Raw genomic sequence first — 43,043 nt, 5'->3', positions numbered from 1 at the left:
TGGCCGTCGAAGAACAGTTCTACCTGCTGTGGCCGCTGCTGTTCATCGGCTGGACCGCGCTGGGCGGGCGGCTGTGCCGGCTGCGGGTGATCCTGGCGGCCACCGGCGCGGTACTGGCCGTGTCGTTCGCCTTTTCTCTCGTGCTCACCGCCACCGACTCCCAGCAGGCCTATTTCCTGCCGCAGACCCGGATGTGGGAACTGGCGGTGGGCGGTGTGCTCGCGGTGGCCGCGGCCTCCACCCGTTTCCGCCTGCCGGCCCTGCTGCGCTGGGGGTTGGGCTGGGCGGGGTTGGCCGCCATCGCCTGGGCCGCCTGGTCCTACAGCGACGCCACCCCGTTTCCCGGGTGGGCGGCGGCGCTGCCGGTGCTGGGCGCGGCGGCGGTCATCGCCGCCGGCAGCAACGGCGACCGTTTTTCCTCTTACCGGCTGCTTTCCAGCGCGCCGGCGCGTTTCGGCGGCGACATCTCCTATGCGTTGTACCTGTGGCACTGGCCGGTCATCGTGTTCGCGCTCAGCCTCACCGAGTCCGAGCACCTGTCCCCGATGGCCGGGGGCTTGGCGGTGGTGGTCTCGGTGCTGCTGGCGTGGGGCACCAAGGTCGCCGTCGAAGATCCGGTGCGCCGCCTGGGGCTGCTGGTCTCCGGGCGCCGCGCCGCCGCCTTCGCCGTGGTCTCGGCGCTGGTGGTGGGGCTGCTCGCCGCGGGCCAGTTCGCCCGCTACGAGTGGTTGCGCAACACCGAGTTCGACCCGGCCGTGCACGTGGGCCCGGCCGCGTTGGCCACCTCCGAGCCCGAGGGCTCGCCCGATGAGCGCATCTACCCCTCGCCGGTGGCCGCGGGCGAGGACCTGCCCGGGGTCTACGGCGACAACTGCCAGGTGTCCCAGGCCGGCACCGAGGTGAAGTCGTGTGTGTACGGGTCGGGCGAGTCCGGTACCGAGGTCGCCGTGGTGGGCGATTCCCACGCCGCCCACTGGGTGCCGGCGGTGCGCAGTATCGCCGAGGACCGCGGTTGGCGGCTGCACACCTTCACCAAGGCCTCCTGCGCGTTCACCGCCGCCGACCTGGAGATGCCGAGTAACAGCAACCACAGCACCTATTCGGAGTGCTCCCGCTACAACGACGCCCTGATCGAGGAGTTGACCGGCGAACTGCGCCCCGACCTGGTGTTCACCAGTTCCAGTGCGCTGGTCGACAAGGCCGGGGCCGACTCCGACGACCAGGACCGCGCCCAGATCGCCGCGGGCATGGCGCGGATGTGGGAGTCGTTGGAGGACGCCGGCAGCGACATTGTGGCGATCCGCGACACGCCGACGACCTTCCCGCGGCTGCCCGAGTGCGTGTCGCGCCACGCCGCCGACCCCGGCGCCTGCGCTTCGGCGCGCGACGAGGCGTTCGAGGCAGCCGACCCACAGCTGATCGCCGCCCGCGAGACCGACGCCGATGTGCGTGTCGCCGACCTCACCGCCGAGTTCTGCCTGGGCGACACCTGCCCGCCGGTGATCGGCAATGTGCTGGTGTACCGCGATAGCCATCACATGACCGCCACCTACTCCCGGTTGCTGGCGCCGGTGCTGGAGGAGGCGGTGGCACCGGCCATCGACGGCCGCTGAGGGGCGCGCGGGGGTGGCCGTCACCATCGGTTAACGATCCCTGGAACGCCGGCGGGCGCCCGGTCCGCGCGTTGCCCGCTGCGGCGGGCGCGGACAATTGAGTACGCGTACTCTCTCGGCCCGAGCCCGGGGCGGCGACGATGGGGGCATGAGCACAGCACCGGTTCGTACTTCCACCACGTCGGCGTTTTTCGTCCAGGCCGCGCTGTCCTTCGGGGTTTCGGCCGTGGGGCTCGGGGCGGGCATCGTGTTTTTGCCCGTGGATGCCTGGACGCGGTCGTTTCTGGGGTTGGGGCTGCTCTACGTGATCACCTCGGCGTTCACGCTCGCCAAGTGCGTGCGCGACCGCCACGACGAGTCGACCCTTTCGGGGCGGGTCGACCAGGCCCGCCTGGACAAGCTGCTGGCCGAGCACGACCCGTTCAAGGTGGAAAACGCCTGAGCACTGCCACCCCACATCCTGGGCCCGCGCGCGGGCTGGTCAGGCGGCGCCTCCGGCGGGACGGGTCGGGGGCGCTTTTTGAATGCGCGGGCTCAGGCGGGCGGGTCCGCGGCCAGTAGTGCCGCTACCTCCTGCGGTTGCCAGACGCCGGCGGCACCCGGCCGGGCGGCGAGGTAGGCGGCGCTGCGCCGGGCGCTCCAGGCGTGGCCGTCGCGCAGTCCCGAGCCGATGACCCCGAGGTAGGAGGCGGCGGGCGCCGCCGCCTCCACCGCGTGGCACGGCCAGTGCGCGGTGAAGGTCAGTACCGGGTACGGGGGTCGAGGAGGATCGGTACAGGATTTAGCGGTAGATCCGTGACCTGGGCACCGGTTCGATGACGGCGCCGAGCCGGGGCCGCGCACGGCCCTAGGTTCGGGCCCATGCCGCATGAATTCCTCTCCGATGAGCAGATCGCCCGCTACGCCCGTTTCCCCGCCGAAGTCACGGTCGCGGACCTGGAGCAGCACTTCCGCCTGGACAGCGCCGCCCTGAAGGCGGCCTCGGCCAAGCGCACCCCACCCACCCGACTGGGGTGGGCTCTGCAGTGGGGCACGGTGCGCATGCTCGGCGTCTTCCAGCCCGACGCCCCCACGGCCGTGCCCGAACCGGTGATCGGCTTCGTCGCTGAGCAACTCGGCGTCGACCCCGGCTGCGCCGACGAATACCGGCGGCGCTCGCAGACCGCCTACGAGCACGCCTGGGAGATCCGCGACTCCTACGGCTACACCGACTTCGCCGACGGCGAGGAGGGCCTGCGCGCGTTCCTGGCCGCGCGGGTGTGGGCCACCGAGGAGGGGCCGCGGGCCCTGTTCGACCGGGCGGTGATGCACCTGCTGGAGAACAAGGTGCTGCTGCCCGGCCTGAGCGTGCTCTCCCGCCTGGTCTCCCAGGTCCGCAAGGAGGAGAACAAGCGGCTGCACACCGCCCTGCACGAGCGCACACCGCACCGGGTGCGCGAGGAGATGGGCGGCCTGCTCACCGTCCCCGACGGTGAGCGCGTCTCGGAGCTGGAGAACCTGCGCACCGAGCCCACCCGCACCTCCAGCCACGGCATGGTCGAGGCCCTGGACCGCACCTCGCGGATCAGGGGCGTGGGCGCCGGCCGGGTGCCGGTGGCCGACGTTCCCGCCGTCAAGCTGGACGCCCTGGCCAAGTACGGGCTCAAGTCCAAGGCCCCCACCCTGCGCGAGCTGGGCGAGCACCGCAAGACGGCGACCCTGCTGGCCACCGTCCGCCACCTGGAGACCTCCTCGGTCGACGACGCCCTGGACGTGCTGGACCTGCTGATCACCTCCCGGCTGCTCAACCGGTCGGTGCGCGAGGGCAAGGAGGACAAGCTCGCCGCCCTTCCCGGCCTGCGCTCGGCCGCGCGGCGCATGGCCTCGGCCCTTCAGGTGCTGCTGTCCACCCCGCAGGCCGAGGGCGAGCGGGTGGTGTCGCTGCCGGAGGTGTGGAACGCCATCGAGGAGGCGGTGCCGCGCGAGAAGCTCATGGAGGCGGTGGCGGCCGTTTCCGAGCAGGTGCCCGAGGACGACGACGGGGCCGCCGAGTGGCGGGCCCGGCTGGTCAAGCGCTACCGCACCGTGCAGGGCTTCATCGAGCTGCTGCTGGAGGTCATCGACTTCGACGCCACCGAGGCCGGGCACCCGGTGCTGGCCGCGCTGCGCACCGCCGCGGCCATGGCGCCCAGCCGCAAGCACTACCGGGCCGCCGACATCGCCGCCCACGCCGCGCTGACCGGCGGGACGTGGAAGCGCCCGATCTTCGCCAACCCCGAACTGGAGCCCGGCCGCATCGACAAGGCCGCCTTCATCATGTGCGCCGTGGAGCACCTGTACCACGCGCTCAAGCGGCGCGACGTCTTCGCCCGCGGCGCCGACCGGTGGGGCGACCCGCGCGCCCGCCTGCTGGACGGGGACCAGTGGCAGGCCACCCGGGACAAGGTGCTGCGCGCGCTGGGGCTGGAGGCCGAGCCCGCCGGCCACCTGGCCGAGCTGGCCTCGGCCCTGGACGCCGAGTACCACCGCGTCCTGGACGGGCTCGGATCGAACGCCGCCGTGCAGTTCGACGGCGGCCGCCTGCGCATCGAGCCCCTGGGCGCGGCCGCCGAGCCGCCGCTGATGAAGGAGCTACGCTCCCTGGTGGACGCGATGATGCCGCGCCTGGAATTTCCCGAGCTGCTCATGGAGGTGGCCGCGCGCACCGGCTTCGACCGCGAGTTCACCCACATCTCCGGCGCCGATGCGCCCATGGCCGACTTCCGGGTGAGCCTGTGCGCGCTGCTGGTGGCCGAGGCCTGCAACATCGGCCTGGTGCCGGTGGAAAAACCCGGCACCGACGCGCTCACCCGGGCCCGTCTGCAGCAGGTCGACCAGGGCTACGTGCGCGCCGAGACCATCAGCGCGGCCAACGCCCGCCTGATCCAGGCCCAGGCGGGCATCGGCATCGTCTCCACGTGGGGCGGCGGGCTGATCGCCTCGGCCGACGGCATGCGGTTCGTGGTGCCCACCACCAACCTGCATGCCCGGGCCAACCCCAAGTACTTCGGGCCGCGCAAGCGCGGGGCGACCTGGCTGAACGTGGTCAACGACCGGGTGATGGGCCTGGGCGGGCTGATGGTGCCCGGCACGTTGCGCGACTCGCTGTACATCCTGGACGCCATCCACGCCCGCGACGGCGGCGACAAGCCCGAGGTGGTCGTCACCGACACCGCCTCCTACTCCGACATCGTCTTCGGCCTGTTCGCGATCTGCGGCTACCAGTTCTCCCCGCGCATCGCCGACCTGGCCGACACGAGGCTGTGGCGCACCAACACCCGCGCCGTCTACGGGCCCCTGGATCAGATGTCGCGCCACACCGTCCACCTGGACCGCATCCGCGCCCACTGGGAGGACATGCTGCGCGTGGCCGGATCGCTGACCACCGGCGCGGTGCGCGGCTACGACCTGGTGCGCATGCTCTCCCGGGAGGGCCGCCCCACCGGGCTGGGCGAGGCCTTCGCCCACTACGGGCGCATCTTCAAGACCCTGCACCTGCTGCAGTTCCTGCACGACGAGGGCTACCGGCGCATGATCACCGCCCAGCTCAACGTCTCCGAGGGCCGCCACGGCCTGGGCCGCAAGATCTGCTTCGGCAACCGCGGCGAGCTCAAGCAGCGCTACCGCGAGGGTTTGGAGGACCAGATCGGCGCGCTCGGGCTCGCGCTCAACGCCGTGGTGTGGTGGAACTCGCTGTACATCGACGCCGCGGTCAACCGGCTGCGCGCCGACGGGTTCCCGGTCACCGAGGACATGTGCGCTCGGCTGTCCCCGCTGGGCTATGACCACATCAACTTCCTGGGCTCCTACGCCTTCCCCCATCCCGAGATCGAGACCGGGTTGCGTCCGCTGCGCGACCCCGACAGCGGCCCGGAATAGGGAGGGGCGGGCTTATCTCTTAGAACAGCGGACTTCACCCCAGACGCTTCTCGTAGCGCATAACCGGATGACAGGAGATCTCAGGCCCAAAGGTGACTCTGCCGCGCCGCTGGTACCCCCATCGCTCGTAGTAGGCCCGCAGTCTGTAGTTGGAGGCCACGCAATCCAGACGCAGCGCCTGAAACCCTGCTAGCGCTGCTGTGTCCTCCACCCATTCCAGCAGGCGGCGCCCCCAACCCTGGCCGGCGGCGTCACGTGTGACCATGAGTCCGTGCACATACCGCGCCCGAACCGGCCCCGGTTCGGGCCAAACGACTGGGTCGGCGGAGAGAACCCGGACAGAGGCCACCAGACCGGGGCAGTGGTGCACCACCCACCACTGCCCCTGATCAATCTGTCCCCTAATTTGGTCCGGCGTGACCTCGCCCGGCTCCCACTGGGCGATCCCGTTGTTTTGCTGCCATATCGCGCATTCATCGCGCAAAGCGGCGATCGCCCCAGCGTGACGCCTCTCGGCCTGGATCGGCGTCGGCTTCATGCTTCCTCCCGGATCTCAGCGCGGCTACCGCCGGAAAGCTGGGGCACATGCTTGTACAGCGTGGATCTCGACACCCCGAGCAGGCGGGCGATGGAGGAGACGCTGTTCTCGGGACGGGAGAGCAGGTCGCGGGCGTGGCGGACCTGCTCCGGTGTCATGGCCAGCGGGCGGCCCAGCCGCTTGCCGGCGGCGCGGGCGGCGTCCAGGCCCTCGTGGGTGCCCTCGACGATGAGCTCGCGGATGAACTCGGCCAGGGCGGCGAAGACGTGGAAGACCAGGCGGCCGCCGGGGGTGGTGGTGTCCAGGGCCTCGTGCAGGGAGCGGAACCCGATGTCCTCGCGGCGCAGGTCACCCACGAGGGTGATCAGGTCCTGCAGTGAGCGGGCCAGCCGGTCCAGGGCGGGCACCACCAGGGTGTCGCCGGGGCGCAGGTAGGCCATGCACGCTTTCAGCTCGGGGCGCTGGGCGTTCTTGCCGGACTGCTTGTCGGCGAAGACCTTGATGCACCCGGCTTCTTCCAACGCGCGGATCTGCCGGTCGAGCTTCTGGCCGCTAGTGGAGACCCGGGCGTAACCCACCAGCGCCCCGCCGCCGCGCGGCGGGGAGGGGGCGAGCGGATCGTCGGGGAGCGCGAGAGCGGTGTCCATACCCCGAGTGTACGAAAAAGGGTTATCTCAGAGTAGTTAGACACCCGATTTTCTCAACACGTTTTTCCAACACTCCCGGGGCCGGTTCGGCGCCCTCCGACGGCGTCCGGGGCGCCTGTCCGAGAAACGATCGATTCTCGGACAGGGCAGCGCCGCGGGGAACATCGGAACGGAATCCCGCGCTTGCACGCTCAGTCACCTGCGTGACGAAGAGTGCTACCGCTAAATCCTGTACCGATCCTCCTCGATCCCCGGTACCCGCCGAGGTCGCCGCAGTGGACGATCGTTTCGTAGCGGCCCGCGCCGAGGGTGCGGCGACCGTGCGGGGGCAGGTCGCTCAGGTCCAGGTCGGAGGCGGGGCCGCGGTACATCTCCTGGGCGGCGATGTCGCTGAACTGGCCCGCGGTGACGAGGTAGGCGCGGGCGGGTGCGGCGCCGGGCAGGTCGGGGTCGTACAGGGCCAGGCCGCCGCCCCACATGCGCGAGGCCAGCGCGAAGTAGATGCCGCCGTGCAGCCATAGGGCGCGCTGCCCGCGCGGCGGGGCGGTGTCGCGGCAGCCGGGGTTGGCGCGGCTGCCGCCGGGCGGGATGCCTCCGGTCAGGTAGCAGGTGAAGCGTTGCGGGGCCATGTTGGCGCCGAAGCTGGCGTACCACACGAGTTCGGGCGGTGGGGGCACCGGCGGGCTCCTGGGGCGCTCGGGGGGTGTTCAGGTGTCGGCGGGGGAGGGTTTGTCGTGTAGGTCGCGTTCGTAGCAGATGCTGTCGGGGCAGTCGGTGTAGGGGCCGTAGCGGGGGATGGGCAGGTAGCCGCAGCGTTCGTAGAGGCGGATGGCCTCGGGTTGTTCGCGGCCGGTTTCCAGGCGCATGCGCCGCGCGCCGCGCTGGCGGCCGGCGTCTTCGAGCGCGTTCAGCAGTGTTTGGCCGATCCGGTGGCCGCGCCATGCGGGCACGACGTACATGCGTTTGAGTTCGTAGGTGTCGGTGTCGAGGCGCCGCAGCCCGCCGCAGCCCACGACCTCGCGGGTGGCCGCTTCGGTGGCCATCAGGAACACGGCGGTGTTGGCAGATGAGGGTTTTTCGCCGGCTTCCAGGTCGCCGCCGTAGCGCTGGATGGTCTCTTGTTCCTGGTCGTGGCGGAGCCGGGCGCCGACGGGGTCGTCCCAGGGGGTTTGGTGGATCTCGATGTGCACGGCGAACCAGGATAGCCGCCTGCAGTGTGGGGCCGGCTCGGGTGCTCTGGCCTGGGGTTGTGCGGACGGGGCCGGTGCGTGGGCGGTTGCGGCGGTAGGTGGGCGTTGCGTTGGGCAGTGGGCGGGGGTGCGGCGCCGCTGGGGTGCGGCGGCGCGGTCGTTGAGCGGAGGTGAGGACGGTGGTTGTTGGGTGCGGGCCCCGGCCGCGCGGGCGGGGCCGGGGCGCCGCGGCGGGCTCAGGTGCGGCGCCCGGTCAGGGCCAGCAGCCGGGTTTGGGGGTCGGCGCCGGGGTCGACCGGTACGGGTGTGTCGAACAGGGCGCCGGCGCCGGGGGATTGCCCGCCGAGCCAGTCGAGCAGGGCGTCGACCAGGCCGGGGTCGAGTTTTTCGTCGGTGCCCACGGCGCGGGCGAGGTCCCAGGCGTGGACGCCCAGGTCGAAGGTCATTTGCCACAGGTAGGTTTCGCCGTCGGCGTCGCCGAAGGACAGGTGCACGGTGCGTTGCAAAGTGCCGGGTTGCAGCCAGGCGGCGCGGGATTCGCGTGCGGCGACTTCCCAGGTGGCGACGGGTTCTTCGCCGAGGACGTCGCCGTCGTAGCGGTCGCCGGCTTCGGCGATGTTGCCGCCGGCGAGCAGGAAGGGCACCCAGAGTTGTTCGCCGGTGAGGTGGTTGAGGAGGTCGTGGACGTCCCAGTCGGTGCAGGGTGTGGGGTCGGCCCATTGGGTGGCTTGGATGGCGCGGACTCTGCGGTCGAACTCGGACATGGCTTGGCCGTGCAGTTCCAGCAGGTCGGTCATTGTGTTCCCCCTTTTTTGGCGGTGGTGCGGGCGGTGCCGACTCCTACCCGCGGATGCGCTGGGCAATCCCGCTGCGGCGTCCGGTGCGGTGGGTGCGGTGTAGGCGGTTGTAGTCGGGCCGGTTGTGTCGGGGGCCGTGCCGCTGCGGGTGGGCGGCCCGGAAAGGAGGACGTGTGGCAAGCCCGGATCCTGAGGCGGCGCGGTCCGCCGGTGAGGTCAATATTGCGCATGTGACGCTGATCGCGGCTGCGGCGGCGATGGGCGGTTTCCTGTTCGGTTATGACAGTTCGGTGATCAATGGGGCGGTTCCGGCGATCGAGGCGGCGTTCGGTGTCGGTGCCGGGGTGACGGGGTTCACGGTGGCGGCGGCGCTGCTGGGGTCGGCGGTGGGCGCCATGGTGGCCGGGGCGATGGCCGACCGGTTCGGCCGTATCCGGGTGATGCAGGTCGCGGGGTTGCTGTTCGCGGTCAGTGCCGTTGGTTCGGCGGTGCCGTTTGCGGTGTGGGATCTGGCCCTGTGGCGGGTGGTCGGTGGTGTGGCGATCGGTATCGCCTCGGTGATCGCGCCGACCTATATCGCCGAGGTGTCGCCGCCGGCTTATCGGGGGCGGTTGGCGTCGCTGCAGCAGTTGGCGATCGTGTTGGGGATCGCGGTATCGCAGCTGGTGAATTTCGTGCTGGCGACGATTGCGGGCGGCAGTGCGAGCAACGCGTTGGGGCCGTTGCAGGCCTGGCAGTGGATGCTGGGTGTGGAGGTGTTTCCGGCGCTGTTGTACGTGGGGTTGAGCCTGGTGATTCCGGAGTCGCCGCGTTATCTGGTGCGTGTGGGCCGCGAGGCGCGGGCGCGGGCGGTGCTGTCGGAGGTCGAGGGCGGCGATGTGGAGTACCGGATCCGGGAGATCCATGCTGCGTTGGGGCGTGAGACGCGGCCGCGGTTGCGCGATGTGGTCGGCAGGTTCGGGCTGTTGCCGATCGTGTGGATCGGTATGGCGCTGTCGGCGTTTCAGCAGCTGGTGGGGATCAATGTGATCTTCTACTATTCGGCGTCGCTGTGGCAGTCGGTGGGGGTGCAGGAGAGCAATTCTCTGCTGTTGAGCCTGTTCACGTCGATCGTCAACATTGTCGGGACTTTTGTTGCGATCGGGTTGGTCGACAAGATCGGGCGCAAGCCGCTGCTGCTGATCGGGTCGGCGGGCATGGCGGTGGCGTTGGGGACGACGTCGTATGCGTTCAGCCATGCGGTGGTCAGTGGCGACCAGGCGCAGTTGCCGTTCGTGTGGGGTGCGGTGGCGCTGGCGTCGGCGAGCACGTTCGTGCTGTTTTTCGCGCTGTCGTGGGGTGTTGTGGTGTGGGTACTGCTGGGGGAGATGTTCCCGTTGCGGATCCGCGCGGCTGCGATGGCGGTGGCGACGGCGACGCAGTGGGTGGCGAACTGGCTGGTGACGGTGACGTTCCCGAGTTTGCGGGATTGGAGCCTGCCGGGCACCTATGTGGTGTACACGGTGTTCGCGGTGGTGTCGTTCGTGTTCGTGTGGTGGTTCGTCGCTGAGACGAAGGGGCGCACGTTGGAGTCGATGGGGCGCCAGGAGGGCGCCGCGGCGTGACTGCGGGGCCGGTGCCGTCGGGGCGGGGTGGCGGCCGGGCCGTTTCAGGCGACCAGGTCGAAGCCGCTGCGGCCGAGGTCGGCGGTGATGCGGTCGGCGACGTCCTGGAGGGCGGCGGGGGTGGGTACGACGCCTTCGGCCAGCAGCAGGTCGCGGGAGTAGACCTCGCGTTCGGCGCCGTTGACTCCTGCGCGGGGGCATACGCGTACGGTGCCCTCGGTCGAGACGGCGATGACCGCGTCGGTGGTGGCGTGCATCAGGGTCGCCAGAGGGCGGTAGAGGCGGGAGGGGGCGTGCATGGGTCCTTCCGGGAGTGCGGGGGTGGCCAGTGTCTCAGCGCCGCACCGAAACCGGGGTATCGGACAGCACTGATCGGGGGTTATCCGCGTTCTGGAACCACCGGGGGTGGTCCCGGCTGCGGGGTGCCGGCGGGCGCGGCCGTAGTCTGGGCCGCCCCGACCGGAGATCCGAAGACGCATGCGCCTGCTGCTCGTGGACAACTACGACTCCTACACCTACAACCTGTTCCAGCTGATCGCCGCGGTGGCCGGCACCGAACCCGAGGTGGTGGCCAACGACGATGCGCGCCTGCTCGCAGCGGGCGGGCAGGGCTATGCCGCCGCGGTGGTCTCGCCGGGGCCGGGCCACCCCGCCCGCCCGGGCGATTCGGGGCTGGTGGGTGCGGCGCTGGCGTCGGCGCCCGAGCTGCCGGTGCTGGGGGTGTGCCTGGGCCACCAGGCGCTGGTGCACCTGGCCGGCGGTCTGGTCGCGCCGGCGCCGCGGCCGCGCCACGGCCACCTCAGCCGTATCCGCCACCGGGGCGAGGGGCTGTTCGCTGGGTTGGCGCAGGATTTCACCGCGGTGCGGTACCACTCGCTGGCGGTGCGCGAACCGCTGCCGGGCGGGTTCGCGGCAACGGCGTGGGCCGAGGACGGTGTCGTCATGGCGGTGGAGCACCGCGTGCTGCCGCGGTGGGGGGTGCAGTTCCATCCCGAGTCGGTGGCCGGGGAGCTGGGGCGCGAGCTCATCGCGAACTTCCTGGGTCTGGCCGGGTGCGGCCGCTCGCCCGCTCCGCCCTTGCGGGCGGTGGAGCCGGGCGCCGGTGCGGTCGGTGGGCCACGCCGCACCGCGGCCGCGGCGGGTGGTGGGCCCGCCGCGCCCGGGCCGCTGCACGTGCGGACTTTGGCGGGTGCGGCCGATGCCGAGGCGGTCTTTGCCCGGCTGTATGCCGATAGCCCCTATGCCTTCTGGTTGGACAGCAGCCGCGCCGGCCCCACGGCCCGTTTCTCGTTTCTGGGCGATGCCGGCGGCCCCCGCGCAGAGGTGCTGACCTACCGCGTGGGCGAGGGCGGGGTGGCCGTGGCCGAGCCGGGCGGGCCTGTGGTGCGGCGCGAACCCGGCACGATCTTCGAGGCCCTGCGGCGGCGCACTCCGGCCCGGCCCAGCCCGTGCAGCGGGTTGCCGTTCGACTTCACCGGCGGCTATGTGGGCTATTTCGGCTATGAGCTCAAGGCCGATTGCGGCGGTGCGGCTGCGCACCGCTCGGCCGAGCCCGATGCGGTGTGGTTGCGCTGCGACCGGCTGGTGGCCCTCGACCACGCCTGCGGCCGCACCTATGTGCTGGCGCGGGGGCCCGGCGCCGGCGGCTGGGTCGAGCGCACCGCCGCGGTGCTGGAGCGGTTGCATCCGCTGCCCGAACCCGAACCCGAACCCGAACCCGGTGCCGGATCCGGGCCGGGCGGTGATCTGGAGCCGCTGCTGGAGCGCAGCCGCGAGGGGTACCTGACCGATGTCAAACAGTGCCTGGATCTGCTGGCCCAGGGCCAGAGCTATGAGATCTGCCTGACCAACCGGCTGCGCACGGCGGCGCGCGGCGAGGAGTTGGCGTTCTACCGGCGGTTGCGCCGCGCGGCCCGGGCGCCGTATGCGGCGCTGCTGCGGTTGGGGCCGATGGCGGTGCACAGCGCCTCGCCCGAGCGGTTTTTGCGGATCGGCCCCGACGGCGATGCCGAGAGCCGGCCGATCAAGGGCACGGCGCCGCGCAGTGCCGATGCCGCGCTGGATGCCCGCCGCGCCCGGGAGTTGCGCACCGGCGCCAAGACCCGCGCCGAGAACCTGATGATCGTGGATCTGCTGCGCAACGATCTGGGCCGGGTGTGCGAGGTGGGCAGTGTGCAGGTGCCGCGGTTCATGTTCACCGAGTCCTACAGCACGGTGCACCAGTTGGTCTCGGCGGTGCGGGGCCGGCTGCGCGGCGATGTGCATCCGGTCGAGGCGGTGCGGGCGTGTTTTCCGGGCGGGTCGATGACGGGCGCGCCGAAGCTGCGCACCATGGAGATCATCGACCGGTTGGAGGCCTCGGCGCGGGGGGTGTACTCGGGTGCGCTGGGCTACTTCTCGTATCAGGGCACCGCTGATCTGAGCGTTGTCATCCGTACGGCCGTGCGCGGCGGCGGTGTGCTCACTGCGGGGGCCGGCGGGGCGGTGGTGCTGGATTCGGTGCCGGGCGAGGAGTACGCCGAGATGCTGCTCAAGGCCGCCGTGCCGCTGAGCGGGGGGTGAGCCGGGCCCGGCCGCGGTCAGGCAAGGTGGGTTTCGGGCAGGTCGCCGGTGAGGTAGTGCTGGAGGTTGGGGGCCAGCAGCGCGATCAGGTCGTCGAAGGCGAGTGAGGCGATCGGTTCGACGGCCACCACGTGGCGGGCCACGGCCGCGCCGACGAGGTGGGTGGCGGCCAGTACGGCGCGCAGCCGGGCGCGGTCGGGGTCCTCGCCCAGCCGGGTGGCGATCTCGTGGATGATGCGGGTTTGCAGGAAGTCGCGCAGCAGGCCGGCGGCCTGGTCGGTGGTCAGCGTGGCGCGGATCATGGCTTGGAGCGCGTCGCTGGTGTCGGGGTCCTCCCACAGGCCCAGGTAGGCGCGGGCGAAGCGCTCGCCGAGTTCTTCACGCGGGGCGTCGAAGGCTTCGCCGAGCCGGTGGGGGACCTCGGCGGGCAGGTGCAGGGTGGCGGCGAAGAGTTGGTCCTTGGTGCCGTAGAAGTGCCGGACCAGGGCGGGGTCGACGCCGGCCTGGGCGGCGATGCCGCGGAAGGTGGCGCCGGCGTAGCCCTTGGCGGCGAACTGCCGGCGGGCCGCGGCCAGGATGGCCTCTTTGGTGCCGCTGCGGCCGGGCCGGCGCCCGCCGGGCCGGCCGCCGTTGCCTCCGTTGGCCTCGTTGCCGGCGTTGTGTCCGGTTGCGCCGTTCTGCCCGTCCTCCTCGGCCGCCGGAGCCGCCTGGGCCGCCTGGGCTGCGGTCTCGTCCGCGGCCATGGTGCCTCCCCACGAATTCTGTGTATGGGGAATTTTAGCTCCGCCTGGTGGGTGGTGGTGCAGGCGTGCATGCGGCGGCCGGTGATGCCCGCTCATAATTCCCCATCTGTTGACATCTACGTCTGTGGAATTCTACGTTTGGGGAAATAGCTCGCGCACCCCTGCATCGAGAACAAAGGAGTTCAGCGATGAGCGAGACGACCACCTGCGCGATCATCGGCGGCGGCCCGGCCGGCATGATGCTGGGCCTGCTGCTGGCCCGCGCCGGCGTGCAGACCACCGTGCTGGAGAAGCACGCCGACTTCCTGCGCGACTTCCGCGGCGACACCGTCCACCCCACGACCATGGACATCCTCGACGAGCTCGGTCTGGGCGAACGCTTCGCCGCCCTGCCCCAGAGCAGGATCGAACGGCTGTCCTTCGACACCGGCCGGGCAGGGCGGCTGACCGTGGGCGACTTCACCCGCCTGCGGGCCGCCCACCCCTACATCGCGATGGTCCCCCAATGGGACCTGCTCACCCTGCTCGCCGGCGCCGCAGCCCAGGAGCCCGCCTTCACGCTGCGCATGAGCACCGAGGCCACCGGCCTGCTGCACACCGGCGCCCGCGTCGCCGGCGTGTCCTACAGCGGCCCCGAGGGGCCCGGCGAACTGCGCGCCGATGTGACCGTGGCCTGCGACGGCCGCTGGTCCATGGCCCGCGGCGGGCTGCCCGTGCGCCGCTACCCGGTCGCCTTCGACGCCTGGTGGTTCCGCGTGCCCGTGCCCGGCGCCGTCGCCCCGCGGCTGATCCCGCGCTTGGGCGGCGGGAAACTCATCGTGCCCATACCCCGCGACGGCTACCTGCAGGTGGCCTACATCGGCCCCAAAGGCACCGACGCCGACCTGCGCACCCGCGGTGTTGCGGCGCTGCGCAGCGAGGTCGCCGCGCTGATGCCCGACATCCCCGGCGGGGAGCCTGCCGGGCCGGTGTCCATGGACGACGTCAAGCACCTGGACGTGCGGGTGGACCGGTTGCGGCGCTGGCACCGCGAGGGCCTGCTGTGCATCGGCGACGCCGCCCACGCCATGTCGCCGATGGGCGGGGTGGGCATCAACCTCGCGATCCAGGACGCGGTGGCCGCCGCCGCCCTGCTCGCCGGCCCGCTGAAAAACGGGCGGGCCACCGCCCGGCGGCTGGCCGCCGTCCGGCGCCGGCGCCGGGTGCCCACCGCCGCGGTCCAGGCCCTGCAGCGGGTGCTGCACAAGCGGGTGGTGGGTCCGGTCCTGGCGGGCGGGGCCCCGGCGCCGCCGGCGCTGCTGGCGGCGGCGGTCAGGGCGGTGCCGCGGCTTTCGGCCCTGCCGGCGTATGTGATCGGGGTGGGCCTGCGCCCCGAGCACGCCCCCGCCTTCGCCCGGCGCCGGCCCCGGCCGGTGGCCAAGCAGGACACCGGCGCACCGCAGTGATCAAGCAGAAACGCCCGGAATCAACGGGCGTTTCCGCATGACCGCCGTCAACTCAGGCCGCGGGCCGCAGCGCGGCCGCCGTACGCGCCAGGGCCTCGACGCGGGCCCAGTCGCCGGCGGCCACGGCATCGGCGGGGGTCAGCCACGTGCCGCCCACGCAGCCGACGTTGGGCAGAGCCAGGTAGTCGGCGGCCGAGTCGGGCGTGATGCCGCCAGTGGGGCAGAACCGCACCTGCGGCAGCGGCCCGGCCAGCGACTTCAGGTAGGCCCGCCCGCCCGCCGCCTCGGCGGGGAAGAACTTCATCGCCTCGGCGCCGCGTTCCAGCAGGCCCATGGCCTCTGAGGCCGTGGCCGCACCCGGCAGCGACGGCAGCCCGGTCTGGATCATGGCCTCGTGCAGGTCGGCGGTTGCGCCGGGGGAGACGAGGAAACCGGCCCCGGCCTTGGCGGCGGCCCGGGCCTGGGCGGGGGTGGTCACGGTGCCGGCGCCCACCGCGGCCTCGGGCACCTCGGCGGCGATCCGCTCGATGGCGCCGAGCCCGGCGTCGGTGCGCAGAGTCACCTCCACGGCCGGCAGGCCGCCGCGGGCCAGCGCCCTCGCCAGCGGGACGGCGGCCTCAACGTCGGTGAGGACGACGACGGGCACCACCGGCGCCAGGCCGAAGAGGTCTTCACTGCTGCGCGGGTACATCTGCGCCTCCTTGGACGGGGGTCGGGCACTGGTCGAGCCGGGCGGCCGCGCCCAGTAGCGCCGGGTCGGGCGCCACGATCAGGTTCGTGGCGATGCCTTCGAGGTAGGCCGACATGGGCGGTTTGTCGTCGAAGCGGCGCCGGAAGCCGCTGGAGCGCACCACCGGGATGATACGCGGCAGGATGCCGCCGCCCAGGAACACCCCGCCCGTGGCGCCCAGGGTCAGCGCCGTGTTGCCGGCGAAGGACCCCAGCAGCCCGCAGAACACCTCCAGTGTCTCGGCGCAGCGCGGGTCGCCGTGTGCGCCGGTGCAGATGTCGGCGGCCGAGCGGTGTTGGGGCTGTTCGCCGCGCAGGCGGGCCAGCGCCGCGTGCAGCCGAGACAGGCCCGGCCCGCACAGCAGGTGTTCGGCGCTGACCGGGCCGCCCTGTTCGGCGGCGAGCAGGGCCACCACGTCGCGTTCGCGTTGCTCGCAGGCGGGCACGTCGACGTGGCCGCCTTCGCCGGCGATGGGCACCCACCCGCCGGCGGCGGGTAGCAGCCCGGCCACGCCCAGCCCGGTGCCCGGGCCCAGCACCGCCATGGGTTTGCCGGGGGCCGGCGCCGGCCCGCCCAGCCCGGCCAGGTCGCCGCCGCCCAGCCGCGGCAGCGACAGGGCCAGGGCGGCGAAGTCGTTGAGGACTTCCAGGTGGTCCAGGCCCAACTGGAGGCGGGTGCCTTCGGCGGAGAAATCCCAGTGGGAGTTGGTCAGGCGGATGCGGTCGCCGCTGACGGGCCCGGCCACGGCCACGCACGCCGCACTGGGCCGGGCGGGCGCACCGGGCTCATCGGTCTGGGCCAGATAGGCGCGGGCGGCGGCGGCGAGGTCGGCGTGGGCGGCGCCCTCCAGGCGGCGGATGCGGGCGGGCCGGGCGCCCGGCGCTTGGACCAGCCCGAACCGGGCGTTGGTGCCGCCGATGTCGGCGACCAGCCAGGGGCGCTGGGGTGTGGGCGGTTGCAGCCGGCTCATCGCAGCGGCCCGAACACGCCGGCGCCCTGCTCGGCCGGGCCCACGGCCTGGCGGAAGGCGGTGAACAGTTCGCGGCCGGTGCCGGTGGAGGAGTCCACACTCGGGGACTCGGCGGGGCGGGCGTCCAGGTCGGTGTCCAGGACCTCCAGGATGCCGGCGGCGGCGTCCAGGCGCACCCGGTCGCCGTCGCGCACGCGGGCCAGCGGCCCGCCGGCGGCGGCTTCGGGACTGACGTGGATGGCGGCGGGCACCTTGCCCGAGGCGCCCGACATGCGGCCGTCGGTGACCAGGGCGACCTTGTGGCCGCGGTCCTGCAGCACGCCCAGCGGCGGGGTGAGTTTGTGCAGTTCGGGCATGCCGTTGGCGCGGGGGCCCTGGAAACGCACGATCGCGACCAGGTCGCCGTCGAGTTCGCCGGCGGTGAAGGCCTCCTGCAGTTGGGCTTGGCTGTCGAAGACCCGGGCGGGCGCTTCGACGGTGTGGCGCTGGGGTTCCACGGCCGAAACCTTGATGACGGCGCGGCCCAGGTTGCCGCCGACCATGCGCAGTCCGCCGTCGGCGCCGAAAGGCTCGGCGGTGCCGCGCAGCACGGTGGTGTCGGTGCTGTGGGCGGGCTCGTCGTCGAAGGCCACGCCGGTGCCGGTGAGCCGGGGGCGGCGGCGGTAGCCCGACAAGCCGCCTCCGGCGAGGGTGGCGACGTCCTCGTGCAGCAGTCCGGCATCGAGCAACTGGCCGATCAGGTAGGCCATGCCGCCTGCGGCGTGGAACTGGTTGACGTCAGCGGAGCCGTTGGGGTACATGCGGGCCAGCAGCGGCACGGCCTCGGACAATGCGGCGAAGTCGTCCCAGGTCAGTTCGATTCCGGCGGCCTGGGCGACCGCCACCAGGTGCAGGGTGTGGTTGGTGGAGCCGCCGGTGGCCAGCAGGGCGACCACGGCGTTGACGATGGCGCGTTCGTCGATGACCTCGCCCACGGGTGTGTAGCGCTCGCCCAGGGCGGTGTTGGCGGTGACGGCGCGCCCGGCCTCGGCGGTCAGCGCCGTGCGCAGCGGACTGGTGGGCTGCTCGAAGCTGGCGCCGGGCAGGTGCAGGCCCATGACCTCCATGAGCATCTGGTTGGAGTTGGCGGTGCCGTAGAAGGTGCAGGTGCCCGGTGCGTGGTAGGCGGCCGATTCGGCCTGCAGCAGTTCGCCGCGGTCGGCTTTGCCTTCGGCGAAGCGCTGGCGGACCTTGGCCTTTTCGTTGTTGGGCAGGCCCGAGGGCATCGGGCCGGCGGGCACGAACGCCACCGGCAGGTGCCCGAACGACAGGGCGCCGATCAAAAGGCCCGGCACGATCTTGTCGCACACGCCCAGCATCAGCGCGCCGTCGAACATGTCGTGGGACAGGGCCACGGCGGTGGCCATGGCGATGACGTCGCGGCTGAACAGCGACAGTTCCATGCCGGCGCGGCCCTGGGTGATGCCGTCGCACATCGCCGGTACCCCGCCGGCGAACTGGGCGACGCCGCCGGCCTGGGCGACGGCGTCCTTGAGTTGGGCGGGGTAGTCGGCCAGGGGCTGGTGGGCCGAGAGCATGTCGTTGTAGGCCGACACGATCGCGATGTTGGGTTTGACCGCACCGCCCAGGGCGAGTTTGTCGGCCGGTGAGCAGGCCGCGAAGCCGTGGGCGAGGTTGGTGCAGCCCAGCCCGGTGCGGGCGGGGCCCTGGGCGGCGGCCGCGCGGGTGCGCTCCAGGTAGGCGCTGCGGGTGTCGGCGCTGCGTTGGGCGATGCGGCGGGTGACATCGGCGATGCGGGCGTGCGGGCTCATCGAGCGGGCTCTCCACTTCGTGGCGGGGCGGCCGGCGGGCTGGGGGTGCGGCACAGGGGGGCGGGGGTGCCGGCGGTGCGGGCCGCGGGGCGGCCCAAGGCCGCCGGGGTCGGGGTAGCGGGGCAGGCGGGCCGCGGGGGTGGCGGGCCCGCGTGCAGGGACTCTGGCAACATAGCGGGCACTTGTGACATGCCACAAGCCCAACTTCTGCACATTTGATGACAAAAGTGCACAAGTTAACGCGGTATGGGGACGCAACCGTGCTTCAATGGGGCATGCCCCGCAGCAAGGCGGCATCGGCCGCCCCCGCCTCCAGCGGCCACGTGCTGGAGCTCATCCGCACCGGCGCGGCCGCCACCCGCAGCGACATCGGGCGCCTCACCGGCCTGTCGCGCCCCGCGGTGGCGCTGCGCATCGACGAACTGCGCGGCTTCGGCCTGGTCACCGAGGGCGCCGCCGCGCCCTCCAGCGGCGGGCGCCCGCCGGCCCGGCTGGAGTTCAACGCCGCCGGCGGCGTGGTGCTGGCGAGTGCGCTGGGTGTGTCTGCCAGCCAAGCGGCGGTCTATGACCTGGGCGCAAACCTGCTGGCCGCCACCAGCGGCGCACCCCGCATCGAGGAGGGCCCCCACGCTGCGGTGCCCTGGCTGCTGGAGACCTGGCAGCACCTGCTGGAAGGCTGCGGGCGCGGCGCCGGCGACGTGCGCGGCAGCGCCATCGGCGTGCCCGGCACCGTCGAGTTCGCCACCGGCCGTTCGGAGACCCCGCCGGTGCTGGCGAGCTGGGCCGGCATTGAGATCGCACCGCTGGTGGCCGAACGTTTCCCCGCGCCCGTCCTGCTCGACAACGACGTCAACCTGATGGCGCTGGGCGAGCACCGGTCGGTGCACCCCGGCGCCGGCGACCTGCTGTTCGTCAAGGCCTCCACCGGGATCGGCGCCGGGGTGGTGGCCGGCGGTGCGCTGCTGCGCGGTGCGCTGGGCGCGGCCGGGGAGATCGGGCACATCCCGGTGCGCGACGGGGCCGGCGCCGCCTGCCGCTGCGGCAACACCGGCTGCCTGGAGGCCCTCGCCGGGGGCCCGGCGCTGCTGGCGGAGATGGCCGAGCGGGGCCGGGCGGTGGCGGGGGTGGCCGAGCTCGCCGAGCTGGCCCGCCAGGGCGACGCCGACGCCGTGGGGCTGGTGCGCCAGGCCGGGCGGCGCCTGGGCGAGGTGCTGGCCGGCGCGGTGAACCTGCTCAACCCCGAGGTGATCGTGCTGGGCGGGCTGCTGGGCCGGGCCCACGACCACCTGGTGGCCGGGGTGCGCGAGGTCGTGTTCCGCCGCTGCACCGCCCTGGCCACCCGCCAGTTGCGGATCGTGGCCGCGCGCGGCGGCGAGCAGTCGGGGCTGGGCGGCGGCGCCGCGCTGGTACTGGACCGCATCCTGGCGCCCGAGGCCGTCAACGCCCGCATCGCCGGGGCGGGCCAAGTCCTGTTTAATAGGCCCTGATCGATCGGGACTGCCCGCGTGCCGGTGCCCTGTGCAGCAGCCAGGCCCCCGGGTGGCGGGGGCGCGCGGTCACCGACCCTGCAGAAATGCCCGGAATTCAACGCTGGGACCGGCATTTCTGCATGATCATCAACGGGAAAGCAGCGCCCCGGCCCCGGCCCGGACTCGGCGCTACCGCCCGGCGCTGCCTTGGCTGGCGTGCCAGAGTTTGCGGGGTGCGGCGGCGGCGCCGGTGCCGGCCGGTGCGATGTCGGCGTAGGTGGACAGTTCGTAGCCGTTGGCGTAGCGGATCCGCGGCCCGCCCACGCCGCTGACCGGGACGCTGGTCTGCGGGCGCTGCAATTGTTCGCGCAGCGCCGCGGCGGCGCCGGTGCCGCCGCCGTACCAGGTGCGCGCCAACTCCTCCAGGTCGTAGGCGTGGGTGGCGTTGACGGTGGCCATGCCCGCGCCCGCACGGCGCACTTTGCCGCGTACCGCCAGCAGCCAGGAGCCGAAGACGGTGGCGGCGCAGCGCTGCTGTACCGATTCGAAGAACGTGAGGTCGATCAGCCCGGTGGCGTCGTCCAGTGTGGTGAAGATGATGCGCTGGCCCGAGCGTACGGCGGGGGTCTGGGTGGCCACTTTCACTCCCAGCACCAGTACCTCGGTTCCGGGCGGGACCGCGGCCAGGTCGCGGGCGCGCACCGCGCCGCCGATGGCGCCCAGTGCGGCGGTCAGTTCCGTGTAGCAGTCCAGCAGGTGGCGGGAGGCGTCATAGCCCAGCACCTCAAGTTCGGCTTGGACCTGTTCGTGCGGTGTCATCGGCACCAGCCCGGTGCGGTGGGGCCCTTCGGCGGCTTCCAGCGCGATGGGCAGTTGGCCGCCGCCCAGCGGCCGGCGGGTCGCGCGGTCCAGGGCGCTCACCCGCAGCAGCAAATCGCGGCGGGTGGGGCCGCCGGGCGGGGCGGGTTCTTGGCCGCCGGTGCCCGCGCCGCCGGTTTCGGAGGTGATGTTGTAGAGGGCGTCGAAGGCGCCCACCTGCACCAGTCCTTCCAGTACGCCGCGGGAGGGGCGGGCGCGGTTGGCGACGTCGTTCAGCGAGGAGTAGGGGCGTCCGGCCACCAGCGCCTCCACTTCGGCGTCGGTGATGCCTTTGACGTCGGCGAGCGCGGCGCGGATGCCCAGCCTGCCCTGCGGTGCGGGTTCGACCTGCCAGTGGCGGCCGGAGCGGTTGATGTCGGGGCCCAGGACCGGCACGCCGAAACGGCGGGCGTCGTCGATGATGGCGCGGCGCGGGTACATGCCCGGGTCGTGGGTGAGGACGCCGGCGTAGAAGGCCGCCGGGTGGTGGCGTTTGAGCCAGGCCGACTGGTAGGTGGGCAGCGCGAACGCTGCGGCGTGGGCCTTGCAGAACCCGAACGCGCCGAAGGCCGAGAGGATCTGCCAGACCTCCTCGATGACCTGCTCGCTGTGGCCGCACTCGCCGGCCATGGCCGTGAAGCGTTCGCGGACCTGTTCTTTGCCGGCGTCGGTGCCCAGGCGGCGGCGCATCGCCTCGGCCTGGTCGAGGCCGCAGCCGGTCATGGCGTGCAGTACTTCGTCGACCTGTTCGTGGAAGATGACCACTCCGCCGGTGTCGGCGAGCATTTCGGTCAGGACCGGGGTGGGGGCGCGGGGGGTGCGTTCGCCGTTGCGGACGGCGATGAAGGGGGTGATCATGTCGCTGTTGACCGGGCCGGGCCGGAACAGGGAGATGTCGGCGATGAGGTCGTCCATGCCGGCCGGGCGCAGCCGGCTGAGGAGTTCGCGCTGGCCGGGCGATTCGATCTGGAAGCAGCCCAGGGTGGCCGAGGAGGCGGCCATCGCGTAGGTGGCGGGGTCGTCGGCGGGTAGCGCGTCGAGGTCGATGCGGGTGTTTTCGGTGCGTTCGGCCTCGCTCAGCGCGTGGGTCATGGCCGACTGCATGCGCACCCCGATGACGTCGAGTTTGATCAGGCCCATTTCTTCGACGTCGTCCTTGTCGTACTGGACCATGTCGTAGCCGATGCGGCTGGGTTCCAGCGGTGCGCGGTCGCGCAGGGAGGCGTCGGAGACGACGATGCCGCAGGGGTGCAGCGCGATGTGGCGGGGCAGCCCGTCCAGGCGTTCGGCCAGCCTGAACAGGGTCTGCACCGGGTAGTCGGCCAGGCCGCCGGAGCGCAGTTCGGGCAGGTCGGTGCTTGCCGAGCGGATCTGGCGGGCGCGGATGTGGGGGAAGGCCTTGGCCAGCACGTCGATCTCCTGGGGCGGGATGCCCATGACCGAGCCGACGTCGCGGATGGCGCTGCGGGCGCGGTAGGTCTCCATCATCGATACGCAGGCGGCGTCGGGGTAGGCCTCAAGGATCACCTGGTAGGCGTCCAGGCGGCGGGCCGATTCCACGTCCAGGTCGATGTCGGGCAGTCCGGTGCGGCTGTCGGTGAGGAAGCGTTCCATCAGCAGCCCGTGGGCCAGGGGGTCCACGGCGGAGATGCCGATGAGGTGGTTGACCAGGCTGCCGGCGCCCGAACCGCGGATGGAGCAGCGGATGCCCTGTTCGCGGATGCGGTGGGCGATGTCGGCGACGGTCAGGAAGTAGGCGGAGAACCCTTTGCGTTCGATGGTTTCGAGTTCGCGGGCCAGGCGGGAGCGGGCGCGCTCGTCGTTGTCCAGGCCGCGCCGGGCCATGCCTTCGCGGCAGGTCAGCCACAGCCGGTCGCGGGCGGCGGGGATTTCGGGCAGGTGGGGGCGGTCCATGCCCAGGTCGGTGCCGGGGTCCAGGCGGCAGGAGGCGGCAAGGGCGCGGGTGCGGGCCAGCAGCCGGCGCACGGCGGTGCGGTCGGGGCCGCAGATCCGTTCGGCGACTTCGGCCATTTCGGCGGTGCTTTTCAGGTAGGCCTGGCCGCCGCCGTGTTCGGGCGGCGCGTCGCCGCCGCCGGGCAGCCAGCGGCGGGCTTCGTCCAGGACGCGGGCGACCTCGGCGCCGGAGCGGCGGGGGTAGCGTACGGCGTTGCCCAGCACCGCCAGGGTGCGGGTCTCCTCGGCCAGCCGCAGCATCGCGGTGGCCCGGCGGTGCTGGCCGGGCCCGTAGTGGTCGACCAGTTCGACGGCGGTTTCGGCGATCTCGCGCCAGCGGTCCAGGCACCGGCGGGCGCGCTGGAGGTGGTGCTGGGCCGCGGCCAGGCCGACGTCGGATTCGGGCCCGGCGAGGACGACCAGCCCGTCGGCGTGGGCGGCCAGTGCCCTGCGGGAGACGGCGGGCACCCCGCGCGCCCCTTCGGCGTGGGCGGCACTGACCAGCCGGCACAGCGATGCCCAGCCGGTCCGGCCGCGGGCCAGGACCGTGATCCGGCCGCCTTGGGGGGCGGCCACGGCAAGGTTGGCGCCCAGGACGGGGGCGATTCCGGCCGCCGTGCAGGCGCGCACGTGTTTGACGGCGCCGTAGAGGCCGTCGCGGTCGGTCAGCGCGAGCATGTCCATGCCCAGTTCGGCGGCGCGCTCCACCAGTTCGTGCGGTGGCGCGGTGCCGTGGCGCATCGACGCCGCCGAGGCGGTATCGAGGTGGACGAAGGCGTCGGCCATCAGCGGCGGCCTTTCCGGTGCGCCGCTGCGGCGAGGTGCGGTGTGGCCATGGTTTCCCCCCGTTGCTGCGGCCAGGGCGGCGCGGTTTGGCGCACGCCCGGGGAAGACAGGCCGAAATCCGAAACTTTTGCCGAACAGGTCGAACACTTGTACGACTTACGTGGAATGCTACCGCACGGATGATCATGGATAAAACCGTGACCTGGTAAAACATTCGCCGCGGTTGCCGTCCGGTGCCGCAGAGGGCGCGGCGGCGGGGGTTCCACTCCGGTGCGGCGGCGGGCACGTGGCCCAGGCCGCGCCCCGCGGCGCGGCACCGCTCATGCGCACGGGTGGCGCGCGGGTGCGGTGTTGGTTCGTTGGGGCCGCGCCGCGGGGCGCGGGCGCGATACCGTGGCGATCATGGGGAACGCATCCGAGCGGCCGTCCACCTCGGTCGAGGACTACGTCAAAGTCATATACGACCTGCAGGAACGCGGTTCCGGTCCGGTGACCATCTCGGCGATGGCCGAGCGGCTGTCGGTGTCCAACTCCTCGGTGTCGGGGATGCTGCGCAAGCTCGGTGAGCTGGGGCTGGTGTCCCACCGCCGCTACGGCGCCGTCCACCTGACCGAAACCGGCGACAAGGCCGCGCTGGCGGTGCTGCGCCGCCACCGGCTGCTGGAGACCTACCTGGTCGAGGCGCTGGGCTACTCCTGGGACGAGGTCCACGACGAGGCCGAGATCCTCGAACACGTGGTCTCCGACCGGTTCGTCGACCGCATCGCCGAGCACCTGGGCGATCCCGCCGTCGACCCGCACGGCGACCCCATCCCCTCCCGCGAGGGCCGCGTCCCCGAACGCACGACCCAACTGCTGTCGGCGGCCGAGGCCGGTACGACCGGGGTGATCGTGCGGGTCAACGACTCCGACCCCGATCTGCTGTGCCACCTCGCCGAGCAGGAGATCGGGATCGGGATGCCCATCGAACTGGTGGAGCGCCGGCCCTTCGGCGGGCCGCTGATCGTGCGCATCGGCGCGCCCGGGGCCCAGCGCGAGCAGGCGCTGGGCCTGCTGGCCGCCGAGGCGCTGTGGATCGCGCCGGCCCGCGAGGACGACCCGCACGGCCACCACGGCGGCGACGGGCACCAGCCCACCGGGTAGGGCCCGGCCCCGGGCCGCGCCCGCCGACCGCGCCCCGGGGCGGCGCCGGTCAGCTTTCGCTGGCCAGCGAGCCCATCAGCGGCTCGGGGTAGCGCTCGCCCGCGGCCGCACCGGCCGGCACCGCCTGCTCGATCTCGGCGATCTCGGCCGGGCCGAGTCCGACCTGGGCGGCGCCCAGCGCCTCGGCCAGCCGGTCGCGCCGGCGCGCGCCCACCAGCGGCACGATGTCCTCGCCGCGCGCTGCCACCCACGCGATGGCCGCCTGGGCGGTGGTCATGCCCTTGGCGTGGGCGACGGCGCCCAGCGCCTCGGCCAGGGCGAGGTTGTGCTGCAGGTTTTCGCCTTGGAAGCGGGGGCTGAAGGCGCGGAAGTCGCCCGGCGCGGTCGTGCGGTCGCTGTTCCAGTGGCCCGAGAGCAGGCCGCGGGAGAGCACCCCGTAGGCGGTCACGCCGATGCCCAGTTCGCGGGCGGTGGGCAGGATCGACTCCTCGATGCCCCGGGAGACCAGCGAGTACTCGATCTGCAGGTCGGCGATGGGGTGCACGGCGGCGGCGCGGCGCAGGGTCTGGGCGCCGACCTCGGAGAGCCCGATGTGGCGCACGTAGCCGGCCTCGACCATCTCGGCGATGGCTCCCACCGTTTCCTCCACCGGCACCTCGGGGTCCAGGCGGGCGGGGCGGTAGATGTCGATGTGGTCGGTGCCCAGGCGGCGCAGTGTGTATGCGAGGAAGTTGCGCACCGCCTCGGGGCGGCCGTCCTGGCCCGCCCAGCGGCCGTCGGGGCCGCGCAGCGCGCCGAACTTCACGCTGATGGCCGCGTTGCCGCGGTCGCGTTCGCGCAGGGCTTCTGCCAGCAGCATCTCGTTGTCGCCCATGCCGTAGAAGTCGCCGGTGTCGAACAGGGTGACGCCGGCGTCCAGCGCGGCGTGCAGGGTGGCGACGGCTTCGCCGCGGTCGGCGGGGCCGTAGAGGTCGGACATGCCCATCATGCCCAGGCCCAGGGCCGATACCGCCGGTCCGCTGCTGCCGAGGGTGCGTGTTGCCATGGCCATTGCGGTGCTCCTTGACTCCATGAACAGTTTCCGATCGCTGATAACGGAATTACGTTAGCACAGGTACGTTATCGTGGGTAGCAAGTTCCGGATAACATCGATCCATGTCCGATGAGAAGAAGCACGAGGCCAGGGAGCGCATCCTGGAGGCAGCCGGCGACCTGCTCGCCGAGCAGGGGGCCGAAGGGCTGTCCACCCGCGCCGTCAGTGCGGCCGCCGGCGTCCAGGTGCCCACCCTCTACCGGCTCTTCACCGACAAGCAGGGCCTGCTCGACGCTCTGGCCCGCCGCGGATTCGAGCGCTACCTGCACGACAAGCGGGGCATGGCCCCCACCGGCGACCCCGTCGCCGACCTGCGCCAGGGCTGGGACCTGCATGTGGAATTCGGGCTGGCCAACCCGGCCCTGTACACCCTCATGTACGGCACCGCGCGGCCCGGGCACCGCCCGCCGGCCGCCCAGGACGCCGAAGCGTTCCTGGTCGGGTTGCTGGAGGCGGTGGCCGCCGCCGGCCGGCTGCGCGTGCCCGTCGCCGACGCCGCGCAGCTGGTCGGTGCCGCCGGGATGGGCGTCACCCTCTCCCTCATCCAGCGCCCGCCCGAGCGGCGCAGCCCCGACTTGGCGCCACGCACGCGCGAGACCGTGCTGGCCGCCATCACCACTTCCGAACCCGCCGCCACCGGCGATGGCGATGGCGGCGGCCACCCCGCCGGTCCGGGCACGGTCGCCACCCGGGCCCTGGCCCTGGATTCGGTGCTGGGGGAGTCCTCCGGCGCACTGAGCCCGGCCGAATCCGCACTGCTGCGCGAGTGGCTGAACCGCCTGGCCGCCTGTGAGCAGCGGGTCCGAACCGAATAGGCCACCCAGACGGCCCGGTCGCCGGAGCCGCCACCTGCGCAAACCGGCGGCCGGGCCGTGCCCCGGCAGTGGTGTCGCTGACACACCTCGAACTGCCTGACCGGTCCTGGACCTTCTCGGAGTCGGGCGCCTTCGCCCCCGTGCCGGCCGAACTCCAAGCACGCGGGGTGGCCGTCACCATCCGCAATTGATCGGCCCGGCCCGCCGCTGCGCCCGCCCGGCCGCCGGGCGAGGGTTCGCACGGGCCGGGCCGGTGTGGTTGGAGGGGGTGGGGCAGGGGTAGTCGGCGCGGTGCATGTTCGGTGCCGGACGGGCTGGGCGCACTCCCCGCCCGCCCTCCACCGGGAAGACGCGGGCACGCGAAAGGAGCGGGCGATGGCGGTATTGCACGACATCGAGGGCCTCAAGCAGATCCTGTCCGGGCTGGATTTTCCCGTCGGCAAGGACCGGATCGTGGAGTACGCCCAAGAGCAGGGCGCCGACCGGTTCCTGCTCAGCGCCTTGCAGGCCATGCCTCCCGCGGACTACAACGAGCCCAACGCGGTGCTGCGGTCGGTACCCCAGGACGAGCTGGGCGGGCAGCAGCGCAGCGAATCCGACCGCGCCCAGCAGCGCCGCCACCACACCAAGCCCGGTGTCTCCGAGCAGGCCAAGGAGACCGGTCCGGTCAACCCGATCGAAGAGGAACTGGGCGAGAACCGCGGCTCCTGACCGGCCCGTGTGCAGCACCGTTGCCGGGCCGTTGACCGCGGCCCAGCGCCGGCGGCGGTGTGTTCAGGGCTGGACGGACTGCTCGTGGCGGAAGACGTTGCCGGGATCCCAGTAGCGCTTGACCCGGCGCAGCCGCTCGTAGTCGCCTTTGTAGTACAGCGTCGACCACGCGATGTTGGACCGGTTCCACTCGGGGTTGCTGAGGTCGACGTCGGGATAGTTGATGTAGCAGCCGTCGGTGATCTCGCCGGGCACGGGCACGCCCGGCCGCCCCTGCGCGTCGCCGTACATGTCCTGGTAGAGGCGGCGGATCCACTCCAGGTGGAGCTGGGGGTCCTGGTCGTGGAGCCAGTAGACCTGGTGCTGCAGCTTCATGATGGAGTCGCGCTGGGCCACGGCCGTATCGCGCGGGGGAGCGTTGATGGCCGCGCCGTAGGAGTCGATCTGCACCACCGCGTTGCTGACACCCCGGGGCGCGTGGGTCAGGTACCACCAGGCCGCATCGATCTGGTTCTGGGGAAGCGGCGAACGCATGTAGGCCGACTTGTACTTGCCCGACTCGTCGTTCAGCAGCGGCTGGTTGCTCATCAGGTCGGCGATGGCGACGTGGACGGCGTCTTTGGAGCCGGTCAGCAGCGGATGCTCGCCTGCGGCCTCGGTGCGGTGCTCCAGAGCGGGCCCGACACCGCGGCCGAGCTCGGCGACGAACTCGTCCAACCGGGCGCGGGCGCCGGGCAGGGTGGCATCGATCTGGGCGATCAGCCCGATCTGGTCGCTGCTGGAAGGAGTCAGCTGCAGGATGCCGAACACCGCGGAGTAGCGGCCGCCGGTGCCGCGGTGTTCGGAGAAGAAGTTCCCGAAGTTGGTGACGAGCCGGTTGAAGTCGTTGTAGCCCATCTGCGACCACTTCCAGCCGCCTTCGATGCGTTCGAAGCCGCTGGGTGCCTGGGGCAGGCCGCGGAACCAGAACCGGGTGGCCATCCCGAAGTTCCCGCCGCCGCCTCCGGTGTGGGCCCACCACAGCTCGCCCAGTTCACCGGTGTCGTCGCGGGTGGCGGTGACCAGGTCGACGCTGCGGTCGGCGTTGGCCACGGCGACCTCGACGGCGTACAGGTAGTCGACCGTGAGCCCGTACTGGCGGGAGAACAGGCCGTAGCCGCCGCCGGTGACGTGCCCGCCGACACCTACGGTGTTGCAGGAACCGCCCGGTAGCAGCAGCCCCAGTTTCTTGACCAGTTTCTCGGTGAGGTCCCAGACGCTGGCGCCGGCCTCGACGCAGACCGCTGCCATGGCCGGGTCGTAGTAAATGCCGTTCATCAGGGAGGCGTCGATGATGACGCGGACATCGGGGGAGCAGACGAAATCCTCGTAGCAGTGCCCGCCCGAGCGCACGGTGATGCGGGAGCGGTAGGCGTCGGCGGCGGGCTCGCTGAGGGCGATCGCCAGGGCGTTGCGGGCCTGGGTGCGGTCGGCGACCAGGCGGATGTAGTCGGGAGTGGCACTCCAGCGGGGGTTGTAGCCGCGCCGCAGGGCGGGGTAGCGCCAGTCCTGCGGGCCGATCTTCAGGCCTGCGCCGTCGGCGGTGTCGGTGTCGGGCAAGGCGGTTCCCTTCGGTAGGGCGGCCCTGCAGGGCCGGGGCAACAGGCGGCGCGGCTGCGGCCGCCCGGTGGCGACCTACCCGACCCGGTAGACACAAAAAGCAATAGAAAAAATTACCCGGAGTTGCGAGCGTTCCGAAACCGCTGGTCAAAGGCGGTGCTGTGCTTGCCGGTCGCCGGATGCGGCCGGTGCGGGCGCCGCACCGGCGGATCGAGGGCCCCACCGGGGTGCGGTCCGAAACCCGCCGGGCGCGGGGATGCTTCAGCGGCGGTGCGTGCGGGCCGCAACCGCGCAGTCGCCGCACAGGCCGCCGCCGGGCACGCGGTAGTACAGGCAGCACGTCGTGCGGGTGAAGGCGGATGCCTGGCCGGTGCGGTCGCCGGCGGCGGGGGCGAACACGCCCAGGCCCTGCAGCGGGGGCCGTTGCAGCAGCAGGCGCGCCAGAGCGTCGGCGTCGGCGGCGCGGTCGGGGCGGTCCGCGCCGAGCGCCTGGACGGCGCCGGCCAGGGCGGAGGCGGCGTTGCCGTACAGCAGCCGCGGCGCCAGCGCGGCCTGGGCGCGTACCGCGTGGGCGAGGGGGACCAGCGCGGCGGTGAGGACGTGTTCGGACACCAGGTCGGCGGCCGCTTTTGCGCGGGGGCGGCCGGGGTCAAGCATCCGGCCCGCGCCTTCGCCCAGGGCCGGCTGCAGCCGGCCGCCGCGGCGGACCCATTGCAGCGCATCGGGCGGGGCGAGCACGCCGTGGCACAGTGCCGCGGCCACCGCCGGGCACAGCAGCCGCGCGGCCAGCCCTTGGTAGCAGATCGAGGCCGCTGCCCGCTGTTCCACCGCTGCCAGGGGCCGCCCGGCGGCTGCGGCCAGGCGGGTCCGCACGGCCCCGATCTCGCCGGCCAGCAGGTCGGCGCGCCGCCACAGGTCTGCCAGCGGGTGGCGCTCGCCTGGGGCGTCGCCGGTGTCGACGGCGAAGAAGGCGTTGATGGCGGCGGCGCCCTCCAGGGCGCCGCGCAGTGCGGGATCGATGCGGGCTCCCTGGTGCGGTCGGCGGCGGGGTGGTCAGTGCCTGCGGGTGAATACGGAGTCGGCCGCGCCGGCGTCCTGCGGGGTGGGGCTGGCGCGCCGCTGGGGTTCGTCCTCCTCGCCGGGCGAGAGCAGCAGTATCAGCGAGATGATCATGAGCAGCAAGCCCAGGCCCACGAACACCGGTAGGAAGAAGTCCATCATGGTGGCCCCGGATGTGGGGGCGGCGAGGGGGTCTTGGGGAATGGGGCCGACGCTGACGCCGGACATGGCGGTGTAGTGCATGGCCGAAACGGCCGCCGCCATGATCAGCGAGCCGCCGAGTGCGGCACGCAGGCCTTTCAGCCGCAGCGCGAAGACCAGGGCGGCCGCGGAGGCGGCCAGTGCGATGGCGACCGCGGCTGCGGTGGTCGGGGTGTCGTGGTGCATGCGGACGGGCATTTCGATGGAGGCCATACCGAGGTAGTGCATTGCGGCCACGCCGGCGCCCATGAGCAGGCCGCCGCCCAGCACCGAGGGCCAGCCGGGCCGGGCCGTGGCCCAGGTGAGGGCGGCGGCGGTGGCCGCGATGGCGACCAGCCCGCTGACCAGGGTCAGTACCACGTCATAACGCAGGGTGATGGCTTGGACGGAAAAGCCCATCATCGCGATGAAATGCATCGCCCAAATTGCGGCGGCGCCCAGGGTGAATGCGGCCAGTGCGAGCCATCCGGCGCGCAGCGCGCCTTGGCTTTGGCGTGCGCGGCCTGCCACCTGCAATCCGACGAGGGAGCCCAGGAACGAGACGACATAGGCAATTACCGGAGTTGTCCATCCGTAGGCGAATTGTTCGATCATGGGGGGATATCCTGGGGGTATTTTGTCTGAATTGGTGCTATTGGGAGGAACGGTGATCACCCTAGACCCGATTGCCGAGCGTGACCTAGGGGTGTGCGCTGTCCGTATGCGGCCACCGGCCCGCCTATCGCCCCCCGGGCCGCTCCGCCCTTGCCGGTGCCGGGCCGCGGCCGCCGCCGAGCGGGGCGCGGGCCGGGCACCCGGTGCCGTCCCAGGGGGTGGGGGGTGAGCCCGTGTGGGGTGGTCGGCCCGGTCCACTGTGCGGCCTTGTCGGGTTTCCGGCGATGATCATGCAGGAATGCCCATCTCAGCTTTGATATTTGGGTATTTCCGCAGGGCCGGTGCGCCGTCCGTCCCGCCCGCCCCGCTCGGCGATCATGGCCGAGCCCGCCGAGTAAGCGCGGCCCCAACGCAGCGCCCCGCGCCCCGCGGCGCTTCGCGCGGAGCACACCCGAGTGCGCCGCTCGCGGACGGCCCCACCGAATGCGCCCTGGTGAAGGCGGGTGTGTTTCTGCGGCGCCCCAGGTGACAAAACGGGCGGATGGTGGGTTAGGGTAGCCTCACCTAGCCGCGTTCGGCGGCCGGTAATCGTCACGCTGACCTGAGAAAGGCCCACCCATGCCTTCGCTTTCGGGGGCCGCGGCCCCCCTCGCCCGTACCGCCCTGATGGGGGCCGCCGCGGCCCTGCTCGCCGCCGGCTGCGGAGCGCCCTCCGGATCCGGGGCCGACGGCAGCGCCTCCGGCGGCGACTGGTCGCCGGTGACCATCGAGCACGCCTACGGTTCCACCACCGTCGACAAAAAGCCCGAGCGCATCGTCACCGTGGGCTGGTCCGACGAGGCCACGCTCCTGGAGCTGGGCATCGTCCCCGTGGGCATGAACGCCTCCACCTACGCCGGCGACGACGAGGGCTACCTGCCCTGGGACCTGGAGAAACTGGAGGAGATGGGCGCCGACAAGCCCAAGCTGATCAACACCGACGACGGCATCTCCGCCGAGCAGGTCGCCAACCTCGCCCCCGACCTGGTCCTGGGCGTGCAGTCGGGCATGGAAAAGGCCGAGTACGAGCAGCTCTCCCAGGTCGCCCCCACCGTCCCGTACCTGGACGAGCCCTGGATGACCTCGTGGAAGGACCAGACGGCCGCCATCGGCAAGGCCGTGGGCAAGCCGGAGGAGGCCGAGCGGATCGCCGCGGAGACCTCCGACTACATCGACGGCCTGGCCAAGGACCACCCCGAGTTCAAGGACACGACCTATGCCGTGGGCACCCTCATGCCCTCCACCGGCCAGCTCGGCTTCTACATCGGCAAGGACGCCCGGCCGATCCTCATGAAGCAGCTCGGCTTCACCCCGGCGGGCTTCGCCAAGGACCTCCCGGTCGAGGACGGCCAGTTCTACGGCACGCTGAGCATGGAAAACGCCGACAAGATCGACGCCGACGTGCTGGTCATGTGGTACAACTCCGCCGAGGAGCGCAAGCAACTGGAGGACAATGCCGTCTTCCAGAAGGTCGACGCGGTGCAAAACGGCGGCTACATCGCCTACGACGACGCCGAGCAGTCGATGGCGATCTCCACCCCCAACCCGCTGACCATCCCCTGGGTGATGGACGGCTACGCCGAGCGCCTCAGCGCCGCCGCCAAGGGCGAGGCCGAGCCCGCCCCCCAAAGCTGAGGGTCCCGGAAACACCCCGCCTGCACCCACGGCGCCCCCGTCGCGACATCCGCACCCGCGTGCGGACGCGGCGGGGGCGCCGTACTGCCGCCCGCCGCGCACACCTGGCCGCATTGAGATCCGGCAGGCCTATGGTAATAGTTAGGGGTGCCAAACATTGGAGATGGCTGCGGCTTAACCGGCTTGGCCCGCGGCGTTGGCGCCCTGGCGGCAGCCGCGGCCCTGGCCGCCGCCACCGCCTGCACCCCGCCGGCCCCGCCCGCCGCCGACACCGGCCGCCCCACCGTGCTGACCACCTTCACCGTCCTGGCCGACATGGTCGCCAACGTCGCCGGCGACCACGCGGCCGTCGAGTCGCTGACCCGCCCCGGCGCCGAGATCCACTCCTACCAACCCACCCCCGACGACCTCGTCCGCGGCACCGGCGCCGACCTCATCCTGCACAACGGGCTGGGACTGGAAGCCTGGTTCACCCAGTTCACCGCCCGCATCGACGCCCCCACCGCCACCCTGTCGCAGGGCGTCGACACCATCCCGATCTCCTCGGGCGGCCTGCAGGGCCGACCCAACCCGCACGCCTGGATGTCGCCGGACAACGCCCTGATCTACGTCGACAACATCACCGCGGCGCTCAGCGGCCTCGACCCCGACCACTCCGCGGCCTACGCCGCCGCGGCCGCCGACTACAAGGACCGCATCGGGCGCATCGGCGCCGGCCTCGACGCCGACCTGGCCGAGCTGCCCCGATCGCGGCGCGCCCTGGTCACCTGCGAAGGCGCCTTCTCCTACCTGGCCCGCGACGCCGGCCTGGCCGAGCGCTACCTGTGGGCGGTCAACTCCGGCACCCAGGCCGTGCCCCGCCACGCGGCCGCGGTCGCGGAGTTCGTCCGCACCAACGACGTGCCCACCGTCTTCTGCGAAACCACCGCCAACGACGGCACCCAGCAGCAGGTCGCCGCCGAGAGCGGCGCCGAGCTGGGCCCCGACCTCTACGTCGACTCCCTGTCGGGCCCCGGCGGGCCCGTACCCACCTACCTGGACCTGCTGCGCCACGACACCGAGGCCATCGCCGCCGGACTCACCCGCCAGGAGGACCCCCAGTGAGCACCGAGGAGCCCCCGCCCGCTTGCGCCCCCACCACCGCGCCCGCCGCGCCCGGTGCCGGCGACGTATCCGGCGTGCCCGCCATCGAGGTGGCGGGGGTGAGCGTGCACTACGGCCGCACCACCGCCCTGGAAGACGTCAGCCTCACCCTGGGCCAGGGCCGCATCTGCGCCCTGCTGGGCGCCAACGGCTCGGGCAAGTCCACCCTGATCACCGCCGTGCTGGGGCGCACCACCGCCGGCACCGGCCGCGTGCGCATCCTCGGCGCCTCGCCCGCCGCCGCGCGCAAACGCGGGCTGGTGGGCTATGTCCCCCAGTCCGAACAGGTCGACCGGGACTTCCCGGTGCGTGTGGCCGACGTGGTGATGATGGGCCGCTACGGCCACATGGGCCCCGCGCGCCGGGCGCGAAAAGCCGACCGCAGCGCCGTGGCCCGGGCACTGGAACGCACCGGGCTCAGCGACCTCGCCCACCGGCCCATCGGCGCGCTCTCCGGCGGCCAGCGCAAGCGGGCGTTCGTGGCCCGCGCCATCGCCCAGGGCGCGCGGGTGCTGCTGCTCGACGAACCCTTCGCCGGTGTCGACGGCCGCTCCCAGCACACCATCGCCCAGGTGCTGGCCGCCATGCGCGACGACGGCCACACCCTGGTGGTCTCCACCCACGACCTGGCCGGGGTACCGCAGTGGTGCGACGAGGCGGTGCTGCTGCAGCGTCGCCTGCTCGCCCACGGCACCCCCCGCGAGGTGCTCACCCCCCAACGGCTGGCCCAGACCTTCGGGCTCGGCACCGACATCCCGGAGGGCCGGGACGTGGCGCACGGCCGCGGCGGTGGCCTATGAGCGCCCTCGCCGAGTGGATCACCCTGCCGCTGCAGTTCGGTTTCATGCAGCGCGCGCTGCTGGTCGGCGTCGCGGCCGGTATCGTCTGCGCCCTGCTGTCGTGCTGGATGACACTGACCGGCTGGTCGCTGCTGGGCGACGCGGTCTCCCACGCGGTGCTGCCCGGCGTGGTGCTGTCCTACCTGCTGGGGTTGCCCTTCGCGGTGGGTGCACTGGTTTTCGGCGCCGGCTCGGTCGCCCTGATCGGCGCGGTCAACCGGACCTCGCGCGTCAAGGAGGACGCCGCGATCGGGGTCGTGTTCACCGCGATGTTCGCCGTCGGAGTGGTGCTGATCTCGCGGGTGCCCTCCCAGACCGACCTGATGCACATCCTGTTCGGCAACGTGCTGGGCGCCTCCGACGCCGAGATCGTCCAGGTGCTGGTGATGGCGGGGCTGACCGCGACCGCGGTGCTGCTCAAACACCGCGACCTGACCCTGTACGCCTTCGACCCGGTCCACGCCCACGCCATCGGGCTGAACCCGCGCCGCCTGGAGGCGCTGCTGCTGGGGTTGCTGTCGGTGACCGTGGTCATCGCGCTGCAGGCGGTGGGCATCATCCTGGTGGTGGCCATGCTCGTCATTCCCGGCGCGACCGCCTACCTGCTCACCGACCGGTTCGAACGCATGCTGGCCATCGCCGCGGCGATCTCGGCCGCCGCCGCGGTGCTGGGCACCTACGCCAGCTTCTACGCCGACGTGGCCACCGGCGGCGCCATCGTCGTCGCCCAGGCGTCGGCGTTTGCGCTGGCCTACCTGTTCGCACCCGCCCACGGCGTGCTGGTGCGGCTGCTGCGCCGCGCCGCCGCCCCTACCGCCTGAACCGCGCCCGCGCCCCCACCGGGCGCGGGCGCGCAGGGCGCGGGCGACTTCACCGTGGGGATGACGGTGCGGTGAGCGGTCCGTTTCGCGAGTTTTACGGCGGGACACGTCCAGGCAACTCCGGCTGCCTACCGTCGATCACGTTGCGCGAACAACGCCGCCGATCGAGGAAGGCCAGGACGTGACCGCACGGAAGACGACGTCGCCGCCGCGCACCCGCGGGCGCTGGATCGCCCATTGGGATCCCGAGGACACCGCGTTTTGGCACGCCTCGGGCCGCCGCGTGGCCAACCGGAACCTGTGGGCCTCCATTTTCGCCGAGCACCTCGGGTTCTCGGTGTGGAGTATCTGGTCGGTGCTGACCCTGTTCATGACACCCGAGACCGGGTTCTCCTTCACCCCGGGACAGAAGTTCCTGCTGGTGTCGGTGGTGTCGCTGGTGGGGGCGCTGCTGCGGGTGCCCTACACGCTGGCGGTGCCCGCGTTCGGCGGCCGCAACTGGACCCTGATGTCGGTGGGGGCGCTGCTGGTGCCCACCGCCGTGGCGGCGGTGCTGATCACGCGGCCCGAGACCCCCTTCTGGCTGTTCGTGGTGCTGGCGGCCACCGCGGGATTGGGCGGCGGCAACTTCTCCTCCTCGATGGCCAACATCAACGCGTTCTTTCCCGAACGCAGCAAGGGCTGGGCGCTGGGCCTCAACGCCGGCGGCGGCAACGTCGGGGTGGCCGCGGCGCAGCTGGCCGGGCTGGGGGTGATCGCGGCGCTGGGTGCCTCGCAGGGCTACGTGCTGGCCCTGCTGTATGTCCCGCTGCTGCTGGTGGCCGCCGCGGTGGCGTGGTGGCGCATGGACAACCTCGCCACCCTGCGCGCCGACCCCGGCGCCCAGATCGCCGCCGCCAAGGACCGCCACTTCTGGATCATTTCCTTCCTCTACATCGGCACTTTCGGGTCGTTCATCGGGTTCTCGTTCGGGTTCGGGCTGCTGCTGCAGAACCAGTTCGACCGCACCCCCTTGGAGGCCGCGGCCGTGACCTTCCTGGGCCCGCTGCTGGGGTCGCTGATCCGCCCGGTCGGCGGGCGCCTGGCCGACCGGTTCGGCGGAGCGCGGGTGACGCTGGCCAACTTCGCGGCCATGGCCGCGGGCACCGGCGTGGTCGTGGCGGCCTCGCTGCAGCAGTCGCTGGCGCTGTTCACCGCCGGGTTCATCGTGCTGTTCCTGCTCACCGGGATCGGCAACGGCTCCACCTACAAGATGATCCCGGCGGTCTATGCCGCCCAGGCCCAGAACCTGGTGGCCGCCGGCATGGACCGCGCCCGCGCCCAGGCCCGCACCGACCGCATCTGCGGCGCGGTGCTGGGGCTGGTCGGTGCGGTGGGCGCCCTGGGCGGGGTGGCCATCAACCTGGTGTTCCGCCAGTCGTTCATGGCCTTCGGCGGAGCGGTGCCGGCCTACGTCGCGTTCCTGGTCTTCTACCTGGTCTGCCTGGTGGTGGTTTACCGCGTCTACCTGCGCCGGCCCCCGGCCGCCGCCGAGACGGCCGAGGCGGCCGAGGCGGCCGAGCCGACCCAGGCGGCCGATGATGCGGGCGCCCCGCAGGTGCGCACCGGTGGGGCGGGGCAGCGATGAGCACCGCCACCCACTGCCCCTACTGCGCGCTGCAGTGCGCCATGCACGTCGAGACCGGACCCGGCGGCGCCCCGGCCACCCGCCCCGCCGACTTCCCCACCAACCGGGGCGGGCTGTGCCGCAAGGGCTGGACCGCCGCCGAACTGCTGAACTCGCCCGAGCGCCTCACCCGGCCGCTGGTGCGCGACGGCCGCAGCGGCACCTTCACCGAAACCGACTGGGACAGCGCCCTGGACCGCGTCGCCGGTTCCTTGGCGGCACTGCGCAGCGAGCACGGCCCCGACGCCGTCTCGGTGTTCGGCAGCGGCGGGCTGACCAACGAGAAAAGCTACCTGCTGGGCAAGTTCGCCCGCCTGGCGCTGGGCACCTCCCAGATCGACTACAACGGCCGGTTCTGCATGTCCTCGGCCGCCGCGGCCGGCAACCGCGCCTTCGGCCTGGACCGCGGCCTGCCCTTCCCGCTCAGCGACCTGGCCGGGGCCGAGGTGGTGCTGCTGGCGGGGGCCAACCCCGCCGAGACCATGCCGCCGATGATGGGCCACCTGTCGGGGCCGCGGCTGATCGTGGTCGACCCGCGGTGCTCGGCCACCGCCCGCTATGCCGCCGACAACGGCGGCCTGCACCTGGCGCCGCGCCCGGGCACCGACACGGCGCTGGCGCTGGGGCTGCTGCACGCCGCCCGCACCCAGCGCCTGCTCGACACCGACTACATCGCCGAGCGCACCACCGGCTTCGAACAGGCCGCCAAACACGCGGCCGCGTTCTGGCCCGAGCAGGCCGAGCAGGTCACCGGCGTGGCCGCCCACCGCATCCGCGAGGCCGCCCGGCTGCTGGCCGGCGCCCAAGGCGCCTATGTGCTGACCGGGCGCGGCGCCGAACAGCACGCCACCGGCACCGACACCGCCTCGGCCTGGATCAACCTGGCGCTGGCGCTGGGCCTGCCCGGCCGCCGCGGGTCGGGATACGGGTGCATCACCGGCCAGGGCAACGGCCAGGGCGGGCGCGAACACGGCCAAAAAGCCGACCAGCTGCCCGGCTACCGCCGCATCGACGATTCCGCCGCCCGCACCAACGTCGCCGGGGTGTGGGGCGTGGCGCCCGAGGAGCTGCCTGGCCCGGGCAAAAGCGCCTTCGAACTGCTGGAGGCGCTGGGCACCGAGGAGGGTGCGCGCGCCATGCTCGTGTTCGGGTCCAACCCGGCGGTTTCGGCACCCGACTCCGCGCGTGTCCGAAACCGGCTCGCCGCGTTGGACCTGCTGGTGGTCTGCGACTTCGTCATGTCCGAAACCGCGGCGATGGCCGATGTGGTGCTTCCGGTGGCCCAATGGGCCGAAGAAGAGGGCACGATGACCAACCTGGAGGGCCGCATCCTGCGGCGCCGCGCCGTGCTGGCGCCGCCTGCGGGGGTGCGCACCGACCTGGAGGTCATCGGCGGCCTGGCCACCCGCCTGGGCCAGCCCGCCGAACGCTTCCCCGACCGGCCCGATGCGGTCCTGGCCGAACTGGGCCGGGCCTCGGCCGGGGGCCGCGCCGACTACGGCGGGGTGAGCCCGCAGCGGCTGGACGCCGGCGAGGAACTGTTCTGGCCGGTGCCGGGCCCCCAGGACAGCACCCCGCGGATGTTCCTGGACGGATTCGCCCACCCCGACGGGCGGGCGCGGTTCGCCGCGGTGGGCCAGAGCGGCCCCGCCGAGCAACCCGACGCCGACTTCCCGCTGTATGCCACCACGGGCCGGCTGATGGGCCATTACCAGTCCGGGGCCCAGACCCGGCGCATCGGCGAACTGGCCGGGGCCCAACCCGCCGCCTACGTGGAGGTCCACCCCGACACCGGCCACCGCGCCGGGCTGGGCGAGGGCGACTGGGCGCAGGTGGTCTCGCGGCGCGGCGCCACCCTGGCGCAGGTGCGCCACCGCGCCGACGCCCGCACCGACACCGTGTTCCTGCCGTTCCACTACGGCGGCGACCAGGCCGCCAACAACGTCACCAACCCGGTGCTGGACCCCGCCAGCCGCATGCCCGAGTTCAAGGTCAGCGCCATCCGGCTGGAAAAGGCCGACCCGACCGAGACCGGCCCCGCACCGGCCGGCGGCTGAGCCCGCCGGGGCGAGGGCTCCACCAGGCTCATCAGGCACACAGGCACAGGAAGGGAGGCCGGTGCCGCCCGCGCGCACCCGCGCCCGGCCGGCACCGACACGCCATGGACCGACATGTCCACCACCCCGCCCGCCGCATCGTGGTCATCGGCAACGGTATGGTCGGCGCCCGCTTCGCCGAAGAGGCCGCCCGCCGCGACCCGGCCGGCGACCGCGTCGCCGTCACCGTGGTGGGCGCCGAAGACGAGGCCGCCTACAACCGGGTGCTGCTGCCGGGCGTGCTCGCCGGCCGCTACACGCCCGACGACATCCGCCTGCCCGTGCCCGAATCGGCGTCGGTGACCGTGCGCACCGGCGCCGCCGCCACCGCCGTGGACACCGCGGCGCGGCGCGTCACACTCGACGACGGCACCGGCCTGGACTACGACGAACTCGTGCTGGCCACCGGCGCCCGCGCCGCGTTCCCGCCCATTCCCGGCCTGGCCGCGGCCGACGGCGCCCCCGGAGACGGCGTCACCGCGCTGCGCGACGCCGCCGACTGCCGCCGCCTGTCGGCCCTGGCCCGCCCCGGCGGTCCCGTGGTCGTGCTCGGCGGCGGCGTGCTGGGCCTGGAAGCCGCCCGCGCCCTGGCCGAACGCGGCATGCGGGTCGCGCTGGTGGAGTCCTCACCCTGGATCATGCGCCGCCAGATCGACCGGCCCGCCGCCCAGATCCTGGCCGAGCAGTACGGGCACCTGGGGGTGGCCGTGCACTCCTGGCGGGTGGCCGCCCGCTGGATCCCGGGAACCGGCCTGGAACTGGACGACGGCCGCGTCCTGCCCGGCGATGCCGTCGTGGTCACCGCCGGGGTAAAAGGCAACACCGAACTGGCCGCCGGCGCCGGTATCGCCACCGAGCACGGCATCGTCGTCGACGACACCCTGGCCACCAGCGACTCCCGGGTGCACGCCATCGGCGACTGCGCCCAGCACCCCGGCGGCGGTGCGGGGCTGGTCCAGCCCGGCTGGCAGCAGGCCGCGGTGCTGGCCGACCTGCTCACCGGCGCCCGCCCCCAGGCCCGCTACAGCGGCGCGCGCCCCATCACCCGGCTCAAGGCCGAAGGGATCGAGCTGACGTCGATGGGCGAGGCCGAAGCCGAGGACACCGCCGAAACCGTCACCATCGCCGACGCCCACGGCGGGCGCTACGCGAAACTGTCGGTGCGCGGCGAAAAGGTCGTGGGTGCGGTGCTGCTGGGCTTTCCCGAACCGGCCGCGGCCATCGCCCAGCTCTACGACAGCGGCACCCCGGTGCCGGCCGACCGCCTGGCGCTGCTCACCGGCCGCGGCGCACCCGGATCCGAGCAGGAGGCCGCCGAGGCCGACCCCACCGTGTGCCGCTGCAACGCCGTCACCCGCAGCGGGTTGGAGGCGGCGTGGCTGGACGGGGCCCGCACCCGCCCCGCCATCGCCGAGGCCACCCGCGCCACCACCGGCTGCGGCGGCTGCACCCGCGACGTCGACGCCCTGCTCAGCGGCTGGAACGGGGCCCGCCCGGTCGCCGCACCCTGACCGGCGCCGCGGCGCCGGGCTCTGCGCAGCCGGTCCGGGTGTTTACCCCGCCGCGCCCGGGTCAGCGGGGCGGGGAAACACCCGGCCGGTGCGGTAGGCGAGGAGCACATGGACGCCGACATCACGCTCACGGTCGACGGGCAGGCCCACCGGCTGCGCGTCGACACCCGGACGACCCTGTTGGATGCGTTGCGCGAACACCTGCACAACACCGCGCCCAAGAAGGGTTGCGACCACGGCCAGTGCGGCTCGTGCACGGTGCTGCTATCGGGTCGGCGGGTGGTGGCCTGCCTGGTGCTGGCCGCAGCCGCCGACGGCGAGCAGGTCACCACCGCCGGCGGGCTGGCGGCCGAGGGGCGCCCCCACCCGCTGCACAAGGCGTTCGTGGACCAGGACGGCCTGCAGTGCGGCTACTGCACCCCCGGCCAGATCTGTTCGGCCGCCGGCGTGCTCGCCGAGGCCGCCGCCGGCTGGCCCAGCGCCGCCACACCGCTGCCGCGCACCGCCGAACCGGCGGCGCCCGAACTGACCCCCGAGGAGATCCGCGAGCGGATGAGCGGCAACCTGTGCCGCTGCGGCGCCTACGGCGGCATCGTCGCCGCCGTGCAGCAGGCCGCCCGCACCGGCGCGGGCGAGCCCGGCGGCGCCACCCGCGCGCCGGCCCCGGCACCGGGGGGTGGGGCGTGAAACCGTTCGACTACCGCCGCGCCGACACCGCCGAGCACGCCGCCGCGCTGGTCGCCGAACATCCCGGCGCGGCGTTTCTGGGCGGCGGCACCAACCTGGTCGACCACCTGAAACTGGGCGTGGCAGCCCCCGACCTGCTCGTGGACATCACCCACGCGGGCCTGGACCGTATCCAGGAGCTGGACCAGGGCGGCATCAGCATCGGCGCCAACGTCCGCAACAGCGACGCCGCCGCCCACCCGCTCATCCGCAGCCGCTACCCGGTACTGTCCCAGGCGCTGCTGTCGGGGGCCTCGGGCCAGTTGCGCAACGCCGCCACCACCGGCGGCAACCTGCTGCAGCGCACCCGCTGCGTCTACTTCCAGGACACCACCACACCCTGCAACAAGCGCGAACCCGGGTCGGGCTGCTCGGCGCTGGAGGGCTACCAGCGCTACCACGCCATCTTGGGCGCCTCACCCGACTGCGTGGCCACCCACCCCTCCGACATGGCGGTGGCGCTGGTGGCGCTGGATGCCGAAGTGGTGGTGCAGGGCGCTGCCGGGCCGCGCCGCATCCCGCTGCAGCGCCTGCACCGGCTGCCCGGCGAAACCCCCCAGCACGACACGGTGCTGGAACGCGGCGACCTGATCACCGCCGTGGAACTGCCCGCGATGCCCATGGCCGCCCGCGCCCGCTACCGCAAGATCCGCGACCGCGCCTCCTTCGCCTTCGCGCTGGTGTCGGTCGCGGCCGCGGTGCAGCCGGCAGCCGACGGCACCGTGGCCGATGTGCGCATCGTCCTGGGCGGTGTGGCCCACAAACCGTGGCGGGCGCTGCTGGCCGAGGAGGCGCTGCGCGGCAATGCGGCCACCGAGGACAACTTCGCCGCCGCCGCGGCGGCCGAGCTGTCGGAGGCCCGCCCGCTGCCCGGCAACATGTTCAAGGTCGCGCTGGCGCGCGCCGCCATCGTCGCGACCCTGCGCGAGGCCGGTGCCCCAGCACGAGAGGGGGAGCGGTGAAAACGACGACCGCTTCGGGCGGGCCCGCGGTCGGGACCGGGCCGGCCCGCGTCGAAGGGTTGGACAAGGCCGCCGGTGCGGCGCCCTATGCCTACGAGTACCCGGTCACCGACCCCGCCTACATCGCACCGGTGCAGTCCACCGTCGCCCGCGGCCGGGTGCTGGACGTCGACACCGGTGCGGCCGAAGCGGTCGAGGGGGTGCTGGAGGTCATCTGGCACGCCAACGCCCCCCGGTTGCAGACCGGCGCCGGGGTCGGCGGCCTGCACAAGGCGGCCGAGCTGGCGGTGCTGCAGTCCGGCGAGGTCGCCTACCGCGGCCAGGTCGTGGCCGCCGTACTCGCCTCGACCTTCGAGGCCGCCCGCCACGCCGCCGCGCTGGTGCGGGTGCGCTATGAGCAACTGCCCCACGACGTCGACCTGTCCGACCAGCGCGCCGACCTGTTCGCACCAGAGGACGACCAGCGCCGCGGCGACACGGCCGCGGCCGCGCCCGCCGATGTGGTGGTCGAGCACACCTACACCACCGCGCTGCAGCACAACAACCCGATGGAGCCGCACTCCACCATCGCCCACTGGGACGGCACCCGCCTGGTGCTGCACGAGTCCACCCAGGGCGCCGGCGAGGTCAGCCGCACCGTCGCCGCGCTGCTGGGGATCGGCACCGACCGGGTCCGGGTGGTGGCGCCCTATGTCGGCGGCGGGTTCGGTTCCAAGGGGCCGCTGCACGCACCCACGGTGCTGGCGGTGCTGGCCGCGCTGGCGCTGCCGAACCGCC

Annotated in this window: 36 protein-coding genes (1 of these 36 running past the window's edge); 20 read left to right on the top strand and 16 right to left on the bottom strand. The window is 72.8% G+C overall.

The genetic code is table 11. The features are described 5' to 3' along the window. Both ACYVD5_RS13615 and ACYVD5_RS13610 read left to right on the top strand, forming a co-directional pair. On the top strand, positions 1–1,613 hold a 1,613-nt coding region (locus ACYVD5_RS13615; protein WP_461001383.1), incomplete at its 5' end, for an acyltransferase family protein. 148 nt (positions 1,614–1,761) lie between these two features. Then, on the top strand, positions 1,762–2,055 hold the full coding sequence (locus ACYVD5_RS13610) for a YiaA/YiaB family inner membrane protein (protein ID WP_461001382.1): 294 nt from the start codon (positions 1,762–1,764) through the stop codon (positions 2,053–2,055). Between the two features lie 92 nt (positions 2,056–2,147). Here ACYVD5_RS13610 and ACYVD5_RS13605 read toward each other — a convergent pair whose 3' ends face one another. Beyond that, on the bottom strand, positions 2,148–2,324 hold the full coding sequence (locus tag ACYVD5_RS13605; protein WP_461001381.1) for a hypothetical protein: 177 nt from the start codon (positions 2,322–2,324) through the stop codon (positions 2,148–2,150). A gap of 150 nt (positions 2,325–2,474) precedes the next feature. Between ACYVD5_RS13605 and ACYVD5_RS13600 the strand changes: the two genes are divergently transcribed. Next, the gene (locus ACYVD5_RS13600) at positions 2,475–5,510 is read left to right on the top strand and encodes a Tn3 family transposase (protein ID WP_461001380.1); all 3,036 of its coding nucleotides are present in this window, start codon (positions 2,475–2,477) and stop codon (positions 5,508–5,510) included. 34 nt (positions 5,511–5,544) lie between these two features. On the opposite strand, the gene ACYVD5_RS13595 is transcribed toward ACYVD5_RS13600, so the two are convergent. The 5 genes from ACYVD5_RS13595 to ACYVD5_RS13575 form a co-directional block, all read right to left on the bottom strand. Continuing rightward, entirely contained in the window at positions 5,545–6,048 is a 504-nt protein-coding gene (locus tag ACYVD5_RS13595; RefSeq protein ID WP_461001379.1) for a GNAT family N-acetyltransferase, read from the bottom strand. Next, positions 6,045–6,695, bottom strand: a complete 651-nt coding sequence (locus tag ACYVD5_RS13590) for a recombinase family protein (RefSeq protein WP_461001378.1) — start codon at positions 6,693–6,695, stop codon at positions 6,045–6,047. The genes ACYVD5_RS13595 and ACYVD5_RS13590 overlap by 4 nt, the downstream gene beginning before the upstream one ends. A gap of 191 nt (positions 6,696–6,886) precedes the next feature. Further along, complete coding sequence (locus ACYVD5_RS13585; protein ID WP_461001377.1) at positions 6,887–7,372, bottom strand: hypothetical protein; 486 nt, start codon at positions 7,370–7,372, stop codon at positions 6,887–6,889. A gap of 30 nt (positions 7,373–7,402) precedes the next feature. Further along, positions 7,403–7,885, bottom strand: a complete 483-nt coding sequence (locus ACYVD5_RS13580; RefSeq protein ID WP_461001376.1) for a GNAT family N-acetyltransferase — start codon at positions 7,883–7,885, stop codon at positions 7,403–7,405. A gap of 236 nt (positions 7,886–8,121) precedes the next feature. Beyond that, the gene (locus ACYVD5_RS13575; RefSeq protein ID WP_461001375.1) at positions 8,122–8,682 is read right to left on the bottom strand and encodes a TIGR03086 family metal-binding protein; all 561 of its coding nucleotides are present in this window, start codon (positions 8,680–8,682) and stop codon (positions 8,122–8,124) included. A 173-nt stretch (positions 8,683–8,855) separates the two neighbouring features. Here ACYVD5_RS13575 and ACYVD5_RS13570 point away from each other — a divergent pair, with 173 nt between their 5' ends. Continuing rightward, a complete protein-coding gene (locus tag ACYVD5_RS13570; protein WP_461001374.1) occupies positions 8,856–10,286 on the top strand; it encodes a sugar porter family MFS transporter in 1,431 nt (476 codons plus the stop codon). Positions 10,287–10,330: 44 nt separating this feature from the next. Here the strand turns inward: ACYVD5_RS13570 and ACYVD5_RS13565 are convergent, their stop codons facing one another. After that, positions 10,331–10,585, bottom strand: a complete 255-nt coding sequence (locus ACYVD5_RS13565) for a hypothetical protein (RefSeq protein ID WP_461001373.1) — start codon at positions 10,583–10,585, stop codon at positions 10,331–10,333. Between the two features lie 178 nt (positions 10,586–10,763). On the opposite strand from ACYVD5_RS13565, the gene pabB reads away from it, so the two are divergent. Continuing rightward, complete coding sequence (gene pabB, locus ACYVD5_RS13560) at positions 10,764–12,848, top strand: aminodeoxychorismate synthase component I (RefSeq protein ID WP_461001372.1); 2,085 nt, start codon at positions 10,764–10,766, stop codon at positions 12,846–12,848. Positions 12,849–12,865: 17 nt separating this feature from the next. On the opposite strand, the gene ACYVD5_RS13555 is transcribed toward pabB, so the two are convergent. After that, positions 12,866–13,591 (bottom strand): TetR/AcrR family transcriptional regulator, encoded by a 726-nt coding sequence (locus tag ACYVD5_RS13555; protein ID WP_461001371.1) that lies wholly within the window; start codon positions 13,589–13,591, stop codon positions 12,866–12,868. A 188-nt stretch (positions 13,592–13,779) separates the two neighbouring features. Here ACYVD5_RS13555 and ACYVD5_RS13550 point away from each other — a divergent pair, with 188 nt between their 5' ends. Continuing rightward, positions 13,780–15,036 carry an FAD-dependent oxidoreductase gene (locus ACYVD5_RS13550; RefSeq protein ID WP_461001370.1) on the top strand — a complete coding sequence of 419 codons (1,257 nt, stop codon included), beginning with the start codon at positions 13,780–13,782 and terminating at the stop codon, positions 15,034–15,036. A gap of 52 nt (positions 15,037–15,088) precedes the next feature. On the opposite strand, the gene eda is transcribed toward ACYVD5_RS13550, so the two are convergent. From eda to edd, 3 genes are read right to left on the bottom strand one after another with little or no spacing between them, the layout of a single operon-like run. Beyond that, the gene (eda, locus tag ACYVD5_RS13545; protein ID WP_461001369.1) at positions 15,089–15,727 is read right to left on the bottom strand and encodes a bifunctional 4-hydroxy-2-oxoglutarate aldolase/2-dehydro-3-deoxy-phosphogluconate aldolase; all 639 of its coding nucleotides are present in this window, start codon (positions 15,725–15,727) and stop codon (positions 15,089–15,091) included. After that, positions 15,708–16,736, bottom strand: a complete 1,029-nt coding sequence (gene glk, locus ACYVD5_RS13540; protein ID WP_461001368.1) for a glucokinase — start codon at positions 16,734–16,736, stop codon at positions 15,708–15,710. The genes eda and glk overlap by 20 nt, the downstream gene beginning before the upstream one ends. Then, complete coding sequence (gene edd / locus ACYVD5_RS13535; RefSeq protein ID WP_461001367.1) at positions 16,733–18,547, bottom strand: phosphogluconate dehydratase; 1,815 nt, start codon at positions 18,545–18,547, stop codon at positions 16,733–16,735. The genes glk and edd overlap by 4 nt, the downstream gene beginning before the upstream one ends. A 275-nt stretch (positions 18,548–18,822) precedes the next feature. Here edd and ACYVD5_RS13530 point away from each other — a divergent pair, with 275 nt between their 5' ends. Continuing rightward, a complete protein-coding gene (locus ACYVD5_RS13530; RefSeq protein ID WP_461001366.1) occupies positions 18,823–20,034 on the top strand; it encodes an ROK family protein in 1,212 nt (403 codons plus the stop codon). A gap of 171 nt (positions 20,035–20,205) precedes the next feature. Here the strand turns inward: ACYVD5_RS13530 and ACYVD5_RS13525 are convergent, their stop codons facing one another. After that, a complete protein-coding gene (locus ACYVD5_RS13525) occupies positions 20,206–23,613 on the bottom strand; it encodes a DNA polymerase III subunit alpha (RefSeq protein WP_461001365.1) in 3,408 nt (1,135 codons plus the stop codon). A gap of 402 nt (positions 23,614–24,015) precedes the next feature. Here ACYVD5_RS13525 and ACYVD5_RS13520 point away from each other — a divergent pair, with 402 nt between their 5' ends. Then, positions 24,016–24,756, top strand: a complete 741-nt coding sequence (locus tag ACYVD5_RS13520) for a metal-dependent transcriptional regulator (RefSeq protein WP_461001364.1) — start codon at positions 24,016–24,018, stop codon at positions 24,754–24,756. 49 nt (positions 24,757–24,805) lie between these two features. On the opposite strand, the gene ACYVD5_RS13515 is transcribed toward ACYVD5_RS13520, so the two are convergent. Continuing rightward, on the bottom strand, positions 24,806–25,807 hold the full coding sequence (locus tag ACYVD5_RS13515; protein WP_461001363.1) for an aldo/keto reductase: 1,002 nt from the start codon (positions 25,805–25,807) through the stop codon (positions 24,806–24,808). Positions 25,808–25,911: 104 nt separating this feature from the next. Here ACYVD5_RS13515 and ACYVD5_RS13510 point away from each other — a divergent pair, with 104 nt between their 5' ends. Together ACYVD5_RS13510 and ACYVD5_RS13505 are read left to right on the top strand one after the other, a co-directional pair. Beyond that, a complete protein-coding gene (locus ACYVD5_RS13510; protein WP_461001362.1) occupies positions 25,912–26,664 on the top strand; it encodes a TetR/AcrR family transcriptional regulator in 753 nt (250 codons plus the stop codon). A gap of 375 nt (positions 26,665–27,039) precedes the next feature. Further along, a complete protein-coding gene (locus ACYVD5_RS13505) occupies positions 27,040–27,375 on the top strand; it encodes a DUF2795 domain-containing protein (protein ID WP_461001361.1) in 336 nt (111 codons plus the stop codon). A gap of 63 nt (positions 27,376–27,438) precedes the next feature. Here the strand turns inward: ACYVD5_RS13505 and ACYVD5_RS13500 are convergent, their stop codons facing one another. The 3 genes from ACYVD5_RS13500 to ACYVD5_RS13490 all read right to left on the bottom strand — a co-directional run bounded on the left by ACYVD5_RS13500 (position 27,439) and on the right by ACYVD5_RS13490 (position 30,828). Beyond that, entirely contained in the window at positions 27,439–28,974 is a 1,536-nt protein-coding gene (locus tag ACYVD5_RS13500) for an FAD-binding protein (RefSeq protein WP_461001360.1), read from the bottom strand. Positions 28,975–29,235: 261 nt separating this feature from the next. Next, positions 29,236–29,847 (bottom strand): (2Fe-2S)-binding protein, encoded by a 612-nt coding sequence (locus tag ACYVD5_RS13495; RefSeq protein ID WP_461001359.1) that lies wholly within the window; start codon positions 29,845–29,847, stop codon positions 29,236–29,238. Between the two features lie 180 nt (positions 29,848–30,027). Continuing rightward, positions 30,028–30,828, bottom strand: a complete 801-nt coding sequence (locus tag ACYVD5_RS13490) for an MHYT domain-containing protein (RefSeq protein ID WP_461001358.1) — start codon at positions 30,826–30,828, stop codon at positions 30,028–30,030. A 618-nt stretch (positions 30,829–31,446) separates the two neighbouring features. On the opposite strand from ACYVD5_RS13490, the gene ACYVD5_RS13485 reads away from it, so the two are divergent. The 10 genes from ACYVD5_RS13485 to ACYVD5_RS13440 all read left to right on the top strand — a co-directional run. Continuing rightward, positions 31,447–32,502: an iron-siderophore ABC transporter substrate-binding protein gene (locus ACYVD5_RS13485; RefSeq protein WP_461001357.1), complete on the top strand. Its 1,056-nt coding sequence runs from the start codon at positions 31,447–31,449 to the stop codon at positions 32,500–32,502. 183 nt (positions 32,503–32,685) lie between these two features. Further along, complete coding sequence (locus ACYVD5_RS13480) at positions 32,686–33,606, top strand: metal ABC transporter solute-binding protein, Zn/Mn family (RefSeq protein WP_461001356.1); 921 nt, start codon at positions 32,686–32,688, stop codon at positions 33,604–33,606. Between the two features lie 74 nt (positions 33,607–33,680). Continuing rightward, positions 33,681–34,445 carry a metal ABC transporter ATP-binding protein gene (locus ACYVD5_RS13475; RefSeq protein WP_461001386.1) on the top strand — a complete coding sequence of 255 codons (765 nt, stop codon included), beginning with the start codon at positions 33,681–33,683 and terminating at the stop codon, positions 34,443–34,445. Then, positions 34,442–35,305: a metal ABC transporter permease gene (locus ACYVD5_RS13470; protein WP_461001355.1), complete on the top strand. Its 864-nt coding sequence runs from the start codon at positions 34,442–34,444 to the stop codon at positions 35,303–35,305. Before ACYVD5_RS13475 ends, ACYVD5_RS13470 begins: the two co-directional genes overlap by 4 nt. Before the next feature lie 181 nt (positions 35,306–35,486). Then, entirely contained in the window at positions 35,487–36,932 is a 1,446-nt protein-coding gene (locus ACYVD5_RS13465; protein ID WP_461001354.1) for an MFS transporter, read from the top strand. Continuing rightward, positions 36,929–39,028, top strand: coding sequence for a molybdopterin oxidoreductase family protein (locus ACYVD5_RS13460; protein ID WP_461001353.1), 2,100 nt, complete (start codon positions 36,929–36,931; stop codon positions 39,026–39,028). Before ACYVD5_RS13465 ends, ACYVD5_RS13460 begins: the two co-directional genes overlap by 4 nt. 104 nt (positions 39,029–39,132) lie before the next feature. Continuing rightward, positions 39,133–40,578 carry an FAD-dependent oxidoreductase gene (locus ACYVD5_RS13455; RefSeq protein ID WP_461001352.1) on the top strand — a complete coding sequence of 482 codons (1,446 nt, stop codon included), beginning with the start codon at positions 39,133–39,135 and terminating at the stop codon, positions 40,576–40,578. Between the two features lie 108 nt (positions 40,579–40,686). Further along, the gene (locus ACYVD5_RS13450; RefSeq protein ID WP_461001351.1) at positions 40,687–41,265 is read left to right on the top strand and encodes a 2Fe-2S iron-sulfur cluster-binding protein; all 579 of its coding nucleotides are present in this window, start codon (positions 40,687–40,689) and stop codon (positions 41,263–41,265) included. Next, positions 41,262–42,266, top strand: coding sequence for an FAD binding domain-containing protein (locus ACYVD5_RS13445; RefSeq protein ID WP_461001350.1), 1,005 nt, complete (start codon positions 41,262–41,264; stop codon positions 42,264–42,266). The genes ACYVD5_RS13450 and ACYVD5_RS13445 overlap by 4 nt, the downstream gene beginning before the upstream one ends. After that, positions 42,263–43,043, top strand: the beginning of a protein-coding gene (locus ACYVD5_RS13440; protein ID WP_461001349.1) for a xanthine dehydrogenase family protein molybdopterin-binding subunit. The gene runs 1,313 nt beyond the window's last position; the window shows 781 of its 2,094 coding nt (coding positions 1–781); its start codon is at positions 42,263–42,265; the stop codon falls past the right edge of the window. The genes ACYVD5_RS13445 and ACYVD5_RS13440 overlap by 4 nt, the downstream gene beginning before the upstream one ends.

This window comes from Streptomonospora sediminis, from assembly GCF_054778995.1.
Note: the sequence above shows the minus strand (reverse complement) of the source record. Positions and strands in the feature narration are given on the sequence as shown.

Bases quoted from the DNA above. Each gene is read 5' to 3' on its own strand.
- ACYVD5_RS13600 (WP_461001380.1), top strand. From the start codon at position 2,475: ATGCCGCATGAATTCCTCTCCGATGAGCAGATCGCCCGCTACGCCCGT.
- ACYVD5_RS13485 (WP_461001357.1), top strand. From the start codon at position 31,447: ATGCCTTCGCTTTCGGGGGCCGCGGCCCCCCTCGCCCGTACCGCCCTG.
- ACYVD5_RS13525 (WP_461001365.1), bottom strand. From the start codon at position 23,613: ATGGCCGACGCCTTCGTCCACCTCGATACCGCCTCGGCGGCGTCGATG.
- glk (WP_461001368.1), bottom strand. From the start codon at position 16,736: ATGAGCCGGCTGCAACCGCCCACACCCCAGCGCCCCTGGCTGGTCGCC.
- ACYVD5_RS13575 (WP_461001375.1), bottom strand. From the start codon at position 8,682: ATGACCGACCTGCTGGAACTGCACGGCCAAGCCATGTCCGAGTTCGAC.
- pabB (WP_461001372.1), top strand. From the start codon at position 10,764: ATGCGCCTGCTGCTCGTGGACAACTACGACTCCTACACCTACAACCTG.
- ACYVD5_RS13520 (WP_461001364.1), top strand. From the start codon at position 24,016: ATGGGGAACGCATCCGAGCGGCCGTCCACCTCGGTCGAGGACTACGTC.
- ACYVD5_RS13595 (WP_461001379.1), bottom strand. From the start codon at position 6,048: ATGAAGCCGACGCCGATCCAGGCCGAGAGGCGTCACGCTGGGGCGATC.
- eda (WP_461001369.1), bottom strand. From the start codon at position 15,727: ATGTACCCGCGCAGCAGTGAAGACCTCTTCGGCCTGGCGCCGGTGGTG.
- ACYVD5_RS13515 (WP_461001363.1), bottom strand. From the start codon at position 25,807: ATGGCCATGGCAACACGCACCCTCGGCAGCAGCGGACCGGCGGTATCG.
- ACYVD5_RS13610 (WP_461001382.1), top strand. From the start codon at position 1,762: ATGAGCACAGCACCGGTTCGTACTTCCACCACGTCGGCGTTTTTCGTC.
- ACYVD5_RS13555 (WP_461001371.1), bottom strand. From the start codon at position 13,591: ATGGCCGCGGACGAGACCGCAGCCCAGGCGGCCCAGGCGGCTCCGGCG.
- ACYVD5_RS13565 (WP_461001373.1), bottom strand. From the start codon at position 10,585: ATGCACGCCCCCTCCCGCCTCTACCGCCCTCTGGCGACCCTGATGCAC.
- ACYVD5_RS13510 (WP_461001362.1), top strand. From the start codon at position 25,912: ATGTCCGATGAGAAGAAGCACGAGGCCAGGGAGCGCATCCTGGAGGCA.
- ACYVD5_RS13450 (WP_461001351.1), top strand. From the start codon at position 40,687: ATGGACGCCGACATCACGCTCACGGTCGACGGGCAGGCCCACCGGCTG.
- ACYVD5_RS13550 (WP_461001370.1), top strand. From the start codon at position 13,780: ATGAGCGAGACGACCACCTGCGCGATCATCGGCGGCGGCCCGGCCGGC.
- ACYVD5_RS13530 (WP_461001366.1), top strand. From the start codon at position 18,823: ATGCCCCGCAGCAAGGCGGCATCGGCCGCCCCCGCCTCCAGCGGCCAC.
- ACYVD5_RS13490 (WP_461001358.1), bottom strand. From the start codon at position 30,828: ATGATCGAACAATTCGCCTACGGATGGACAACTCCGGTAATTGCCTAT.
- ACYVD5_RS13460 (WP_461001353.1), top strand. From the start codon at position 36,929: ATGAGCACCGCCACCCACTGCCCCTACTGCGCGCTGCAGTGCGCCATG.
- ACYVD5_RS13505 (WP_461001361.1), top strand. From the start codon at position 27,040: ATGGCGGTATTGCACGACATCGAGGGCCTCAAGCAGATCCTGTCCGGG.
- ACYVD5_RS13590 (WP_461001378.1), bottom strand. From the start codon at position 6,695: ATGGACACCGCTCTCGCGCTCCCCGACGATCCGCTCGCCCCCTCCCCG.
- ACYVD5_RS13470 (WP_461001355.1), top strand. From the start codon at position 34,442: ATGAGCGCCCTCGCCGAGTGGATCACCCTGCCGCTGCAGTTCGGTTTC.
- edd (WP_461001367.1), bottom strand. From the start codon at position 18,547: ATGAGCCCGCACGCCCGCATCGCCGATGTCACCCGCCGCATCGCCCAA.
- ACYVD5_RS13455 (WP_461001352.1), top strand. From the start codon at position 39,133: ATGGACCGACATGTCCACCACCCCGCCCGCCGCATCGTGGTCATCGGC.